Annotated in this window: 62 protein-coding genes, 1 pseudogene and 2 riboswitches (1 of these 65 running past the window's edge); of the genes and pseudogenes, 49 read left to right on the top strand and 14 right to left on the bottom strand. The window is 39.5% G+C overall.

Annotated features, from left to right (window positions below; translation table 11 throughout):
* On the bottom strand, positions 1-102 hold the start of the coding sequence (locus BDR01S_RS00315) for a TIGR04053 family radical SAM/SPASM domain-containing protein (RefSeq protein ID WP_066253513.1). Its footprint begins 1,080 nt before the window's first position; the window shows 102 of its 1,182 coding nt (coding positions 1-102); it begins with the start codon at positions 100-102; its stop codon lies beyond the left edge, outside the window.
* Between the two features lie 284 nt (positions 103-386).
* On the opposite strand from BDR01S_RS00315, the gene BDR01S_RS00310 reads away from it, so the two are divergent.
* Positions 387-1,160 (top strand): C40 family peptidase, encoded by a 774-nt coding sequence (locus BDR01S_RS00310; protein ID WP_066253516.1) that lies wholly within the window; start codon positions 387-389, stop codon positions 1,158-1,160.
* Between the two features lie 109 nt (positions 1,161-1,269).
* Positions 1,270-1,899: a TVP38/TMEM64 family protein gene (locus tag BDR01S_RS00305; protein ID WP_066253518.1), complete on the top strand. Its 630-nt coding sequence runs from the start codon at positions 1,270-1,272 to the stop codon at positions 1,897-1,899.
* Here the strand turns inward: BDR01S_RS00305 and BDR01S_RS00300 are convergent.
* The gene (locus BDR01S_RS00300; protein WP_066253521.1) at positions 1,896-2,246 is read right to left on the bottom strand and encodes a hypothetical protein; all 351 of its coding nucleotides are present in this window, start codon (positions 2,244-2,246) and stop codon (positions 1,896-1,898) included. The two genes, BDR01S_RS00305 and BDR01S_RS00300, sit on opposite strands and share 4 nt — an antisense overlap.
* A gap of 372 nt (positions 2,247-2,618) precedes the next feature.
* Between BDR01S_RS00300 and trhA the strand changes: the two genes are divergently transcribed.
* The gene (trhA, locus tag BDR01S_RS00295) at positions 2,619-3,266 is read left to right on the top strand and encodes a PAQR family membrane homeostasis protein TrhA (protein WP_066253522.1); all 648 of its coding nucleotides are present in this window, start codon (positions 2,619-2,621) and stop codon (positions 3,264-3,266) included.
* A gap of 86 nt (positions 3,267-3,352) precedes the next feature.
* Here trhA and BDR01S_RS00290 read toward each other — a convergent pair whose 3' ends face one another.
* Complete coding sequence (locus tag BDR01S_RS00290) at positions 3,353-4,726, bottom strand: MFS transporter (protein ID WP_066259924.1); 1,374 nt, start codon at positions 4,724-4,726, stop codon at positions 3,353-3,355.
* A 190-nt stretch (positions 4,727-4,916) separates the two neighbouring features.
* On the opposite strand from BDR01S_RS00290, the gene BDR01S_RS00285 reads away from it, so the two are divergent.
* From BDR01S_RS00285 to BDR01S_RS00270, 4 genes are read left to right on the top strand one after another with little or no spacing between them, the layout of a single operon-like run.
* A complete protein-coding gene (locus tag BDR01S_RS00285; protein WP_066253525.1) occupies positions 4,917-5,930 on the top strand; it encodes an XdhC family protein in 1,014 nt (337 codons plus the stop codon).
* Between the two features lie 27 nt (positions 5,931-5,957).
* Entirely contained in the window at positions 5,958-8,276 is a 2,319-nt protein-coding gene (locus tag BDR01S_RS00280) for a xanthine dehydrogenase family protein molybdopterin-binding subunit (protein WP_235846460.1), read from the top strand.
* Positions 8,276-9,109, top strand: coding sequence for an FAD binding domain-containing protein (locus tag BDR01S_RS00275; RefSeq protein WP_066253530.1), 834 nt, complete (start codon positions 8,276-8,278; stop codon positions 9,107-9,109). The genes BDR01S_RS00280 and BDR01S_RS00275 overlap by 1 nt, the downstream gene beginning before the upstream one ends.
* A 37-nt stretch (positions 9,110-9,146) precedes the next feature.
* Positions 9,147-9,602 (top strand): (2Fe-2S)-binding protein, encoded by a 456-nt coding sequence (locus BDR01S_RS00270; RefSeq protein ID WP_082797260.1) that lies wholly within the window; start codon positions 9,147-9,149, stop codon positions 9,600-9,602.
* A gap of 42 nt (positions 9,603-9,644) precedes the next feature.
* Here the strand turns inward: BDR01S_RS00270 and BDR01S_RS00265 are convergent, their stop codons facing one another.
* Positions 9,645-11,696, bottom strand: coding sequence for a peptidoglycan D,D-transpeptidase FtsI family protein (locus tag BDR01S_RS00265; RefSeq protein ID WP_235846459.1), 2,052 nt, complete (start codon positions 11,694-11,696; stop codon positions 9,645-9,647).
* Positions 11,697-11,977: 281 nt separating this feature from the next.
* Here BDR01S_RS00265 and BDR01S_RS00260 point away from each other — a divergent pair, with 281 nt between their 5' ends.
* The 4 genes from BDR01S_RS00260 to BDR01S_RS00245 all read left to right on the top strand — a co-directional run bounded on the left by BDR01S_RS00260 (position 11,978) and on the right by BDR01S_RS00245 (position 15,969).
* Entirely contained in the window at positions 11,978-13,510 is a 1,533-nt protein-coding gene (locus BDR01S_RS00260; protein WP_066253536.1) for a carboxypeptidase M32, read from the top strand.
* A 302-nt stretch (positions 13,511-13,812) separates the two neighbouring features.
* Entirely contained in the window at positions 13,813-14,598 is a 786-nt protein-coding gene (locus BDR01S_RS00255; protein WP_066253539.1) for a TerC family protein, read from the top strand.
* Positions 14,599-14,862: 264 nt separating this feature from the next.
* Positions 14,863-15,573, top strand: coding sequence for a CDP-diacylglycerol--serine O-phosphatidyltransferase (gene pssA / locus BDR01S_RS00250; protein ID WP_082797259.1), 711 nt, complete (start codon positions 14,863-14,865; stop codon positions 15,571-15,573).
* Between the two features lie 93 nt (positions 15,574-15,666).
* On the top strand, positions 15,667-15,969 hold the full coding sequence (locus BDR01S_RS00245) for a heme biosynthesis protein HemY (protein WP_066253541.1): 303 nt from the start codon (positions 15,667-15,669) through the stop codon (positions 15,967-15,969).
* Between the two features lie 50 nt (positions 15,970-16,019).
* Here BDR01S_RS00245 and BDR01S_RS00240 read toward each other — a convergent pair whose 3' ends face one another.
* Genes BDR01S_RS00240 through BDR01S_RS00230 form a run of 3 tightly spaced genes read right to left on the bottom strand, consistent with a single transcriptional unit; the run spans position 16,020 to position 16,972 of the window.
* Positions 16,020-16,430: an Hsp20/alpha crystallin family protein gene (locus tag BDR01S_RS00240; protein ID WP_066253544.1), complete on the bottom strand. Its 411-nt coding sequence runs from the start codon at positions 16,428-16,430 to the stop codon at positions 16,020-16,022.
* A gap of 12 nt (positions 16,431-16,442) precedes the next feature.
* Entirely contained in the window at positions 16,443-16,685 is a 243-nt protein-coding gene (locus BDR01S_RS00235) for a spore germination protein (protein ID WP_066253547.1), read from the bottom strand.
* Between the two features lie 20 nt (positions 16,686-16,705).
* Positions 16,706-16,972, bottom strand: coding sequence for a spore germination protein (locus tag BDR01S_RS00230; protein ID WP_066253549.1), 267 nt, complete (start codon positions 16,970-16,972; stop codon positions 16,706-16,708).
* A 104-nt stretch (positions 16,973-17,076) separates the two neighbouring features.
* Here BDR01S_RS00230 and BDR01S_RS00225 point away from each other — a divergent pair, with 104 nt between their 5' ends.
* Both BDR01S_RS00225 and BDR01S_RS00220 read left to right on the top strand, forming a co-directional pair.
* Positions 17,077-17,832: a Cof-type HAD-IIB family hydrolase gene (locus BDR01S_RS00225; RefSeq protein WP_066253551.1), complete on the top strand. Its 756-nt coding sequence runs from the start codon at positions 17,077-17,079 to the stop codon at positions 17,830-17,832.
* Between the two features lie 124 nt (positions 17,833-17,956).
* Positions 17,957-18,157, top strand: coding sequence for a cold-shock protein (locus BDR01S_RS00220; RefSeq protein ID WP_066253553.1), 201 nt, complete (start codon positions 17,957-17,959; stop codon positions 18,155-18,157).
* A gap of 86 nt (positions 18,158-18,243) precedes the next feature.
* Here the strand turns inward: BDR01S_RS00220 and BDR01S_RS00215 are convergent, their stop codons facing one another.
* Both BDR01S_RS00215 and BDR01S_RS00210 read right to left on the bottom strand, forming a co-directional pair.
* On the bottom strand, positions 18,244-18,441 hold the full coding sequence (locus BDR01S_RS00215; RefSeq protein WP_066253555.1) for a YwbE family protein: 198 nt from the start codon (positions 18,439-18,441) through the stop codon (positions 18,244-18,246).
* Positions 18,434-18,637 (bottom strand): hypothetical protein, encoded by a 204-nt coding sequence (locus BDR01S_RS00210; RefSeq protein WP_066253558.1) that lies wholly within the window; start codon positions 18,635-18,637, stop codon positions 18,434-18,436. The genes BDR01S_RS00215 and BDR01S_RS00210 overlap by 8 nt, the downstream gene beginning before the upstream one ends.
* Before the next feature lie 208 nt (positions 18,638-18,845).
* Here BDR01S_RS00210 and BDR01S_RS00205 point away from each other — a divergent pair, with 208 nt between their 5' ends.
* The 17 genes and pseudogenes from BDR01S_RS00205 to BDR01S_RS00125 all read left to right on the top strand — a co-directional run bounded on the left by BDR01S_RS00205 (position 18,846) and on the right by BDR01S_RS00125 (position 33,092).
* Positions 18,846-19,316 carry a GyrI-like domain-containing protein gene (locus BDR01S_RS00205; RefSeq protein ID WP_066253561.1) on the top strand — a complete coding sequence of 157 codons (471 nt, stop codon included), beginning with the start codon at positions 18,846-18,848 and terminating at the stop codon, positions 19,314-19,316.
* A gap of 112 nt (positions 19,317-19,428) precedes the next feature.
* Positions 19,429-19,577, top strand: a riboswitch (FMN riboswitch).
* Positions 19,578-19,725: 148 nt separating this feature from the next.
* Positions 19,726-20,385: a riboflavin synthase gene (ribE, locus tag BDR01S_RS00200; RefSeq protein ID WP_066253564.1), complete on the top strand. Its 660-nt coding sequence runs from the start codon at positions 19,726-19,728 to the stop codon at positions 20,383-20,385.
* Positions 20,386-20,414: 29 nt separating this feature from the next.
* Positions 20,415-21,038: pseudogene (gene ribB, locus BDR01S_RS00195) on the top strand (3,4-dihydroxy-2-butanone-4-phosphate synthase); the annotation flags it as partial.
* Between the two features lie 54 nt (positions 21,039-21,092).
* On the top strand, positions 21,093-21,560 hold the full coding sequence (gene ribH / locus BDR01S_RS00190; protein WP_066253566.1) for a 6,7-dimethyl-8-ribityllumazine synthase: 468 nt from the start codon (positions 21,093-21,095) through the stop codon (positions 21,558-21,560).
* A 60-nt stretch (positions 21,561-21,620) separates the two neighbouring features.
* Positions 21,621-21,812, top strand: a riboswitch (cobalamin riboswitch).
* Between the two features lie 196 nt (positions 21,813-22,008).
* On the top strand, positions 22,009-22,974 hold the full coding sequence (locus BDR01S_RS00185) for an ABC transporter substrate-binding protein (protein WP_066259932.1): 966 nt from the start codon (positions 22,009-22,011) through the stop codon (positions 22,972-22,974).
* Entirely contained in the window at positions 22,940-24,001 is a 1,062-nt protein-coding gene (locus BDR01S_RS00180; RefSeq protein ID WP_066253567.1) for a FecCD family ABC transporter permease, read from the top strand. Before BDR01S_RS00185 ends, BDR01S_RS00180 begins: the two co-directional genes overlap by 35 nt.
* 3 nt (positions 24,002-24,004) lie before the next feature.
* Complete coding sequence (locus tag BDR01S_RS00175; RefSeq protein ID WP_066253569.1) at positions 24,005-25,471, top strand: heme ABC transporter ATP-binding protein; 1,467 nt, start codon at positions 24,005-24,007, stop codon at positions 25,469-25,471.
* The gene (cbiB, locus tag BDR01S_RS00170) at positions 25,468-26,451 is read left to right on the top strand and encodes an adenosylcobinamide-phosphate synthase CbiB (protein WP_066253573.1); all 984 of its coding nucleotides are present in this window, start codon (positions 25,468-25,470) and stop codon (positions 26,449-26,451) included. The genes BDR01S_RS00175 and cbiB overlap by 4 nt, the downstream gene beginning before the upstream one ends.
* Positions 26,408-27,505: a threonine-phosphate decarboxylase CobD gene (gene cobD / locus BDR01S_RS00165; RefSeq protein ID WP_066253576.1), complete on the top strand. Its 1,098-nt coding sequence runs from the start codon at positions 26,408-26,410 to the stop codon at positions 27,503-27,505. The genes cbiB and cobD overlap by 44 nt, the downstream gene beginning before the upstream one ends.
* Positions 27,466-28,038 (top strand): bifunctional adenosylcobinamide kinase/adenosylcobinamide-phosphate guanylyltransferase, encoded by a 573-nt coding sequence (locus tag BDR01S_RS00160; RefSeq protein WP_066253579.1) that lies wholly within the window; start codon positions 27,466-27,468, stop codon positions 28,036-28,038. The genes cobD and BDR01S_RS00160 overlap by 40 nt, the downstream gene beginning before the upstream one ends.
* Positions 28,035-29,540 carry a cobyric acid synthase gene (locus tag BDR01S_RS00155; RefSeq protein WP_066253584.1) on the top strand — a complete coding sequence of 502 codons (1,506 nt, stop codon included), beginning with the start codon at positions 28,035-28,037 and terminating at the stop codon, positions 29,538-29,540. The genes BDR01S_RS00160 and BDR01S_RS00155 overlap by 4 nt, the downstream gene beginning before the upstream one ends.
* Positions 29,540-30,328, top strand: coding sequence for an adenosylcobinamide-GDP ribazoletransferase (gene cobS, locus BDR01S_RS00150; protein ID WP_066253587.1), 789 nt, complete (start codon positions 29,540-29,542; stop codon positions 30,326-30,328). Before BDR01S_RS00155 ends, cobS begins: the two co-directional genes overlap by 1 nt.
* The gene (locus tag BDR01S_RS00145) at positions 30,286-30,897 is read left to right on the top strand and encodes a histidine phosphatase family protein (protein WP_066253590.1); all 612 of its coding nucleotides are present in this window, start codon (positions 30,286-30,288) and stop codon (positions 30,895-30,897) included. Before cobS ends, BDR01S_RS00145 begins: the two co-directional genes overlap by 43 nt.
* The gene (locus tag BDR01S_RS00140; protein WP_066253593.1) at positions 30,849-31,283 is read left to right on the top strand and encodes a bifunctional adenosylcobinamide kinase/adenosylcobinamide-phosphate guanylyltransferase; all 435 of its coding nucleotides are present in this window, start codon (positions 30,849-30,851) and stop codon (positions 31,281-31,283) included. Before BDR01S_RS00145 ends, BDR01S_RS00140 begins: the two co-directional genes overlap by 49 nt.
* Before the next feature lie 15 nt (positions 31,284-31,298).
* On the top strand, positions 31,299-31,883 hold the full coding sequence (locus BDR01S_RS00135; RefSeq protein ID WP_066253595.1) for a cob(I)yrinic acid a,c-diamide adenosyltransferase: 585 nt from the start codon (positions 31,299-31,301) through the stop codon (positions 31,881-31,883).
* A gap of 1 nt (position 31,884) precedes the next feature.
* Complete coding sequence (locus BDR01S_RS00130) at positions 31,885-32,379, top strand: ECF transporter S component (RefSeq protein WP_066253597.1); 495 nt, start codon at positions 31,885-31,887, stop codon at positions 32,377-32,379.
* Complete coding sequence (locus tag BDR01S_RS00125; RefSeq protein ID WP_066253599.1) at positions 32,376-33,092, top strand: ATP-binding protein; 717 nt, start codon at positions 32,376-32,378, stop codon at positions 33,090-33,092. The genes BDR01S_RS00130 and BDR01S_RS00125 overlap by 4 nt, the downstream gene beginning before the upstream one ends.
* Positions 33,093-33,114: 22 nt before the next feature.
* Here the strand turns inward: BDR01S_RS00125 and BDR01S_RS00120 are convergent, their stop codons facing one another.
* On the bottom strand, positions 33,115-35,208 hold the full coding sequence (locus BDR01S_RS00120) for a transglycosylase domain-containing protein (RefSeq protein ID WP_066253602.1): 2,094 nt from the start codon (positions 35,206-35,208) through the stop codon (positions 33,115-33,117).
* Between the two features lie 220 nt (positions 35,209-35,428).
* Here BDR01S_RS00120 and BDR01S_RS00115 point away from each other — a divergent pair, with 220 nt between their 5' ends.
* From BDR01S_RS00115 to BDR01S_RS00100, 4 genes are all read left to right on the top strand, one after another.
* Positions 35,429-36,118 (top strand): ABC transporter ATP-binding protein, encoded by a 690-nt coding sequence (locus BDR01S_RS00115; protein WP_066253603.1) that lies wholly within the window; start codon positions 35,429-35,431, stop codon positions 36,116-36,118.
* Positions 36,115-37,467 carry an ABC transporter permease gene (locus tag BDR01S_RS00110; protein WP_066253608.1) on the top strand — a complete coding sequence of 451 codons (1,353 nt, stop codon included), beginning with the start codon at positions 36,115-36,117 and terminating at the stop codon, positions 37,465-37,467. The genes BDR01S_RS00115 and BDR01S_RS00110 overlap by 4 nt, the downstream gene beginning before the upstream one ends.
* A 102-nt stretch (positions 37,468-37,569) precedes the next feature.
* Positions 37,570-37,836, top strand: a complete 267-nt coding sequence (locus BDR01S_RS00105; protein ID WP_066259934.1) for a phage holin — start codon at positions 37,570-37,572, stop codon at positions 37,834-37,836.
* A gap of 125 nt (positions 37,837-37,961) precedes the next feature.
* Entirely contained in the window at positions 37,962-39,182 is a 1,221-nt protein-coding gene (locus tag BDR01S_RS00100; RefSeq protein WP_066253610.1) for an MDR family MFS transporter, read from the top strand.
* Positions 39,183-39,734: 552 nt separating this feature from the next.
* Here BDR01S_RS00100 and BDR01S_RS00090 read toward each other — a convergent pair.
* The gene (locus tag BDR01S_RS00090) at positions 39,735-39,971 is read right to left on the bottom strand and encodes a YczF family membrane protein (protein WP_066253614.1); all 237 of its coding nucleotides are present in this window, start codon (positions 39,969-39,971) and stop codon (positions 39,735-39,737) included.
* A gap of 197 nt (positions 39,972-40,168) precedes the next feature.
* Here BDR01S_RS00090 and BDR01S_RS00085 point away from each other — a divergent pair, with 197 nt between their 5' ends.
* The 4 genes from BDR01S_RS00085 (at position 40,169) to BDR01S_RS00070 (ending at position 45,282) form a co-directional block, all read left to right on the top strand.
* Entirely contained in the window at positions 40,169-41,758 is a 1,590-nt protein-coding gene (locus tag BDR01S_RS00085; protein WP_066259935.1) for a spore germination protein, read from the top strand.
* Positions 41,755-42,966 (top strand): Ger(x)C family spore germination protein, encoded by a 1,212-nt coding sequence (locus BDR01S_RS00080; protein ID WP_066253617.1) that lies wholly within the window; start codon positions 41,755-41,757, stop codon positions 42,964-42,966. The genes BDR01S_RS00085 and BDR01S_RS00080 overlap by 4 nt, the downstream gene beginning before the upstream one ends.
* 31 nt (positions 42,967-42,997) lie before the next feature.
* On the top strand, positions 42,998-44,104 hold the full coding sequence (locus BDR01S_RS00075; protein ID WP_066253619.1) for a GerAB/ArcD/ProY family transporter: 1,107 nt from the start codon (positions 42,998-43,000) through the stop codon (positions 44,102-44,104).
* 71 nt (positions 44,105-44,175) lie between these two features.
* A complete protein-coding gene (locus tag BDR01S_RS00070; RefSeq protein ID WP_066253621.1) occupies positions 44,176-45,282 on the top strand; it encodes a GerAB/ArcD/ProY family transporter in 1,107 nt (368 codons plus the stop codon).
* Positions 45,283-45,303: 21 nt separating this feature from the next.
* Here the strand turns inward: BDR01S_RS00070 and BDR01S_RS00065 are convergent, their stop codons facing one another.
* The 3 genes from BDR01S_RS00065 to BDR01S_RS24625 all read right to left on the bottom strand — a co-directional run bounded on the left by BDR01S_RS00065 (position 45,304) and on the right by BDR01S_RS24625 (position 47,930).
* Positions 45,304-46,995, bottom strand: coding sequence for a PAS domain-containing sensor histidine kinase (locus tag BDR01S_RS00065; protein WP_235846458.1), 1,692 nt, complete (start codon positions 46,993-46,995; stop codon positions 45,304-45,306).
* Positions 46,996-47,085: 90 nt separating this feature from the next.
* Complete coding sequence (locus tag BDR01S_RS00060; RefSeq protein ID WP_066253628.1) at positions 47,086-47,589, bottom strand: GNAT family N-acetyltransferase; 504 nt, start codon at positions 47,587-47,589, stop codon at positions 47,086-47,088.
* Between the two features lie 188 nt (positions 47,590-47,777).
* Positions 47,778-47,930, bottom strand: a complete 153-nt coding sequence (locus BDR01S_RS24625; protein WP_082797256.1) for a YpzG family protein — start codon at positions 47,928-47,930, stop codon at positions 47,778-47,780.
* Between the two features lie 239 nt (positions 47,931-48,169).
* Here BDR01S_RS24625 and BDR01S_RS00055 point away from each other — a divergent pair, with 239 nt between their 5' ends.
* The 11 genes from BDR01S_RS00055 (at position 48,170) to BDR01S_RS00005 (ending at position 56,937) form a co-directional block, all read left to right on the top strand.
* Entirely contained in the window at positions 48,170-48,529 is a 360-nt protein-coding gene (locus BDR01S_RS00055; RefSeq protein ID WP_066253631.1) for a DUF3147 family protein, read from the top strand.
* Between the two features lie 18 nt (positions 48,530-48,547).
* A complete protein-coding gene (locus BDR01S_RS00050; protein WP_066253633.1) occupies positions 48,548-48,919 on the top strand; it encodes a DUF3147 family protein in 372 nt (123 codons plus the stop codon).
* A gap of 192 nt (positions 48,920-49,111) precedes the next feature.
* Entirely contained in the window at positions 49,112-50,290 is a 1,179-nt protein-coding gene (locus BDR01S_RS00045) for an acyl-CoA dehydrogenase family protein (RefSeq protein WP_066253638.1), read from the top strand.
* A 104-nt stretch (positions 50,291-50,394) separates the two neighbouring features.
* The gene (fabG, locus tag BDR01S_RS00040) at positions 50,395-51,159 is read left to right on the top strand and encodes a 3-oxoacyl-ACP reductase FabG (protein ID WP_066253641.1); all 765 of its coding nucleotides are present in this window, start codon (positions 50,395-50,397) and stop codon (positions 51,157-51,159) included.
* Between the two features lie 15 nt (positions 51,160-51,174).
* Complete coding sequence (locus BDR01S_RS00035) at positions 51,175-51,624, top strand: MaoC family dehydratase N-terminal domain-containing protein (RefSeq protein WP_066253642.1); 450 nt, start codon at positions 51,175-51,177, stop codon at positions 51,622-51,624.
* A complete protein-coding gene (locus BDR01S_RS00030; RefSeq protein ID WP_066253644.1) occupies positions 51,621-52,022 on the top strand; it encodes a MaoC/PaaZ C-terminal domain-containing protein in 402 nt (133 codons plus the stop codon). The genes BDR01S_RS00035 and BDR01S_RS00030 overlap by 4 nt, the downstream gene beginning before the upstream one ends.
* A gap of 173 nt (positions 52,023-52,195) precedes the next feature.
* Complete coding sequence (locus BDR01S_RS00025; RefSeq protein ID WP_066253646.1) at positions 52,196-52,969, top strand: SDR family oxidoreductase; 774 nt, start codon at positions 52,196-52,198, stop codon at positions 52,967-52,969.
* Positions 52,970-53,228: 259 nt separating this feature from the next.
* Positions 53,229-53,660 (top strand): aldehyde dehydrogenase family protein, encoded by a 432-nt coding sequence (locus BDR01S_RS00020; RefSeq protein WP_066253648.1) that lies wholly within the window; start codon positions 53,229-53,231, stop codon positions 53,658-53,660.
* 19 nt (positions 53,661-53,679) lie between these two features.
* A complete protein-coding gene (locus tag BDR01S_RS00015) occupies positions 53,680-54,888 on the top strand; it encodes an iron-containing alcohol dehydrogenase (RefSeq protein ID WP_157406081.1) in 1,209 nt (402 codons plus the stop codon).
* A gap of 151 nt (positions 54,889-55,039) precedes the next feature.
* Entirely contained in the window at positions 55,040-55,897 is an 858-nt protein-coding gene (locus BDR01S_RS00010; RefSeq protein WP_066253654.1) for a GNAT family N-acetyltransferase, read from the top strand.
* A gap of 104 nt (positions 55,898-56,001) precedes the next feature.
* Positions 56,002-56,937, top strand: a complete 936-nt coding sequence (locus BDR01S_RS00005) for a manganese-dependent inorganic pyrophosphatase (RefSeq protein ID WP_066253657.1) — start codon at positions 56,002-56,004, stop codon at positions 56,935-56,937.
* Positions 56,938-56,984: the final 47 nt, after the last annotated feature.

Genomic DNA, 56,984 nt, shown 5'->3' with positions numbered 1-56,984 from the left:
TTCCCAAATAACGATAAACGGATTTTTATCATAATCTATAACATTTCGCATTCCATGAGGATGCCCCATAGCATGTGGATGTCCTTTTCCGATTCCTTGCATCATCATCACCTAAATTTCATTAGTATTTTTATAAAACTATAAAGAAAGTTTCTATAGGTTAATTATAGGTTTATCATCCGACAGTGCATGGAAGTATTGTTACAATATTTCTACATTACTAACCTAAGATTTGAGAGTTAAAGTTAAATTATTTTAATATTTTAATGGTTTTCATTACAGGTATTTACTTTTTTTAACAAGAAAGCCATATCTTTGGTATTTATTCATTCCTTATTGGTCGTTTATGATGTAACTACACACAAAGGAAATGAAGGAGTGCGACGATGAAAAAACATCTACTATCATTCGCAGCAACAGCCGGGCTCTTGTTTAGCACATTTGGTGGTTCTGCTAGTGCACACGAAAACATCTATACGGTACAATCGGGGGATACCCTTTGGAAAATCTCGCAAACAAATAAAATACCAATTGCAGACTTGAAAACTTGGAATCACCTAACAAGTGATGCTATCTATGTAAATCAGAAGCTATCACTATTAGCACCACATAGCCACGAACTTGTAGCATCGACCTATACGGTTCAAAAAGGGGATACACTTTATCTAATTTCAGTCCGCTACAAGCTTACTATAGCTCAACTTAAATCACTGAATAATCTTACAACAGATATGATTTATGTCGGACAAGTTTTGAAAGTATCTTCTGGTTCGACAGTAGCTCCAGTGCCTTCACCAACAGTGTCAAAGGCGCAAATGGTGATCGATGAAGCAAAAAAATACATAGGTACCCCTTATTTATGGGGCGGAAATACGCCGGCAGGTTTTGATTGCAGCGGATTAACAAGTTATGTTTTTAATAGAGTTGGTATAGCCATTCCACGAACAGCAGCAACTCAGTGGTCGGGTCTGAAAGCAGTAAGCACCCTGAATCCAGGAGATTTGGTATTCTTTGAAACGTATGCACCAGGACCTACCCATGTAGGAATTTACTTAGGAAACAATCAATTTATTCAAGCGGGTTCTAAGGGTGTATCGATTGCAGATATGTCAAATACCTATTGGAAACCTAAATACCTTGGTGCGAGAACGGCATTTTAATAGATATCTAAAAGGGCCATTCCAAGGAATAGCCCTTTTTATTTTTTTCAAAATAAATAATATAGTATGATGAGGTTATTAAATTGAATGAAGTGAATGGGGTTCTCGGATGTTTAAAAGAATTTTAAGTATAGGCATTTTGCTGATTATCATTGCGATTGGGTTATTGCAAAAGGATGAACTATTATTCCTGGTTAAACAGGGCGGAGCCTTATCCATTATCATTAGCATGTTATTTGTTGCTATTTGTGTCTTCTTTCCCGTCATCCCATTTCCTGTTTTAGCAGGAATGATTGGAGCAGTATTTGGAACAGCTCAAGGAATGCTTATTTCATTAACAGGTGCAATGGCAGGAACGATGGTTTTCTTCTTCATATCTAGGTATGGGTTTCGTGATTTTGCACAGGAAAAACTGATGAAGTATCCAAAAGTTCAGGAGTACGATAAGTTTCTAAACAGAAATTCCTTTTTAGCCATTTTAACTTGCCGCTTAATCCCGGTCATTCCAGCACCGGTTGTCAATATCATTTGTGGATTAAGTCAGGTGAAATGGCTAACTTTTTTAACGGCCTCCCTAATCGGAAAGATCCCTAATATTCTTCTTTTGTCGTATGCGGGTGCAACATTTAGTAATAACAAACTTTATGCTTTTGGCTTATACGGCATTTATGTCCTCATTATTTTCGTCATTAACTTTGTTTTCATTTATCGAAAACAAGCAAAAAGTTCATCGGATTAAACTACTTCAGGAATATTTAAATCATTTTGTTTCTCAACAGTGATGAGTTCCTTGAAGAAGCTTTTCAATATAAGCCATTTAGCTGGATAACTGTAAATAAAATCTTCAATTACCTGTGATGAGTAATACAAAAGACAATCGACTTGCACTTTTTCCTTTTTTAAGTCGTATAACAAGGCATGTGGAATTGTGTAAAAATCGTTTAGTTGGTAAGGGTTAAACTTTACTACTTGAATGTTTTGGTCGTTAATAAATTTTTTCAAGGATTGTTCTTGAAATGTAAGGCTTTCCTGTTTCGTAAGTCCATTTATACAAATCCGATCATTAATAAAATAAATTCCCTTCAATCATAACACCTCTTAAATTCTTAATTGGTATTGTTATTGACAGGGATTTGAAGAAGTATACTAATTCCATAAAACAAAAAAATTACCCGGCACTTGGCCGGGTATTCAAACAAATCTATATTTTAAGGGGGCGGAGGTTTAAGGTTCTTCCGTGAACCTATTTAAATCTTACTGGATAATTATTAATAAACTATGAACGAAAGATTAATAGTTTAAGAAATAGAAATGAAAGTGAAGCGGAGCGATGAGTTTCACTTTTTTAGTTTTGGTAGATGACAAATGTACATTGTCGTCGGTTGATAATCATGGTATTTTCATGAATATCATTTCTATTTTATTGAATCTCGCTTTACTTGAAAGGATTGAATTCTATTGGCCGCCACACATGTTTTTTCAAAGAAAGAGGAACTAGCAAATTCCGTTACACACGGAATTGGAGCACTATTAAGCATTTCTGCCTTAGTTATATTAATTGTTTATGCATCACTATATGGAACGGTATGGCATGTCGTTAGCTTCACGATCTTTGGTATAACGATGTTTATTCTTTATATGTCATCCACATTGCTCCATAGCTTCCCCGAAGGAAAGGTAAAGGACATTTTCGAGATCTTTGACCATTCGTCGATATACTTTTTTATTGCCGGTACCTATACACCATTTTTATTAGTCGTCATCAAAGGAACACTCGGATGGTCACTTTTTGGAATTGTTTGGGGACTGGCGATTGCTGGTACCATCTTTAAATGTTTTTTTGTGAAAAAGTACCTTTTTTCATCTACCGCGCTGTATGTGGTTATGGGTTGGTTAATTGTCTTCGCTTGGAAACCATTAGTGAATAATTTAGCACCACAGGGGATGACTTATTTAATTATTGGTGGGGTACTGTATACACTCGGAGCCATATTTTACGTTTGGCGGGGGTTTGCCTATCACCACGCCGTCTGGCACCTTTTTGTATTAGCAGCAAGTGTGGCGCACTTTTTTTGTGTGTTGTTCTATGTATTACCGATTAAATAAGAAACTGTTCATGAGGACAAAACTTCGAATGGAAGGGCAAGTTTTGTTCTCATGACATTCAGTAGCTAAGAAATCCCCTCAAAGGTTTACTGCACATGCCGCATTTTTCTAAAGTTAAGCTTCTCCCGAGAAAACCAGAGGCTCATTACAAAGCTGATTATGCCTGTTATTAATAAAACATCCCCAATGATTCTCATATTTTCGGCTGTTACTTCTATCCCAAAGATTAATCCTAATATGATTGAAGATAAAATCGAACCTAAATATCGGCAGGTTTGAAACAAGCCGGATGTGGTACCAATAATTTCTTTAGGACTCTCTTTTACCATAGCCACTTGCAGAACAACATTTCCAATTCCGTAACTTAAGCCCATGATTGATAAAATAATCCCGATACCCAAATAGGAAGAATTAACGAAAAATAGAATAAAAGCCAGCGCACCAATAATGGAGACAAAGGAACCAACCATGATCGGCTGGTTTACACCTGATCGGTCGATCCATTTTCCTGTTACAGATGAGATAATAATGCTGATTCCAGACATGAATAGCATTAACAAGCCGCTTAATTGAACACTTAAGCCCATCCCCTCTTGAAAATAACTTGGCAGACCAAAAAATAAACAATAGAAAAAGATATTTAAAAAAATAAACTGGATATATACCATAGACAATTTTGGATGTGTTTTGAAAATACGAATATCAATAAATGGTTCCTTTACTCGTAACTCCCTCCAAACAAATAAACCAAAAAAGAGAATTCCAACAACTCCCGACAGATAATGAATTTTCCCTTCAAATGATAATAAAAACCATAAAAAGAAAACCATTCCCGCAGCGAAGTAGCCAATTCCGAGAAAATCTAAGTTGGAGAATAATTTCTTCATGTGTGCCTTATCTTGTTTAATGTCTTTCGGAAACAAAAACCACCCGAGCAGAAAACTGAGAATAATAAAAGGGAAATTCACCCAGAAGATGGCCGGCCAATTGCCTAAAACAATTAAGAAACCACCAATTGTTGGCCCGAGTGCGACCATTGCGGAAGCGAAAATTGATAATACGGCAAGGGCTGAAGCTTGTCTTTCTTTAATATGATCCCGAATTAATGCCATCCCTGCCGGATAAATGGCGCTGCTCCCAATCGATTGAAACAATCTCATGATGAGTAACATGAGAAAGGTGGATGACAGAGGTGCACCAATTGCTGATAGAGCAACTAAAATGAGACCGGTTAAAAACGTTTTTTTTCGTCCAAAAATATCACCAATTTTTCCTGTAACGGGCTGCGCCACTGCGCTAGCTAAATAAAAGCTCGAAATCAACCACGAAACGGTGGTAAAGGACAGGTGGAAATCCTTTTGAATACTGTGTAATGCTAAAGCAATCATTGATGAATTAAGTGGATTTAACATTGTTCCAGAAGCAACTGCTGTTAAAAATAGTGCACGATTTTTCTTCATGTCTTCATCCTTTGCTGGACCCTGAGATTTGTTTATTTTTTGCAATATATTCATCATCATACACTAACCAGTATTTTTTCGGCTATTTACAACTTTGAGCAGGAACATTTAAAAATTTATCATTCTAGGAATAGCTTCTAATTTATATAAATAAAATAGGAATTTTTTGAGATTGAAGTGGAGGAATCCGATGGATGATATTTATCCGATATTAGAAGCCATTGGTCAACCAGGCAAGAAGGTGTTAGCAACAATTGTTCGTGTTCAAGGCTCTGCCTATAAACGGGAAGGCTCTTCGATGCTTTTTTTTGAAGACGGAAAGCAAATTGGCATGCTAACCGCGGGTTGTTTGGAAACAGACTTGGCCATAAAAGCTGATGAGGTGATAGAGAGACAGGAGGCAAAACTATTTCAATATCACCTGTCCGATGAAGACGATATGAGCTGGGGTCAGGGGAATGGCTGTAACGGCACAATTGATATATTACTTGAGCCGGTTTCTGAAAAATTAACGGAGGATTTCTTTGTTGTTAAAAGATCTCTAGCTAGATACCAACCGGTAATCATGTTAAAAAAACTGGATGAATTGGGGGAGTATCTGTTAATTGAGGAGGAAGGCGATCCGTTTGGAAATTGGTCAGGGGAAATCCCGGAAATTGCTTTTACATCGAAAAGTGGAATCATACCCGGACCTCATTCGATATACCAGCATACGTATCAGCCCAAGCCGCGGCTTATCGTCTTCGGAGCAGGACCAGACGCAAAACCGCTTGTTGAGCTAGCAGCGAAAACAGGATTTTCAGTAACAGTTTGCGATTGGCGGGAAGCGTTTTGTCAGAAGAAATACTTTCCAAATGCATCGGAGCTCCTGTTAGGATTTCCTAAAAATCTGTTGAAGCAAATTTCCTTTTCACCTTTTGATTATGTTGTCATTATGACGCATCATTTTGAGAGGGATCAAGAAATATTAAAGTTGGTTCGTAAGGAAAATATAAGGTACTTAGGTGTACTAGGACCGCGTGAAAGAACCAAAAGGCTGCTTAAGCGTGATAATGTCCCAAGCTGGATTTATTCACCGGTAGGCCGAAATATTGGAGCAAAGGGTCCAGAGGAAATTGCAGTTAGTATTGTTGCCCAATTAGTTGAGGTGTGGAGAACGCCAGTCCATGAAAGAGTTCAACTTCTTTGGACAATACCAGATTGAGTGGAACTTATGGGGGGAGGGATGAGCTTGGAAGTGATCGGGAAAAGTGTCATTCGGAAAGAGGCGCTAGATAAAGTGACAGGAAGAGCGAAATATACCCATGACTATCATTCGATTCCGATGCTGTCTGGCCAAAAGGTCATTAGTCCTTTTGGTCATGCGAAAATTGTGAACATAGACACTACGGAGGCTTCGAAGGTCCCTGGAGTGCGGGCAATCCTCGCCGGGAAACAGTATCCATTGACAGGGGAAGCAATACGGGACCGCCCCCCAATCGCCTTTGACAAGGTTCGTTACCACGGGGAAACGGTTGCTCTGGTTGTTGCTGATTCACCTGTGCAGGCTAAAAAGGCTGCTAATCTAATTAAGGTCCAATATGAATTATTGCCGGTCGTTAATTCCCCTTCCCAAGCGTTCGAAAAAGGGGCCCCGTTAGTCCATGAACACTTGGGCGAATATAAAAAGGAATTTGATTCTCACCCGGTGCCTGACACCAATATTGCGACTCATATTAAAATCCGGAAGGGGAAAATGGAAAAGGGGTGGTCGGAAAGTACGTCAGTGGTGGAAGCGAGCTTTTCTTTTTCTCCTTCCGATCATGTGGCTATGGAAACAAGATGTGCGACTGCGGAGATATTGCCCGATGGGAATATCATCATTACCACATCTTCTCAAGCCCCCTTCATGGTCAAGAGACTTATCGCTGACTATTTTGATGAGGACATGGGGAAAATTATTGTCCATACTCCTCTTGTAGGCGGAGCCTATGGCGGGAAAGCTGCTGTACAGCTTGAGATTCTTGCCTATCTAGCATCGAAGGCAGTTGGCGGAAAACCAGTCGAGATCTTAAATACAAGAGAGGAAGATATTTTAACGTCTCCCTGTCACATTGGTTTAGATGCAAAAATTAAATTTGGAGCTGACAGCAGCGGGAAAATTAAGGCGGCTGAAATTCGCTTTTTGTGGGATGGCGGGGCTTATTCCGATAAAGCTATTGATCTAACAAGGGCAGGTGCAGTCGATTGCACAGGACCGTATCATATTGAAAATGTCTGGTGTGATTCGTATTGCATGTATACAAACCACCCCTATGCAGCACCATTCAGAGGCTTTAGTCATTCCGAACTTTCCTTTGCCATAGAGCGAACCTTGGATCTACTTGCGCAGAAATTAAAGCTCGACCCATTGAAACTGCGCTATTTAAATGCAATTAAACCAGGAAACACTACCCCAACAAGGGTCCGGTTAAATAAAAGCAATGTTGGAAATCTACAAAAATGTATCGAGAGAGTAAGAGAATTAATGAAATGGGACCAAGGCCCCATCGAAGAAATAAATGAACGGATAAGCAAGGTAAAAGGAGTAGCATGCAGCTGGAAAACATCGACAATTGATCCAAATGCACCCTCAGGGGTCATTTTAACTTTTAATCGTGACGGAAGTATAAATTTGCTATCAGGAGTAATTGAAATTGGAACTGGGACGAAGACGGTCCTAGCCCAGATTCTTGCAGAACGGCTGCAGATGGATGTGGATAAAATTTATGTCCGGATGGAAGTAGATACGCAAACAACTCCGGAGCATTGGAAGACAGTTGCGAGCAGGGGAACTTTTATGGGGGGAAGGGCGCTTCTCGAAGCCGCAGATGATGTCATAAGACAATTAAAGGATATCGCTGCTACGGTTTTAAGAGCACCAAGAGAGGACCTTGAAGTAGCAAATAGCCGAGTCTTTTTACGAGATGACCCTAAAATAGGACTTCCATTTAAAGATATTTGCTATGGGTATCAATATCCAAATGGGAATTCCATTGGCGGGCAAATCATTGGCAAAGGTAATTATATCTTACGTCATCTTACCCATTTAGACCCGGAGACTGGGGCTGGCAAGCCCGGACCTGAATGGACGGTAGCTGCCTACGGGGTGGAAATTGAATTTGATAAAAGAGATTTTACCTATCGACTTTTGAAGGCGTGTACCGTTGTTGACATTGGCCGAGTTCTAAACGAAAAAGCTGCCTTGGGTCAGGTGATGGGTGCCATGAGCATGGGTTTAGCCTTTGCAGGGCGGGAAACATTTTATTTTGATGAACAGGGCAGGGTTATGAACCCCCAACTTAGAACCTATAGGCCACTTCGCTACGGAGAGAATCCAGAATATTTAGTTGAATTTGTTGAAACACCTCAAATCGATGGTCCATATGGGGCGCGCGGCGTTGGTGAGCACGGACTAATGGGCATGCCTGCAGCACTCGGAAATGCATTATCGACAGCAGCTGGAGTGTCACTGCACAATTTGCCGCTGATTCCAGAGCTGATTTGGAAAGCAAAGGAGGCGCAAAAATAATGCTTCCTTTTGATTTTGATTATTACAAGCCGACCTCGTTGAAAGAAGCAGTCGATTTATATCAGTATTTAGATCAGCACGGCAAGCAGCCAATGTTCTTTTCGGGAGGAACCGAATTAATTACACTTGGAAGAATTGATTTAGCTTATACCGAGGCAGTTATTGATATTAAGGGTATTTCCGAATGCAATGTTATGCAGATAAGTGCCGATCATTTGCTGCTTGGCAGTACCTTATCGCTTACAAAAATTGAAGAAGCAAATCTTTTCCCGTTATTAACGAAAACAGCCAGTGAAGTTGCCGATCATACGGCACGGGGGAAGATTACCTTAGGAGGCAATATCTGCGCTCAGATATTTTACCGAGAAGCTGTCCTGCCATTTTTACTTGCAGATAGCCAAGTATTAATTGTTGGTCCGGATGGAAAAAAGATGGTACCCATCCATGAGCTTTTTCTTGAAAAGCTTCAACTAAAAAAAGGTGAATTTCTCATTCAATTAGCAACAGAAACTCGGTTTATCTCAGCACCATTTTATAGCTTTAAGCGGCGCCAGCAGTGGGAAACAGGCTATCCATTGATTACTGTCGCAGCTTTGAAAATCGGTCAGGAAGTCCGTGTTGCCATCAGTGGATTATGCCCATTTCCGTTTCGTTCAAAAGAGTTAGAGGCTTCATTAAATAAACGAGATCTCCCTGTAAGTTCAAGGATTGATGAGGGGCTTTCCAAGCTGCCGAAGCCTATTTTAGATGATGTCGAAGGGTCAGCAAACTACAGGCTTTTTGTTTTAAGGAATCTTTTATCAGATATGTTAACTGCGTTGGATCGCATTTGATGCTAGTTTTAAAAGTGACTTAAAGGAGGGGAGTACTTTGAAATCCCACACCATTACGTTGTCAATCAATGGAGAAAATCGGAGTGTGATGGTTAGGTCTGCTGATACACTTTTATATGTACTCCGAGGCAAACTCGGTTTGACAGGTGCAAAGCCGGGGTGTTTAAACGGTGACTGCGGCGCATGTACCGTCAATGTAGAAGGATGGCCGATGAAATCATGTCTCATGCTGGCCGTTGAAGCCGATGGAAAAAAAGTAATAACTATTGAGGGACTGGAGAATACCCCTATCCAAAAGGCTTTTGTGGAAAATTTTGCATTTCAATGCGGCTACTGTACCCCCGGCTTCATTATGAACTGCCATTCGTTAATTCTTAAGCATCCCGATGCCGATGATCATAGGATTAAAGAATGGCTGGAATCGAATATCTGCCGCTGTACTGGCTATGCAGAAATTGAAAGTGCATTGAAGTCAGTGCTCAGAAAAAAATGACCAATAAAAAGGATGCCTTCCAAAGGCACCCGCATTCCAAATTTATTTTTTTTTCATTTTAAAATAGGTGTCCAAAACACGGCGGCCGATTTTCATATTTGCACGATTGTCCTTTTTTCCTTGATATGCCCATGGAACAATCACGGCCATGGCGATTTCAGGATTCGTGCTAGGTGCATAGCTTACTAAGCTCAGGTTCATTACGGGAGGGGGCTCTATACCAAACCTATGCCGCTCAGGTCCATCATAAAAAGCTTCGGCAGTCCCTGTTTTCCCGGCAGGAGAGTAGTGTGCATTTTTAAAGTATTTATAAGCTGTCCCGCCACGTTCCTGCATGACTTTTTTAAAACCTACTTGGACGCGGTACATCCAATCTGGATTCACATCAATTGTATTAAGGACGGTTGGAGAGATTTCTTGTACAATCGGACCAAGTTCATCTTTTCCTTCCTTTGGTTCGAGCATTTGTTTGACCACATGTGGCTGCATCCGATATCCGCCATTTGCAATTGTTGAAACATATTGTGCCAATTGCATAGCGGAATAGGTATCATATTGGCCAATCACGAGGTCAAGTAAATACCCTGGCAAATGGCTGGAACCTTTAAATCCGGACTGTTCATTCGGTAAATCAATTCCAGTTCTTGTTCCAAGACCAAACGAAGCAAAAGAGTTTCTAATTGTGTCAAAAGACTTTGAGCTAAAGTTTAACGGTTTATCATATTCATAATGCCCTTTTCCAATTCTAATTGCGGTATGAAACATATAAACGTTGGAAGATAATTTTAAGGCATTAATTTCATTTAATTTTCCTAAGTAGGCATAGGATTTTTTTAAAGGTGTGGCTTGAATTTTTAAACCCGCATCATCAAATACTGTACCCGGGGCAATCGCTCCTGTTTTATAACCAGTCAAAATCGTTGCCCCCTTGACAGTCGAACCAACGTTATATGTGGTGGTAAAAGTCCCAAGTGCATCATCTTCCATTTCGACTCTGCCAGTTTGTTTGTTTCTAACCATTTTTTTACCTGACATAGCTAAGACTTCACCTGTTTTAGGGTTCATTAAGACTACATAGGCACGGTCAGTTAAAAACGTCCCGGGATATCTTTTAGCGGCCCAAAGTTCTTCCTCAATAATCCGATCAACCTTCATTTGTAGATCCATGTCAATGCTCAAGACCAGATCTTTCCCTTTTTTACCTTTTGATATGGGATGATTTTCAATGACATTCCCTGTTTTATCGGTTACATTTTTTACTTTTGATTTATAGCCATGAAGAACATCTTCGTACTGCCATTCTAGCTGGCTTTTGCCGACACGATCATTCCGGTTGTAATCTCTTGCCAAGAAATATTCCAATTGATCAGCAGGCAGTCCATCATCTGATTTGGTTACTTTACCTAACACAGACTTTAAGGTTCCGTCAAAAGAATAGGAACGCTCCCAGTCAGTTGTAGTATCTACACCCGGAAGGGATTGAAGATTTTCGTTCACAACGGCCAATTCCTTCGGGGTCACACCGTCATTTTTTATAACTTGGGTGGTAAATTTGTACCCATTATTGAACTCTTTAAAAAGTGCTAGGGCCTCAAGCTGATCCTTATTTATTTCCTTTAATTCATCAGCTGTTATGCGTCCTAATTTTAATTTATAAATTTCCGTGTCTGTTAATTTTTTTGCATAATATAATTCCATTTCATTCTTTGTGATTTTGGCATTCGCACGGTCAGGATTATTTATTAACCAGAAATCGAGTTTATCTCTTTCGGTTACCTTGTCTGTTTTTTTATCGATTAGTTTTGCTAATTTTTCTGCAGTTTCAAGCATGACTTGTTGACTAAATCCCTCGTTCGTGTATGTAATGGCATTCTTTGGCACATTATCAACAATAATCCGATAATCACGGTCAAGTATTTTACCTCTTGGGACAGGATTACTGACCGTTATATCTTCTTTTCTTTCTAAATCCCTTTTAAAATTTTCACCATAGACGATTTGAACGAAGCCGAGGCGCAGTATTAAAACTGAAAAAAGTAAAAAAACACCAAAAAAAAGGATATTTAGCCGAAAGGGAAAGTGAGATTTCTTCATTTTATGTTGATCCAAATTGCCTTCACATCCTTATACACGTCCAAAATGTTTACATAAATAGCTTGCCCGGTAGTAAATTGTGGTATTAAAAAAGTTATTATTCATTGAAAAAAAGTATATTTATCGACAGCATCTGTGATTCTGTAAGCTTTTTGTCTATAAAAAAATTTCTAAATTTTTCCCATAGTGGAAATTTTAATTTATAATCAAAAGGGATGTGAAAGATTCTTGATGACATCTTTATAAACAGAAAAAAAGATTGATTAGGAGGCCTGTATTCAATGGAACAGAAAGTGATCGATCCAGTTGTTCAAAAGGCATTAGTCCAATTTAAGAATTTGGATGAAAAAATTACTCATTTTTCAAGCATCATCGGTTTGGCTGATTGGGATCAAAAGGTGATGGCACCGAAAAAAGGCAGAAGTATTTTTGCCAAGGCAACAGGGACACTACGGACGGAAATTTTTAAGCTCTCTGTCTCACAGGAAATGGGCGACCTGCTTGCTGAATTAATGCTTCCTGAAAACTTTGAATTATTAGATGCAGTAACAAAAGCAAAAGTTAGAGAATATAGCGCGTACTATCAAAAATCGAAGAGCATCCCTGCAGACCTTTTTCAGGAATATAGTATTCTAACGGCACAGGCAAATGATGCCTGGGAGGAGGCAAGGGAAAACAATGATTTTGCACGCTTCCTTCCTTATTTGGAAAAAATTGTGGATTACAAACGAAAATTTGCTGATATTTATGGATATGTTGACCACCCATACGATGCACTATTGGATGAATTTGAACCTGGATTAACTGTAAAGATACTGGACCCGCTCTTTGCTAAGTTAAGAGACTCTAGTGTGAAACTATTAGAGCGTATTCAAAAACATGGAACGAAGACACAGGTTGAAATTTTTGATCAATCATTTGCAATTGAACAACAAAAAGAATGTAATCGCTTTATCTTGCCTATTATTGGTTTTGATCTCGAGGCTGGCAGATTGGATGAAACCGTTCATCCCTTCGCCCAAACCGTTAATACGGGAGATGTTAGGTTAACCACTCGTTATTTAGAAAGAAACGTAAGGTCCGCATTATTCGGAACCATTCATGAAGCGGGTCATGGTATATATGAACAGCATATCAACCCTGAATTTGAGGAATCTGTCCTCCAAAGCGGAGCATCTTTCGGAATCCATGAATCACAATCGAGGTTTTTAGAAAATATGGTCGGCCGCAGTAAAGAATTCTGGAAATTTTTCTATCCTAAACTGCAGGAGTATTTTCCAAAGCAGCTCGAATCCTTATCATTGGATGAATTTTATCGGGCCGTTAATACGGTTCAACCATCCTTTATTCGTGTAGAAGCGGATGAATTAACCTATAATCTGCATATAATGCTTCGTTATGAAATCGAAAAGGCATTAGTAAGCGGTGAAATCGAAGCGAAGGACCTGCCAACTGTTTGGAACCAGAAAATGCAGGATTATCTTGGTGTAACCCCAAGTACCGATTCAGAAGGTGTCCTTCAAGATGTCCATTGGTCATTCGGCGGGATTGGATATTTCCCTTCGTACTCATTAGGAAATCTCTATGCAGCTCAAATACTGCGTACGATTCAAAAAGACATCCCTGACTTTTACAGCCATATTGAAAATGGCCGGTTTGATCTAATTCAAGAATGGCTAAAGGAAAATATTCATCAGTACGGTAAGCTCTACACACCCAATGAGTTAATCGTAAAGGTCACAGGTGAGGAATTAAACGCGGAATATCTTGTTGAATACCTTGAGAAAAAGTACACTGAAGTATATGGATTATAATCTACAATAGGGTAACATTATTAAACATTCATTCTCACATTGACATTTGACCATGATTATAATATATTAATAGTAATTAAATATTTCCTTTTAAAGGGGAGTAGCTGCTACAATAAAGTCGTCATTCCGAGAATTCAATTCTCCGGCTTTATTGGCAACATTTACGTTGTTAGCAAGACCTTTACTTTACTGTAAAGGTCTTTTTGTGTATTTTTAGGCCTTTACTGTAATTAGTAAAGGCCTATTTTTATGGCGTAAGGGAGTATTTTTGAAAAAAACAAGCTTTAAAGGAGGAAATATTTATGGATTTAGCTCTTTTACTGGAATACGGATGGGTGTTACTGATCTTGGTAGCGTTAGAGGGCCTATTAGCTGCAGACAACGCTTTAGTACTGGCAATTATGGTAAAACAACTACCTGAGGAAAAACGTAAGAAGGCATTGTTTTATGGGTTAGCGGGAGCCTTTGTGTTCCGGTTTGCTTCTTTGTTTGTAATTTCGTTTTTGGTTGATGTATGGCAGGTTCAAGCCATTGGTGCTATTTATTTGCTGTTTATGGCCGGTAATCATATATTCCGAAAGGTGGTTAAGGGAAAGGCAGAAGAAAAAGAGGAGAAGGAAGCATCAAAAGCCAGTAGCTTTTGGTTAACTGTTTTGAAAGTGGAAGTGGCTGACATTGCCTTTGCCGTAGATTCAATACTTGCTGCTGTTGCAATGGCAGTTGCCCTTCCGGAAACACCGCTTCCAAATATCGGCGGGCTAGATGGCGGTAAATTCCTAGTTATATTTGCTGGTGGGATTATTGGCCTTATTATTATGCGCTTTGCTGCCAATCAGTTTGTAAAGCTTTTAGAAAAACGACCAGGTTTAGAAATTGCTGCATTTACAATTGTCGGTTGGGTTGGAGTCAAGCTCGCGGTTTACACGTTATCTCATCCGGCTTTAGCTATTCTTAATGAGGAATTTGCCCATTCAACGGGATGGAAAATAACTTTTTATGTTGTTTTGGTAGGTATTGCTGTAGTAGGCTGGTTTTTCTCCAAAGAAAAAGGCACCGAATCGATGAGAAAAGAGCCAAAAACCTTATAATTATTTTTGCATTATAAGTAAGGCAGATTTATATAAAATCTGCCTTTTTTACTTATCATCCATTTAGGTTCGTACTTTTATGACATACTAATTTTAGCACAATGAAATTAAAGTAGTAGAAGCCACTCCTAGATTGTCCTATAATGAATTGTGAATGACATTGGGTTACAACGGCTATCATGTTTTTTCAATATTACCAAGAAAAAGGTATAATAAGGTAAAACAACGTGAAAAAAGGATGGCTTAATTATTATTTAGTATGGAGTGATACATATCATCAGAAACAGTATTCCTAATTTATTTACGATTTCAAATTTATTTTTTGGATATTTATCCATTATGTATTCCGCCCAAGGGGATTACAAAAATGCAGCAATTTTAATTTTAATAGGGATGATGCTCGATAGCATGGATGGTCGAATTGCCAGAATGTTACGGGTGGATAGTGAATTAGGGAAAGAATTAGACTCACTTGCAGATGTAGTTACCTTTGGGGTTGCTCCTGCGATGATGGCCTATTATTCCTACTTCTCTGAGTTTGGGGTAGCAGGCATGGCCATTTCCGGTCTTTTTCCATTATTCGGTGCCTACCGGTTAGCTCGGTTTAATATTAATGCGGTTAAATCATCGAATTCGTATTTTACCGGTGTCCCAATAACTGCTGGTGGCGGATTACTAACATTGCTGACCTTATTCCAGGGGAAAATGCCTGAAATTATCCTTCCGATTTCCTTTTTTGTCATTTGTTACTTAATGGTTAGTACTGTAAAAATTCCAAGTTTAAAAGACGTCCCTCTGCCGAAGTATGGAATTATCGTTACGCTGTTTCTAGGGTATGCGATTTACATCGTCTTTAAAAAAGAGCAGCATCGCTTTCCATATTTCATTTATGTCGCTATTCCATTATATATAGCGTTCATTAGTTACCAATTGGTAAAGATAAAAAGAAATAGTAATAATATATCAAAAAAATAATGAAATGCTGAGATGGCAAAGCATTTTATGTTGTCTAATTGAGAACAATAGTGGGATAATACTAATGAATACATAGATAGAGGAGAGCAAAAAATGAAGGTTAAAGTTAATCGAAATGCAGCGAAAGCATTGAAAAAGATGATGGAACAAGAAGAGGCACAAGGGAAACTGTTCCGAGTGTACGTTACAAGTATCCATGGCGATCATGCCCATTATGATCTAATGCTTGATACTCCAACAGAAAACGATGTCGTGGTGACAAGCGACAAAGAAATTGATTTCATTCTTGATAAAAATGACCCAACCTTAAATAGTATCTGGATCCAATATTTCCAATTACCGAAAGAAGAATGGCTAATTACCAACCCAACAATGGGTGTCCATCATCATCATTAATAACAAAAAGCGCTTGTGGATTCTCCACAGGCGTTTTATTATTGTAAAATTTAATAACTATTTTTTCGAGGAAATGAAATATGAAGTAGTCCATTATATAATTGTGTTTGCATTAAATGAGCCTGTGTTGGTTCTGGAAGTTCAATAATTCGTTCAAAATCACCATAAATTCGCTCTCTTTGCATTTCCATTTCTACTGGTAGAACAGGCTTGATTCTGCCATTAATTTTAAGCTGTGAATTGGTAATTAAGTTAAGTGACAGGTCTTCTTGATTGACTCCTGGTATTTCAAAGATAATTAAATAATAATTTTCATTTAGATATATATCAAATTTTGGATTGCATACTGCTTCTCTAAAAAATTCATCAGGATGTTTTTGCTTGAGGACGTTAGACCAAAAATTACTCTCTCGATAATCATTTGTAATCTCCAGCCATTTTCTCATTTTTTCAATATCCATCTTACTGCTCCTTTAAAGTTGATTGGCGATAGGCATAGATGGGTTAGCTATTTGATCCTGATCACTTACATCGGGATCTATATTTCCTGAATTCATAAGTGAAGAAGCTGGTGAAAAGTCACCTAAAGAAAAATTTGCCCCGACAAATTTACTATTAGCGGTATGGCTATTATGCACAGTAGGACCGATATCAACATTTCCGTTTTGCGTAGCTCCATTAATCTTGAAATTTAAAATATTAATTTGAAATGGCATATCAATTTACTCCTATAAATTTAGATTAGTGGTACAGGTGGAATTGGTGTATTTATATTCGTAGCATCAGTTGTGCCAATTGAGGTTTGATCATTAACGTCAGGATCATTTAAGAGGTTTTCCATCATTGCTTCAGTGGGTGAAGTATCTCCATATGAAGCATTAATTCCTTGTAATTTACTATTGGAAGTCGGACTATTATGAGAAGCTTCCCCAATAGTTATCGAACCATTACCCGAAATACTGTTGATTTTTAAATAATATAAATTGATTACAACCGATGGCATCTTTAAACACCTTTCTATTCTTGGCTTATGGGTACTATATGCAATCTTGCGCCTATTTGTGTTAATCTAATTAAGGAAAAAGTAAGTAAGGGAGTTTTTTACATATGGAAAATTTTATCAATGATGTTGACATCAAATTAGTCGCACTGGATATGGACGGGACACTGTTAAATAATAAAGGCCAGATAACTGAAGCTAATCGTCAAGCCATTCAAGCTGCAAAAGATCAAGGTGTTTTTGTAGTTCTTAGTACGGGGCGTTCAATAACTACAAGTCGGGAGCATGCTGACTCATTAGAGCTAAATTCGTATTTGGTTACGGTAAACGGTAGTGAAATTTGGGATGAGAAACGAGAATTAGTGGAGCGGAATTTAGTGAAATCGGACCTTGTCGAGTGGATGTGGGGGTTAACGCAACAGCATAACACAAAATTTTGGGCAATTAGCACCGTCAGAAATTGGCATAATGAAATGCCGGAGGATCTACATACCTTTGAATGGATGAAGTTTGGCTTCAACATTGATGATGATGCAACAAGAGCATTAATTTTGAATGAATTACAGTCAAAGGGTGAATTTGAATTAAGTAATTCTACCTTAAAGAACATTGAAGTTAATCCTGCAGGAATTAATAAAGCGAAGGGACTTGGAATTGTTTGTAAACGACTGGGCTTGGATATGAAAAATGTAATGGCGGTAGGCGACAGCCTGAATGATTTGGCGATGATCAAAGCAGCTGGTTTAGGGGTAGCAATGGGAAATGCACAGGATATGGTGAAGGAATCCGCGGACTGGGTAACAGCAAGTAATGAAGAAGATGGAGTAGCACAAGCAATCCGGAAATGGATACTTTTTAAATAAAATATTTACGAAAAAATTTTTTTGAGATATAGAATGGTATATGCATCCTGGAATTGGGTAAAAATAATTGGGCAAGTCAATTTGCAATTTACATGTAATTGTTACATGCTAGGAGGCTACAAAGATGGAAACAGGTAAAGTAAAATGGTTTAACGGTGAAAAAGGTTTTGGATTCATTGAGCGCGAGGGTGGAGAAGATGTATTTGTGCACTTCTCAGCGATTCAAGGTGAAGGATACAAAACATTAGATGAAGGTCAAGAGGTTACGTTTGAAATTGAAAGTGGTCAACGTGGACCACAAGCGGTAAACGTCCGTAAAGCATAATGACCCACCGATAAAACAGGCCCAAGCATATGGGTCTGTTTTTTTATCGAAAAAAACCCTCTACAATTCATTGTAGAGGGTGGGTTTTACCTATTTATTTCCTTTACTCTTCCAACTTGTCCATCTGTGAGTCTTACCTTGATGCCATGTGGATGGAAGCTGGACTTGGTTAATATATCCTTGACGATACCCTCGGTTAGTTTTCCACTTCTTTGGTCAGCTTTTAGGACAATTTTGACCTGAACACCTGGAATAATATCGGCTCTATTTTGACCGCTAGACACCCATTTTTCTCCGGGAATTACTTACTTTTTTCGTCTGCTGACTTTGTAGCTTCTTCGTTGCCTGTGAGCTATTTGAGCCTAAATTTCCTCCGGCCACTTTGTTTTTCTTGTTTGCCAACTGCAGCTTCATTGCTTCCTGCAGACTAATTTTTTTCTTTGGTTCTTCCTGTGGATTGGTTTGGTTAGAATCACTCATAAAAAATCCTCCTAATAAAGTGTTAACTTCATTATAAGCTATTTTGAGTCAAATAAAAATTTTTTGGACGTTATTTCTCATTTTTGGAATAACTCTGCGCTATTATGCATTATTGAAATAAATTTACTGATTTCTCGGAATTTTTATGCAGGATTTAAAGGCCTTTGATTAGAATTATAGTAATATGATAATTCAAAGGGGGATTAACATGAGTATCCAGGTAGTCGAAAAAGAAGAGATGAAAGTTGTTGGAATTTCATGGAACGGAACCTATTCGCAAATCAATACACTGCCAAATCTGTTTAAAGAAATGATCAATCGGCAGGAAGAAGTATCCTATCAAACGAAAGAACCCGTTTTAATTGCACCTTTTCATAGCAGAGAAACAGAACTTACCTATTATGTAACAGCACCCGTTGAAAAAATAGAAGAAATCCCTGAAGGAATGGTCGGCTTTACGATTCCAAGTAAATATTATGTTTTCGCGACCCATATAGGGAGTCAAGAGGAAGTCGAAGATACATATAAAAAAATATATTCCTGGATGGGGGAATATGGGTATGAACAGGATCATAATGCCTTAAGCATTGAGGTCTATAAAGTAGAACATGACCATCTAAATGCAAATGGAGAGCTTCACTTTGATATTTATCTTCCTGTAAAGACGTATAAACGATAAAAGTTTTTTTTGTGAAGATAAAACATAGTAATAATTTCCTGTTTGGGCAAAATATAAGAGCAATTCCCTTTACTGTTAGGAATAATTGTACTATCATAAAATATATTCGAATAATTTCCTTCGGGGTCAGGTGAAATTCCTAACCGGCGGTGATGAAGCTATGCTTCTTAGTCCGTGACCCGGTTAACATATTTTTGTTAAACGGTGGATCTGGTGAAACTCCAGGGCCGACAGTTAAAGTCTGGATGGGAGAAGGAAAAGACAGGATTAAATGTAGGGGGAAATTTGCCTATTTTTAACCCTTTATTTTCTATTGCCTTTTTCAGGACCCTGATGACTTATGTCGTCAGGGTCCTTCTTATTTTTAGGGAAAGAATCATCTGGATTGATAGTTAGGAGAAGGAGCGATATGTTTACTGGGATTATTGAAGAAATTGGCGTCATCGCAAACATCCAGCGGACTGGCGAGTCATTCGTGTTAACGATTGAAGCAAAAAAAATACTTAATGATGTCCACCTTGGCGACAGTATTGCAGTCAACGGGGTTTGTCTTACGGTCACATCCTTTACGGGAAAACTGTTTACGGTAGATGTTATGCCAGAGACAGTCAGGGCTAGCAGTCTAAACATGGTAAAACGGGGTTCGAAAGTTAACCTTGAGCGGGCGATGGCAGCCGGTGGAAGGTTTGGCGGACATTTCGTCTCAGGACATATTGATGGGACTGGCGTCATAAAAAGTAAACAATCACTTGAAAACGCGATTTACTATGAGATTGAGGCTGACCCGGAATTATTAAGATATGTCATCTTAAGAGGTTCTATTGCGGTGGATGGGACTAGCTTAACCGTTTTTGCTGTATCGGAAAACAGTTTTACCTTATCAATTATCCCACATACCTTGTCAGAATCGATTTTAGGTCTGAAGGGTTCAGGGGATATTGTGAATCTAGAATGCGATATGATTGGAAAATACGTGGGTCATTTTATTCATAACTTATCAAACCAACCTCCGCAAAAAAATAGCAAGGGGATAACCGCCAACTTTTTAGAAGAGAATGGATTTTTATAAAATGATAAATGGAAAGAAGAGATGAGACGATGTTTAATACGATTGACGAAGCTCTTACTGATTTAAAAGAAGGAAAGGTAATTATTGTTTGTGATGATGAGAATAGAGAAAATGAAGGTGACTTTATTTCTCTTGCTGAAAAAGCAACGCCTGAGGTTATAAACCTAATGGCCACTCACGGGAGAGGGCTAATCTGTGTTCCTATTGATGAGGAACTTGCTCAAAAGCTAGACTTACACCCCATGGTCTCCGAGAACACCGATCGAAATCGAACGGCTTTTACCGTGAGTATTGACCACAAGTTTACTACGACAGGAATTTCTGCATTTGAACGATCGGCAACGGTATTGAGTATGGTTGACCCAGAATCGAAAGCAGCTGATTTTTTAAGACCAGGGCATATTTTTCCACTGATTGCTAAAAAAGGCGGAGTCCTGAGTAGAAATGGCCATACAGAAGCTGCTGTGGATCTTGCTCTACTATGCGATGCTAAGCCAGCAGGGGTTATTTGTGAAATCATGAATGAAGACGGAACCATGGCCCGCGTCCCACAATTGCGAATTATTGCAGATAAGCTAAATGTTAAAATGATTACCATTAAGGATCTAGTTGAATACCGAATGAATAAGGAACATTTGGTCAAACGAGAGGTTTAAATAGCCTCTTGAAAAAAATGCTTTAACTAAACTATTTTTGGAGGAATACACATGAGTAATATTTTTGAAGGAAATTTAGTTGGCTCCGGATTAAAAATCGGAATCGTGGTTGGACGATTTAATGAATTCATTACTAGTAAATTATTAAGCGGTGCACAGGATTCACTTAAAAGACACGGTGTCAGTGAGTCAGATGTGGATATTGCCTGGGTTCCAGGTGTATTTGAGATATCATTAATCGCTCAAAAAATGGCGAATAGTAAAAAATATGATGCGGTAATTACGCTTGGAACAGTGATTCGAGGCTCGACTCCTCATTTTGACTATGTATGTAATGAAGTGGCGAAAGGAGTTTCCGCTATTAATTTAAGCAGTGGCATTCCGGTTATTTTTGGTGTGTTAACAACAGAATCTATTGAACAAGCGATCGAGCGTGCTGGAACGAAAGCAGGAAATAAAGGCTGGGATGCCGCATCGTCTGCGATTGAGATGGCAAATTTATGCAGAAGTTTTGAGTAATAGAATTATTGCAAAAGCATATACAAATCATTTTATCTTTTCTATAATGAGATTAACAAAAAATATTTTTAAAAATTAGGTGCTAAATCTTATCAAAAGATTTTTAGCTTAAAAGGGAAGTTTGGTATAAACCAACGCGGTCCCGCCACTGTAAATGGGAGCAACCTATATTGTGTCACTGTCGAAGACGATGGGAAGACATAGGAAGCGATGATCATGAGCCAGGAAACCTGCCTAATTCTTGTGCGCCAATAAACCTACGAGGATAGGAAGGGTGTTGAAGGGCTAGACTCTCATTACTTTATATTAGTAACCTGAATCTAATCATACCAACATCTCCATTTCTAAGTGGAGATGTTTTTTGTTGTTATCCGAGCTATGGGGTTTAGCACAAGAACTAATTTTTTGTTACATACGTCGTGTTAATACACAGAAAGCAGGGAGAAAAATGAAGAAGTTGTATTCAATGCTGTTAGTAGTATTATTGACAGTAGGAGTTTTGGCAGGTTGTGCTGAAAAGAAAGATCAGGTAAAAGAAGAGAATAAAACAAGTGTTGAGAAGAAAACAGCAGAAATAACGTATCCACTTACAATTACAGATGCATCCAAGACCAAAGTTACTATCGAAAAAAAACCTGAAAAGATTGTTTCCCTTATTCCAAGTAATACAGAAATTGTTTTTGCCTTAGGTTTAGACAAAGAAGTGGTCGGAGTAACCGATTTCGATAATTATCCGGAAGCAGCAGCGAAAAAAGAAAAAATCGGTGGGCAAGAAATAAATTTAGAAAAGATTATTTCCTTAAAGCCTGATTTAGTTTTAGCACATGCCTCTTGGGCTACAAATTCTGAAGCAGGGCTTCAGCAGTTAAAGGATGCGGGTATTGCAGTATTTGTTGTTAATGATGCCCAAAACTTTGACCAAGTCTTTGATTCGATAGATATGATTGGGAAAGCTACTGGTGAAACAGTTAAAGCCGAAAAGATTATCTCCGGGATGAAGGAAAAATTAGAAGAAATTAAAGCAAAAGCTAGCGGGATAAAAGAAAAGAAAAAGGTATTAGTTGAGGTTTCACCCGCTCCAGAAATTTATACACCTGGAAAGAATACGTTTATGGATCAAATGCTTAGTTTGATAAATGCGGAAAACATCGCAAATGATCAAGATGGCTGGATTAAAATTGACCAAGAAGCTATGATTAAACGTAATCCAGATGTCATTGTCACTACTTACGGATACTATGTCAAGAACCCAGTTGATCAAGTATTAACTAGAAAAGGTTGGGAAACGGTCAACGCGGTAAAAAATAAGCATGTTGTTGATGTCGATTCGGACCGTGTGACTCGTTCTGGCCCAAGGATCGTTGAAGGAGTAGAAGATCTTGCGAAGGCTGTTTATCCTGAAGTTTTTAAATAACAAATATTTAGCCTATTGTCTAGCGGGAATTTTTCTTGTTCTTTCTATATTATTAGGTATTTCAAATGGAACTGTTTCGGTTCCAATCTTAACGATTATTAAGATTATCAGTGCTAAAGTTTTTGGATTTAGTTTATTGGAGACAATCGACCCAATGTATTCGAGTATTGTCCTAAACATACGCTTGCCAAGAGTGATTTTATCAGGTCTTGTCGGGGCTTCCCTAGCTATTGCAGGGGCAGCCTTTCAAGGACTGCTTCGAAACCCGTTAGCAGATCCATATACATTGGGTGTATCCTCCGGTGCATCTGTAGGTGCGGTTTTGACACTGTTTTTCCAGCTGTCAATCCCATTTGTAGGTTCCTTCACCTTGCCATTATTAAGTATCCTATTTTCATTCTTAACCATCTTTCTAGTTCTTACCTTCGCTAGTAAAATCGAACGCTCGATGCGAGTGGAAACGATTATTTTAACGGGTATCATTTTTAGTTCCTTTTTAGGAGCCATTATTTCGCTGATGATCGCACTGACTGGAGATGAACTCCGGCAAATTATTGGCTGGCTGCTGGGGAGCGTATCAATGAGAGGCTGGGAATACATAAAGATCATTTTGCCATTTTTTATCATTGGATCAGGACTGTTAATCTTTAATGCTAAGGAACTAAATGCCATGTCATTTGGTGAAGAACGAGCACAGCATTTAGGAGTCAACGTACAAAAGAGAAAGCTCTTAATCCTAACCGCAGGCTCGATTTTAACCGGAGCGGCTGTTGCGGTGTCAGGCACCATCGGTTTTGTCGGGTTAGTGATTCCCCATCTATCTAGATTATTATGGGGTCCAGATCATCGACATCTTCTTCCTCTATCCATCATAACGGGGAGCGGTTTTTTAATTTTAGCTGATCTGATATCAAGAACAATAATCTCACCTACAGAATTACCGATTGGTGTGATTACTGCGTTAATTGGTGCACCTGTATTTGCACTAATCCTTCTACAAAGAAAAAGGATGGAAAGAAGTGGTTAAAGGATGCTCGACGTTCAACAGGTTTCCGGTGGATACTCAAGTGAAGCCGTTCTGAAAGATATTTCCTTTACCGTGGAAAAGGGAGAATTATTTGGGATATTAGGACCAAATGGAAGTGGTAAGACAACTCTTTTGAAAATGCTCAGTGGAATTTTACCGTTCCAAGAAGGGGAGATTGTGATCAATGGAAAATCGCTCCAAGAATATAAGGCTAAGCAGCTAGCAAAGATTATCGCTGTTCTTTCCCAGCATTCATCACAGTCTTTCTCCTATACGGTAAAAGAAACCGTCTCCCTCGGCCGTTATGCCCACCAAAAGGGTTTGTTCCAAACTTGGAGTACCGCCGATGAAGAGGTCGTGCAAAAAGTAATGAATCAAATAGGTGTATCCAGATTCCAAAATAAAAATATTCAGGAGTTATCAGGCGGGGAAAAACAACGAGTATTTCTCGCTCAAGCGCTTGCCCAAGAACCTGAGATTCTCTTATTAGATGAACCCACGAATCATTTGGATCTATCGTACCAAAAGGAATTGCTTGATTTCTTAAAACAATGGACTTCAGAAAATGGGTTAACCGTCATCTCTATTTTTCATGATTTAAACCTAGCGGGTCTGTATTGTGACCGACTTCTCCTCCTTGAAAATGGACGGATTAATATTGATCAGATTCCTAATGAAGTTCTTCGGGAAGAACGAATAAGAGACGTGTACCATACAGACATTCAAAAACATCCTCATCCTAAAGTGGCTGCACCGCAAATGGTCTTACTTCCTAAAAGGAATTGCGAGGTTGTCAATTTTAACATAGATGAGACGAGGTTACATATTTCGGAAGAATGGATCGAGCTAACAACGCCTATTCCATTAAGGACCATGTCATCTGGGGTCATTGGTTCGGGAACAGGGTGGCACCAAATATTTGTCAATCGACATGTTCACAAGGATTACAGCTGTAGTAACCATCGAGCAGAAATGGCCTCATTTTTAAAATCAAAGGGATTTGAACCATCGGAAACCGTTGGGATGATGACAGCCGTCGTCCTTGAAGATGTGGTCTACAAACGATTTATAGAAGAAGAATTCTCCATCTTTGTTGTGGTAACGGCAGGGGTGGGAAATGCAATTGATGCGTCTAAAGGTGAACAGCATTCATTCGAAATGACACCTGGCACGATTAATACTTGGGTTTTTGTGACCGGCGAGCTAACAGAAGAAGCTTTTATCCAAAGTATCATGACCGCAACAGAAGCGAAGGTAAAGGCATTGAATGATTTAAAGGTAAAAGATGAAGTGACAGGAACGATCGCTTCTGGAACCTCAACCGATAGTATTTTAATTGCTGCTACTCAAACGGGAGCAGTGCTTGAATTTGCAGGAACGATTACCCCATTAGGAAAGCTCATCGGTAAAGCAGTTTATCTGTGCACGACAGAAGCAATTCAAAAATCAAGTAAAAGGAAAAGAAAATGATTGTCAATCATTTAATCGCAATTTCAGTTGCATATATTTTGGACATGATTATTGGAGATCCACCTAATTGGTCTCATCCAGTCAGATGGATAGGTACGATGATTACATTTTTTGAAAAACGTTGGAATAAGGGTAAGTTTAAACGATGGAAAGGGTTGGGCATGCTCCTTTTTATTTTACTCTCTGTTTATATCATTGTGTTGGTTTTACTAGTAACAGGATATGGGATTCATCCAATTGTCGGGGTACTAGTAGAAAGTATCATTATTTCTACCACGATTGCCCAAAAAAGCTTGAAGGGAGCGTCACTGGAGGTTTATCGGCCATTATTAGCAGGGGACCTTACTGATGCCAGGCTAAAACTATCGTATATTGTGGGACGGGATACTGAAAACCTCGCTGAAGGCGAAATAGCACGAGGAACGATTGAAACGGTTGCCGAAAATACAAGTGATGGGGTAACTGCCCCGATGTTTTGGGCGCTGATAGGTGGAGCTCCGCTTGCGATGGTTTACCGTGCAGCAAATACATGTGACTCGATGGTAGGCCACATGAATAATAGATATATAGAGTTTGGCTGGGCGTCTGCAAAATGGGATGATGTCATGAATTGGCTCCCCAGTCGATTAACTGGAATGATTATGCTACTCGGACAACGACCTGATTGCATTACATATAAAAAAGCGTGGACGATTTTGTTCCGCGATGCAAAAAAGCATCTGAGCCCAAATAGTGGCTGGGGGGAAGCGGCTGTTGCAGCAATTTTAGGGATACAGCTTGGTGGTATCAATTATTACCAAGGGATCGTTTCCAACCGAGCAAAAATGGGTGACCCCATTCGGTCCATCAAAGCCGAACATATCATCCAAGCTAATTACATTTTATGCAAAACGGTCTTTTTATTTTTACTACTTTTATGGACTGGGGGAATCCTCCTTGATTTGGCCGTCACATGGTTCGAATCCTCAATATTTATATAAAGCGATGGGACTAGCTCTCCCAAAGCAGTTTATTGATTTTAGCGCAAACATCAATCCACTTGGTCCGCCACCTGCTTTGAAAGAGAAGTGGCTGGATTTCTTTCACGAAATTAATGTTTACCCGGATCCGTTTGCAGCAAAGCTGAGGGACATAATTTCAAAATCAGAACAGGTACCGAATGAATCTATTTTTATTGGCAATGGCGGGGCAGAGCTCATTACCCTGGTTGCTCGAATGCTTGCCGGAAAAAAAGTCGTCATCGTGGAACCAACATTTACAGAATACGAAGAAGCATGTCGGGCAAATTCATGTGAAATTATCTACCATCAATTAATAGAGCCTAATTTTGAATTGAACACTGCCGATTTACACATGAGTCTTCTGGATGCGGATGCCTTGTTTTTGTGTAACCCTAACAATCCAACAGGCATCCAGTATTCTGCGTCAACAATTATCTCGATTGTAGAGGAATGTGAACAACGAGATTGCTTAGTCATTTTGGATGAGGCATTTTTCGATTTTTTAATAGAATATGAATCACTAGTTCCATATATAAACAAATTTTCAAATTTGATTATCATCCGCTCGCTAACCAAGATGTTTGCAATCCCAGGAATTCGTTTGGGATATTTAATAGCTCCACCTGCACTTGTTTCAGAACTTAGCAAATGGCAATCACATTGGAGTGTCAATACGATCGCACTGCTGGCAGGGGAACTTTGTCTGCAATCCGGATCTTTTATGATAGAAACACAAGAATATATCTGTAATGAGCGAAGACGGCTTTTTTCCTTTTTTATTAAAAATGAATTTGTAGTTTCGTCGTCTCGTGTTAATTTCTACCTATTACAGGACCCGCTTTTACCGGATCAATTCTCATTGTTTGAGTTTCTTCTTCATCAAGGCATTATTCCACGCCATACCTTTAATTTCCCCGGCTTAGAGGGAAGATGGCTGCGTTTTGCTATAAAAGGTCATGAAGACAATAATCAACTAATGGAGGTGTTAACACATTGGCGACACCATCATTCATCTTCATCACAGGTGGAGTAAGAAGCGGAAAGAGCAGTTTTGCAGAGAGGAAAGCAGTCGAAATTGCAAGTAAAACTGGAGGCAGACTTAACTATTTGGCAACTGGTGTTGTTTCGGATCCAGAAATGAAGGAACGAATTGAAAAACACCAACATGATCGATTATCAGGAGCTTATCTTTGGAAAACATATGAACGGTCTGTACAAATTGGTAGGCTGGCTGAAGAGTTCAATGCCAAAGATGTCGTTTTACTAGATTGTGTCACCACACTATTAAATAATGAATTGTTTTCTTTTGAGCAAAAGTGGGAGGAACAGTTTTTAGAAACCGTCAAAGATAATATTATAACGGGCATTTCATCCATTAAAAATTGTGCCGGGCTCCTGATTGTTGTCAGTAATGAAGTTTTAAACGAACCTGTAGTTAGCAATGAAATGGTATTCACGTATGGACGTTTGCTAGGACAAATTCATCAGGATTTGGTCAAGGAAGCAGACCAAGTGTTTTTAGTAGAAGCAGGGATTCCAATTGGAATGAAGGGAGTCCTACGATGAAAGGAATCATGATTCAGGGAACAGCTTCAGATGTGGGGAAAAGTCTGATCGTCACCGCGATGTGTCGAATCCTTGCCGATGAGGGAGTCAGAGTTACCCCATTTAAATCGCAGAACATGTCCAATAACTCTTACGTGACAAGAGATGGAAAAGAAATCGGCAGGGCGCAAGGGATTCAAGCGGAAGCAGCTCGAGTGGAGCCTTCTGTTTGGATGAATCCAATTCTATTAAAGCCGCGGTCAGATCAGCACGCCGAAATTGTTTATCTGGGAAAAGCACTCGCAACCCTTTCAGGGCGCAGGTATCGAGATCACTTCTATGAGCAAGGGTTAGCCGTAATTCAGCAATCACTCCGCCACCTTTCTGAAGAATTTGATGTGGTCGTGATTGAAGGGGCAGGCAGTCCGGTTGAAATCAATTTAAAGGATCGAGAATTGGTCAATATGAAGGTGGCCGAACTAGCAGATGTCCCAGTTATCTTAGTTGCTGATATCGATCGCGGGGGAGTGTTTGCCAGTATTATTGGTACGCTTGACCTTTTGGAATCGAATGAAAGGCAAAGAGTGATTGGTATAATTATCAATAAATTCCGCGGTGATATCACCTTATTTGAAGATGGAGTTCAATGGCTCGAAGAGAGGACAGGTGTCCCAGTATTAGGTATCTTGCCGTATGTGGAAAATCATATGATCGATGGGGAGGATTCCTTGTCGATTCGGACCCAATTTTCAAAACGCAATAACGGAGTTCTTGATATCGCCGTCATCCACCTGCCGTTTATTTCAAATTACAGTGATTTTGAGCCATTCTTATATGAAGAAGATGTGACGCTCCGCTGGGTCCATAATAAGAGTGAATTTGGGCAGCCCGATGCGATCATTATTCCAGGGACTAAAAGTACTAGCAATGATATGACCCATTTAAGAGAAAATCAGTTAGACATTCTAGTCCAAAACCATATTGCAAATGGCGGTTATGTTGTTGGAATCTGCGGGGGCTATCAAATCCTTGGTGAGGAAATGATCGATAAAGAAGGTTCTGACACTGGAATACCGAACCACAAGGTAAAGGGGTTAGCGATTATCCCCGCAACAACCACTTTTTATAAAGAAAAAGAAACAAATCAAGTTATTGCCAAGTATCACCATGCTACTGGATTGAGATCCAATCAGCCCTTAGAAGGCTATGAGATCCATTTAGGAAAAATGATCTTTTCAAAAGAAGTCTGTCCGTTTTTAACATTAGCGAATGGGTTGGAAGATGGCTATTTCGGAAATGACGGTCAAATTATTGGGACATATCTTCACCATCTTTTTCATAATGATGAGTGGAGAAATCAATGGTTAAACATGATTCGGAAAAAGAAAGGACTGCCCTACGAAAAGATTCGTTCCATTAGCGAGTATAAAGACAAACGCTTTGATTTGATCGCTGCAGAAATGAAAAGTCATCTAAGATGGGATCTCATTAAGAAAATCATCGATCAATGGGGTTCAAAATGATGAAGTTCTTTATAGGTTTTTTAATAGATATTCAATTTTTTACGGCTATCCCAATCAGATTAGAATTGCCAATGGATAAAGAACATCTAAAAAAGGCAGTGCAGGCCTTTCCACTAGTAGGATTAATGCAAGGAATCATTTATGCAGCTGTATTGTACCTGTCCATTGAATTTACTCCTTTTTCTCATCTTGCTGCAGCTTTCTTGTTGTGGCTGGCTACGATTCTCTTAACGGGAGGAATTCATCTAGATGGCTGGATGGATGCCAGTGATGCTTATTTTTCCTATCAAGACCAGGGGAAAAGACTTGAAATCATGAAGGATCCGAGAACAGGTGCTTTCGGTGTTTTATCTATTCTTGTTTTATTAAGTTCTCGGTTTCTATTTATTTTTGAAAGTACAACGAATGTTGAAAACCTTCAATGGCTCATGATTGCAGCCATTCCGTTTTTGAGTAAAAGTGTCATGGGAGTGATGCTCTTAACGGTGAAGGCTGCAAAAAATGAGGGGCTCGGCTCATTGTTCCAGAATGCTGCGAAACCGAAGTCGCTTTGGCCGTATCCGATTTACTTGGTTAGTTTTCTAGTAATCGTTAGTTTATTAATAAAAGAATTCTTCATCATCGCTTTATTGATCTTGGTTGCAGTCTGTTGCTTATTCCTTTTTCGTCGTAAAGCTCTCAAATGGTTTGGCGGAATTACGGGGGATGTCTTAGGGGCTGCGGTGGAAGGGACTGAGTTACTTCTATGGATGACCGTGTGGTTATTGCATTATTTCGTCATGGTGTAACAGAGGAAAATAAACGAAAAGCCTATCTAGGCTGGAACGACTCACCCTTATGCCCTGGTTCAAACACAATTATGACTCCCAAGACCTATCAGCGCTATTTTTCAAGTGATTTGCAAAGATGTGTTCGAACGCTGGAAACGTTATTTCCAACAACAAGTCCCCATTTATTAAAAGAATTACGTGAGATGAACTTTGGTAAATGGGAAGGGAAAACGTATGAAGACTTGAAAGAAAATCGCCTCTATCGCCATTGGCTAGATGATCCTTTTAATCATTTTCCGCCGCAAGGGGAATCATTTCATGAGTTCAGCACAAGGGTTGATTCAGGCTGGTCTAAGATTACCGAAGTGGTGCTGAACACAAACCTGCAGAGCTGTGCAGTGATTACCCATGGCGGGGTGATTCGCTATCTTTTATCTAGGTTTGCGCCAGAACATAAAGAATTTTGGGCCTGGCAGGCAACTCATGATCAAGGTTACGAACTGATATTTGATACAGAATCGCTAAGGAGGGGGAGACGATGCATTTTATTATTGGAGGTGCCTTTAACGGCAAACGGGCATGGGTAAAGAATGCCTACCAAGTTTTCGAGTACAATCATTGGGTATCAGCTTACGAAAACCAGCCACTTCCTAAAGATTTGAATGCTTTCGACCAGGATGTGGTGATCCTTGAGGGAGTGGAATTGTGGTTGAAAGATTTATCTGTGACATTGGCTGCCGATAAGTGTCGGGGAATCTGGGCTAATTGTATAGATAATTGGCTCACTTGGGAGCAAGCAGCGCTACATCGCCAATTAATTATCATTGGAACAGATATCACAAAAGGAATTGTTCCAGTCGAGGCAGAAAATAGACTGTGGCGGGATATTACCGGCTGGGCTTATCAAGATACCGCGGCCAAGTCAGAAAAAGTTGACGTTATTTGGTATGGTATAAATCAAACGATAAAGTAAAGGGGAATGGGACTAATGAGAATTTACACAAGAACAGGGGACAAAGGGAAAACAAGCATAATCGGTGGAAGGGTAGACAAAGATGATATTCGCGTAGAAGCATACGGAACAGTTGACGAGGTCAATTGCTTTGTCGGCCAAGTGATCCAAGAGCTGGACCAGGAATTATTCAATGATGTGCTAGCTGATCTTGAAAAAATCCAACATGAATTATTTGATTGTGGTGGTGACCTTGCCAATGTGACGGAGAAGCGCGAATCAAAACTTCACCAAGAATCGATTGATTACCTTGAAAAGAAAATAGATGAATATATTGAAGAAGCACCTGAGTTGGAGAGATTTATTTTACCAGGAGGAACTAAGCCATCGGCATCGATTCATATTGCCCGAACGGTAACTAGAAGAGCTGAAAGATTGGTAGTTAAATTAGTAAAGGCTGACCCAAAAACCTCTGAAATTGCACTGATGTACTTAAACCGTCTTTCAGATTATTTCTTTGCATTGGCAAGAGTCATAAACTATCGATTAAAAGTGAACGACGTAGAATATGTGCGCAGTGCAAAGGTGTTTAAGGATGGGAAGCGTAAGGAGGATAAGTAGCATGAAGGGAAAAATAGTAAGCGGACTCGCGATGTTAACGGCATTGTCTGTCGTCGGTGCGATGATAAAGATTCCGGCCATTGTCGGCAGTGTCGCATTGGACGTATTTCCTGCGCTTTTAGCCGCCGTCCTTTTTGGTGCCGGTGCCGGAGCGGTTGTGGGTGCATTTGGCCATTTACTATCTGCATTGGCTGGTGGATTCCCATTAGGACCGATGCACTTTTTAATAGCTGTCGAAATGGCCGTGCTGGTTTGGGTGTTTGGACGTCTTTATAAAAACAATAAATGGATAGCAAGTACGCTTTTTATTATTGGGAATTCATTTGTAGCCCCCATCCCATTTATTTTTTTAATGAACACAGGTTTTTATTTGGGGATCGTCCCTTCACTGCTCATCGGTTCGATCATTAATACAATTATTGCATTGATAGCAATACCACGGCTTGCATCCCTCGTCACGCATCGTCAAATATCAAAGGGAGATGTGAAACAATGAGGGATATACTAACCATTCCTTTTAATGAGGTGGACTCCCTCATTATTGCCTGTGATAATAGTGGTGCGATTGGAATGAAGGAAGACGATCTTGTTCAGGTTCCTTACGAAACAGTTGCTTATTATGCATTTAGAGTTGCTGTTATGGAGTGTATCGCGGCAGGAGGGGAACCTATTGCAGTGTTGCTCCACAATTTTTGTGGAAATGAACCATGGGATGAACTAGTTAGTGGTATAGAAAAGGGGATGGCCGAACTCAAGTTATTTGATGTAAGGATATCTGGTAGTACAGAAAGTAACTTTTCACTTCTGCAATCTGCCGTTGGATTAGTTGTTCTCGGGAAAAAGTCAATCGCTCCAACAACAGAGATAACATACTCTAATCAATTAAAATTTGCCGTTATAGGTAGACCGCTGGTTGGAAACGAAGTGATTGAACTTAAGGAAGATGTGGTCCCACTTTCCGTTTTTCAAGAGGTATCCAAAGTAAATGATGTGATGATTTGGCCGGTTGGTTCCAAAGGGATTTTAAATGAAATCAATCAGATGTTTTCTAATCAAGAATTTTCACAAGAAATGATCATCTCAAACGTGGATATTTTAAAATCTGCAGGTCCATCAACATGCTTTTTGACTGTTTTCCAATCAGAACAAGAAGAAACAATACAAAAAATCACAGGGAGCTTTTATCACTCCCTGCAAATAGAAAAATAGCACCGCATTGGTGCTATTTTTTTTACTTCTGAAATCTTTCTATGAGTAAATTAACGCCCTTACCAAGCTTATACAAAGCTGAATCAAGACTTTTTTTCCAGCCGGGAGCATTTGCTTTAATTGATTTCCCAATCTGCTGTGCATTTTCATTTAATTCTTTGCTAATCTTCTTCGCTTGTTCATTGATGCTTATCATTGGAGAGGCTTTCCCAGAAAGCTGCGCATTAATGGATGCAGCTGCAAAAGATTCTTTAGGAAGATGCTGAGTAGACTCCTTCATTATCTCCTTGAAAATCGGAACCACATTGGCCGAACTCGAACTTGGCAGGTAATGTTCTCGGTCGGTTTGGTCAAACCCCATCCAGATGGCTCCGACAAGATTAGGTGTATAGCCGACCATCCATTGATCCTTTGTCCCACTAATATCATTATAAGGTAACTGCGTGGATCCCGTTTTTCCTGCAAGCTGCACGCCGGGGATATGCGCCCGCTTACCAGTACCTGATTCGACGACATTTAAGAGCATCGATGTCATCTCATCTGTGACCCCTTTGGAGGTTACTTTTGTCGTTTTTGCTTTATGCTCGGCGAGGACATTCCCAGTAGGTCCGACTATTTTCGTAATGAAGTGGCTGTCTTCCCGCTTGCCTCCATTGGGGAAAGCTGAAAAAGCGTTAGCCATTTGCAGAGGGGAGACCCCCTTACTCATCCCGCCAAGTGCGATTGCTAGGTTTCTATCTTCTTTTTCAACAGGGATGCCAAACCTCTTTAATGAATCGATCCCCTTATTTAAGCCAATCTCATTTAACAGCCATACGGCCGGAATATTTAAGGACTTCTCAAGGGCCTTGTACATTTCAACTTTTCCAGAATAGGTTCTTGAGAAATTTTCCGGTTTGTAATTTCCAAAGGTAATTGGTTTATCGGAAAGCTCCGATGAATACTTGTAACCTTCTTCAAGGGCAGGTGTATAAACTGCCAGTGGTTTGATTGTTGACCCTGGCTGTGCCCTTAATTGCGTAGCCCGGTTAAAGCCTCGGAATACATGCTCGCCGCGGCCGCCTACAAGGGCACTCACGCCTCCGGAAGCGGGATCCATTAAAACGGAGCCACTTTGAACAAGTTCTCCACCTCTACTGCGGGGGAACAAGTAATCTTCACTATAGACCTTTTCAAGACCAGACTGAAGATTTTGATCCATGGCTGTGTAAATTCGATAGCCTCTTGTTAAAATTTCTTCCTGAGTTAGGCCATATTTATTAATCGCTTCATTTAAAACAGCATCCACATAATAAGGGTATTTTCGCTCGACAAAGCTCCCACCGCCATCATGTAGGTGAATCTTTTCTTTTTTAGCCTTGGCATACTGAGACTGATTAATCATCCCTAGTTCTTTCATTTTTGCTAATACAGTATTTCGTCTCTTCATGGCTAAATCATAGTTATTATAGGGATCAAGGTAATTCGGTGAATGCAGCAATCCAGCAAGCATCGCTGCCTCGCTTACCGTCACATCAGAAATATCTTTATCAAAATATTTTTTGGATGCATTGCTAATTCCCCAGGCACCGCTCCCGAAATAAACCTGATTGAGGTACATCTGCAAAATCTCATTTTTGGAATAAACCTTTTCAATTTTTACGGCTAAAAATAATTCCTCCGCTTTTCGTTTATAGGTTCGCTCCGGAGACAAGAGGGCATTCTTCGTTAACTGCTGAGTTAACGTACTGCCGCCGCCAGTAATCCTGCCTGCAAACAAGTTACTAAAAAAGGCACGGGCTATCCCTTTGATATCAAAGCCGCCATGCTGATAGAATCGTTCGTCTTCGATGGCTACAACAGCATTTGGGACATATTTTGGCAAGTCCTCAATTTTTATACCTTTCGTCCGATTAGTGGCGACATTACTCGCTATTTTTCCTTTTTTGTCATAAATAACCGTCGGCTGACTTAGGCCTTGCTTCAGTGATTCTACATTGGCGCGCATCGCAATCCAGCCAAAATAAAGGATGGTTGCTAAAACAACAACTAGGATGAGTAATAATAATATTTGAGTTAAATGTTTCTTTTTCCAGAAACGAACAAGCTTCTCCCAATATGGATGTAATTTCTCCATGTGATCTCCTTACTTTCAAAAAGTAATTTTCAATTCCTTTATTATAATTTTTATCAAACAAAAAGACTAGCAAAAGCCATTTGGCTTGTAATATTCCCTCTTGTAATACATTTAACTTAGAATCAGTCTACAAATTGTGAAAAAAATATTCAATTTGTGTAGGGTTTAGTAAAACGCCCATCGTCTATTAAGTGTAATGAATGGGAAACAGGAGGAAATTATGATTACGATTAAAAGTTTAAGCCATGATTTTGTGATTGGAAAAAAAGGAAGACAAACGATTATTCCAGTACTTAGAGATATTTCTTTCACGGTCGAGAAAGGCGAAATTGTTACCATTGTTGGCAGAAGTGGTTCCGGGAAATCGACGCTTCTCAATTTAGTAAGTGGATTCATCCATCCAAAAGAGGGCGAAATTTGGATAAGCGGGGAAAAGGTATCTGATCTGAATGAAACGAAATTTGCTGATTTCCGGATTAATAATCTTGGTTTTATTTTTCAAAGCTTTCAATTGATTCCAAGCATGACTGCTTTTCAAAATGTGGAACTGCCGTTGATATTAAAAGGTATTAACGAAAAGGAACGAAAGGTGCAAACTGAACAAATGCTTCAAAAAGTTGGCTTACTAGAGTACCAGGATCATTATCCTGGGGAGCTATCAGGCGGGCAGCAACAGCGGGTAAGTATCGCCCGGGCATTAATTGTTAATCCGCCGATTATTCTTGCCGATGAACCGACCGGCAGCCTTGATAGTGAAACAGAGGAAGAGTTATTGAAATTCATTAAAGAATTAAACAGGGATTTAGGGATCACGTTTTTAATTATCACACATGATGACAAAGTGGCTAATATCGGCAACCGCAAGATTGAATTAAAAGATGGCCGCATTGCCGAGGAGGTGTTGGTATGAAACTAAGAGATCAATTCCGTTTCGTCCGCCAGAATATGAAGAAAAATAGAACAAGAGTATTTATGACGATTCTAGCAACAGCAATGGGGTGTGCTTTCTTGATTGTGCTCGCCTCTGTCGGATTTGGACTCCAGAAATCGGTGGTAAAGGAAATTACTGAACGCAGGGTCATTACTCAAATTGATGTCCACGGTAAAGAAACAAAGGAACAAGGGATGTTTCGGCCTTTAAATGATAAAGATATTCAAATATTTGAAGAACTTAAAGACGTTAAATCGGTTACCAGACGGAAAATGTTACAGCAAGAAGGCACGTATTCGATTGGTAAGTACCAAGAAGGAACTCCAACGTTTGTAACTAATTTTCCTGCAGAGATTAAAGCTGGTTTCGAATTATCCGAGGGCACGTTTCCTAAGAGTAAATATGAAGTAGCAGTGGGCTATAACTTCCTCACCAATCTGGCAGACAAGGATGCTGGCGAGGATTTGTATGATGAAAAAGGACAGGTTAAAGCAGAGTATCTCTATAAAGGTAAATTACGTGGCAAGGAAATTAAATTAACCATCAGGCAGTTTAAAGCCGGAAAACAAATTGAAAAAACAATCCCATTGAAAGTGGTGGGCATTTCTACGAAGCCAACAAAAGAATGGGCACAGGATAGTAGTGTCTTTATTTCAGATGAGATGTTAACTGAAATTGAGAGGTTTACAGGGACACCAAAAGGCTACATGCTGGATGCAAATACCAATAAAGTACCTGATGACCTTGAGGTTAATAAAAATGCTTATGATGATGTGAAAATATACGCCAAAAACATGGAATCAGTCCAAAGGATCTCTGACCAATTAAAAGAGAAGAATTATGCGACTTACTCCGTTGTGAATGAACTAAAAGAAGTAAATATGGTGTTTATGATTGCTAAAGCAGGTCTTATATTTATTGGGACGATCGCTATTCTCATAGCATCTATTGGAATTTACAATACGATGACGATGGCGGTGACTGAAAGGGCCCCTGATATTGGGATAATGAAAGCAATAGGTGCCAGTCCAAAAACGATTAAGCGGATTTTTCTGCTTGAAAGCAGTTATATAGGGCTGATTGGCGCACTCATTGGTACGGTGGTTTCCTATGGAATCAGCTACACAGTTAATTTTGCGATTCCATTAATTATTAAACAAGCATTTGGCCAAGAAACGGACTTAAATTTAATATTTAGCGACATCCCGCCTATTTTACCCATCATTTGTATTGTGATTTGTTATAGTGTTACGATCATTTCAGGATTGCGCCCAGCACAGCGGGCCACTAAGGTTGACGTATTAAAAGCAATGCGAAGAGAAGTCTAAGGATATAAAAGATAAACAGATGATATTAGCGGACAACCATTTCCTCGTCCGAGCATATGTTAATAGAAAGATTGTTTAACATAAAGGAGAGGGATGGGGAAGATGATCAACTGGAAAGTAAGATTAAAAAACCGGAACTGGATTATCGCGTGTATATCTCAAATCATGATTGTGGCTCAAATGGTGTTAGCGTGTTTAAATTCCTTTGGAATCATAGATTTTCAACTCACTGATGCGATTCAGAATGGTGTGTTAACGTTCGTAAATGCAGTCTTTGTTTTGATGTCTATGTTAGGAATGGTACAGGATCCAACGACGAAGGGCTACGCGGACAGTGAACGAGCATTAACATACAAGAATCCAAACTAAATTAGCGAAGTCAGTTCCGTATTGGAACTGGCTTTTTTCTGCAAAAGAGTAAGAAGATTCTTTACATTATCCATATAAATTGTTTTACTAGATATTGACAAAAAAAATCTGAGAGGCATACATATATGGCAAAAGTTAAGAACTACATCGGACAATTTCATCCGATCGTGTGGGTATTATTAATTGGAACGGTTTTATCAAGGGGCGCTTCTTTTATGACGCTTCCTTTTTTATCAATCTACTTATCTAGGCATATGGATTTATCTCCTATCGTCATCGGATTAACCGTTGGGATGAGTCCGTTAATGGGAACGGTTGGAGGGTTTATTGGCGGTCATTTATCGGACCGGTTTGGACGTAAACCTGTGATGCTGATATCTTTGTTAATGGTAGCACTTGTTTATTATGGATTTACTGTTGCTACTGGGCAGGGTTGGTTTATCCTATTAAACGCATTAAATGGGCTTTGCAATTCATTTTTTGAACCAACATCACAAGCTTTAATGGCCGATTTGACAGATAAAGAAAAGCGGATGAAAGTATATTCTTTACGATATACAGCGTTGAATATTGGTGCATCCGTTGGTCCGCTTGCTGGTGCCTATTTGGCTAGTACATCTGCAAAGTTATCCTTTGCGATAACTGGCACCACCTATTTATTTTATGCCATTGTGCTGGTATTCCTAATGAAGAAACTAGTCTTACCTCAAGCGGGAATAAACAAAAGGGTTGTCTCTTTTGGTGATGCTTTTACGATCATAAGGACAGATAAAGCACTTAGGTTTCTAATCCTTGGAATTATTTTAGTAAACATGGGTTATGTTCAAATTGACTCCAACTTACCGCAAATCCTAGAAGGAACTGTAGAAAATGGGATTGTCATTTTTTCGACACTGATCACGATTAATGCCGTGATGGTTGTTTTCCTACAAATGCCGATTAGCCATGTGGCCGAAAGATTCCGGCTAATGCACGTAATGGTTATCGGTGCCGTTTTTATGGCGGCTGGATTAGTCGTCTTCAGTTTTGTCAACGGCTGGGTAACTGCAATTCTGGCCATCGTGTTGTTAACAGTAGGTGAAATTTTAATTTTCCCTTCTAACAGTATGATGATTGACCAACTTGCCCCTGAACATTTGCGTGGGACCTATTTCGGTGCAGCACAATTCCGGAAGATTGGAAATTTCCTCGGACCAATTATCGGCGGGTACCTTTTAAGTCAGTTTCAAGGCCAAATCATGTTTTGGATTCTTGCTGTCACAACGATGGGAAGTGTGGTCTTCTTTACGGTTGGAAATAGGTTTTTTATCAACACCAAGCAACCCAACCTTGAAAAAACAATGTGAGTACTATAAATGCCTCTGGAGATCAAAACCAGAGGCATTTTTTCATCTTAAGATGTCTTCAATTTTTGCAAGGGTTTCTTTACTTAGTTTTACACCTGACACTTTTACGTTTTCTTCTAGTTGCTCTGGACGGCAGTTTCGTAACTCGAAATAAAAGGACTGTAAAATTTTCCTAAAGGCCCACAATTTAGAAATTCTTTGTTAAAATAAGAATATACAGATTGTTCATTGATGAACAGAGAATGATTTTGAATGTCCTTCCCCAGGTTTTTCGAATAAGATAAATTATCTGTTTGAAAAGGAGTCCTAAAAATGTGGTATTGGATAACTATTTCTATTTTATTTTTTATCATATTGTTAGTTGTTGAGGAATTTTTCTATTATTTTTGGAATCGCTATGTTTATGGTCCAAATATAAATAGGAAGAAACGATGGTGGAGTAGGTTTATATCAGTTGGAGTAGTTTTATTCAAAAAGTTGTTTCATAAAAAAGAATTACCTAAAAACAATTCAGATAAGGGCCTCCCATTATAAGGGAGGTTCTTATCTTTTTTAATTAGAAGGATTCTCTTTTTCCTTTTTCTTTTTTAAATACGCACCAAAGGTATTAATAAAGTAAAACATAATAAACAATAAAATAATTATATACTCTGCAGGCTCCATCACCCTAAAAGGATTAATTGCCTTCCAAATAATCCCTGAAGCGTGTACACCCATCAAAAGATCCAGTGAAATAATTAGGATTGTACTTGCAATCGCTAGTAAGCAGGTGACAAAAAATATTTTCATCCACATCACACCTTTAGGAATCATTTTGTCATATTGTTCGATTCATTGCTTTTCCTTATACCGTTTTCAAAATTAATGCGAAATTAAAACCTATTGCAATGGGATAAAGTGGTATCCAATGGGCAATATATCCAGTATTGGAGAAAGATTTTTTAATATTATTAAGTGAGGCGGATATTGTGTCGATTTTGTCTAAAATGCTCAAAAATAAACAAAAGAAGAGACAGGACGATAATTATAGGCAAAAACAAGATCCGCAAAAACCAGAGGATTCGCCTATTTTAAGAGATTATCAAGAGAATATCTCTCATTTAAAAGAGGAAGTTGGCAATAGTTCGGATGTTAAGGTTCGTGAGTTTAAGATAGGTGCACATAAAGGGGCACTTGTTTATGTTGACGGATTGGCCAATATGATCTCTGTTGCTGACTATATATTAGAAACACTAATGGAAGCAGAAGTACCCGATGAAACTATTGATATCTTTCAATTCATGCTTGATAAAACCATGGCATTGGGTAGTGTTGAGACAATTACTAATTGGAATCAGGTTTTTGATACAGTGTTTTCAGGTGATACCGTTATTTTTTTACAGGGATACAATAAAGCAATCAGTGGGGAAACAAAAGGATGGGAAAAGCGTGCGGTTTCAGAGCCTTCCACACAATTATCAATTCGCGGTCCAAAAGATGCGTTTACAGAGACACTCCGAACGAATACGGCATTAATTCGGCGCCGGATAAAAAGTCCCAATTTACGGGTAGATGCCATGAAAATTGGCATTGTTTCTCAAACCGATATTGCCATTATGTATATAAAAGGGATCGCCAATGAAAAAATTGTTGGTGAAGTGAAAGAAAGACTTGAACGAATCAATATCGACTCCATACAAGGTTCTGGATATATCGAGCAATTGATTGAAGACCAAAGTTGGACAACATTTCCAACAACCTACCATTCAGAACGGCCTGATGTCGTGACATCACATTTACTAGAAGGGAGAGTAGCCATCGTAGTCGATGGGACTCCGTTTACTGTTACGGTTCCAGCACTTTTTATTCAATTTTTCCAAGCACCGGATGATTATTATTCACGATTTGACATTTCAACCGGGATTCGAATGTTAAGAATCTTATCTTTCCTAATCGCTGTTATTGGTCCTTCAGTTTATATTGCTGCGACCACCTTTCATCAAGAGATGATCCCAACGACAATGGCAATTGCTATTGCTTCTCAACGTGAAAATGTTCCTTTTCCAGCCTTTGTGGAGGCCTTAATTATGGAGGTCACCTTTGAAATTTTAAGGGAGGCGGGTCTTAGGCTTCCTAGAGCAGTTGGTCAAGCCGTGTCGATTGTGGGGGCTCTCGTAATTGGCCAGGCAGCAGTACAGGCCGGGTTTGTCTCGCCAGTCATGGTTATCGTTGTTTCCATCACAGCCATTGCCAATTTTTCCACCCCTGTTTTCGCCATGGCGATTGCGGCAAGATTAATTCGCTTTGTTCTAATGGGCTTAGCTACCATGTTGGGTTTTTATGGGATTATGTTAGGGCTTATGTTCATGACCATTCATTTATGTTCGCTTCGTTCATTTGGAATCCCGTACATGATGCCGTTAGCGCCTTTCAACATTCATAATCAACAAGACGCCTTTGTTCGCTTCCCTTTTTGGGCAATGAAAAATAGACCGATGTTCATTAGTAAGGGCAATATGAAGCGGTCAGGGGAAAATCAAAAGCCAGGTCCGCCAAAGCAAACGGAAAATCCCTCTCAAAAAGGTGAAGAGGAATGAAAAAATGGGTAAAGGTTATTTTGTTAATAGGATTATCAGTGCCAATCCTAACTGCATGCTGGAATCAGAAGGAGCTCACAGATTTAGCGTTTGTGATGGCACTCGGTATTGATAAGGGAGAGGACGATTTGTACCATGTCTCCTTTCAGCTTGTTAATCCCGGGAACGTTTCATCAGGGCAAAATGGAGGAGGTCAAGGGCTGCCGATTGCAGTTTATAAAAGCACAGGTAGAACGATGACTGAGGCAGCAAGAAACGCCACAAAAAAAGTCTCCCGCCGTTTATATTATGCACACACCAATGTAGTGGTGATTAGTGAAGAAGTGGCGAGAGAAAGAACGCAATTTCTAAATCTATTGGATTCTTTTGCAAGGGATCCGGAATTTAGAACTACCACAGAGATTTTAATAGCAAGAGGTGCTTCCGCAGAAGAAATAGTGACTACTTTGACGATTCTTGACAAACTACCTGTTAGCAAAATCACCAAAGAAATCAAATCTACCGAAGCAATGCTGGGAGAAAATTTTAGTATAACCATTGATGATTTGATTGATGGAATTGTCGGAAGCGGGAAAGAGCCGGTTCTAAATGGCTATCAATTAATTGGAATGAAAGAAGAAGCCAACAAAGCAGTAAATTTGCAAAAAACGACGACCGATGCTTTCCTCGCAGCGGATGGATTAGCAGTCTTTAAAGATGGGGCGTTAATCGATTGGATTGAGAGTAAAAAGTCTCGCGGCGTCTTATGGGTCTTAGATAAAGCGAAGAGTACTAGTATAACACTTAAATGGAAGGGGAAGAAAAATGCATTAGTTTTTGCCCCGATTCGGTCAAAAACCAAGGTTTCCACCATTTTAAAACACGGGAAACCCGTCATAAATATTAAAATTGAAAACGAGGGCTGGCTAAGTGAAGCAAATACAGCGATAGATTTGATAGATCCTAAAACCATCGGAAAAATTGAAAAGTTAACGGAGAAAGCCATTAAAAAGGAAGTGCAGATATCTGTAAAGGAAGCGAAAAGACTAAAGTGTGATATCTTCGGGTTTGGTGATGTGGTTCATAAAGAGAATCCTGATCTTTGGAAAAAGCTTGAGCGAGATTGGAACAATTATTTTGCAGACCTTGAGGTGAATGTTAAGGTAGATTCTTACCTCCGCCGTGAAGGGGTTCGGACGAATCCGTTTTGGTCAGATATTAATAAATAACCCTTATAAACAGGGGGGAGATTGATCGTATATGGAAAAGGCAAAAGTTAGTGCGTTCCAAATGTTTGTCCTAATTGTTCTGTTTGAGATGGGTAGTGCCATTCTTCTGGGACTCGGGTCACAAGCGAAACAGGACGCCTGGATCGCTATATTGTTCGGATTAGGTGGTGGAGTTATTGTCTTTTTCATTTATTACCGATTATATATGTACTATCCTGACTTGCCCTTAACTAGTTATCTTCAAAAAATAGTAGGTAAATGGCCGGGACGGTTCATTGGGTTTTTATATATTGTTTATTTTATGTATCAAGCATCAAGGATTTTGCGCGATTTTGGAGAGTTGTTAGCGACCACTATTTATAATAATACTCCCTTATTTGTTATCAATACCCTAATGATTGTTACGATTATATATGCCATGCATAAAGGGTTCGAGGTATTAGCACGAGTAGGCGAAATATTCTTTGGAATTATCTATTTGACGGCGATATTAGGGATGCTGCTAATTGTCTTTTCCGGCTTAATTCATTTAGAGAACTTAAAACCAATTTTAGAAAATGGCTTAAAACCGGTAATTAAAACATTTCTAAGAGAAACCATCACCTTTCCCTATGGAGAAATGATAGTCTTTACGATGGTGCTCCCGTTTTTTAACGATAAAAAAAAGGTGAAAATTGTCTGTCTTGGTGGAATGATATTAGCTGGAATCAATATTACGATTACAACGATAGTAAATATAGCGGTTTTAGGGGTGGGCCTCTTTCATCGAGCCACCTTTCCTTTACTATCCACAGTCGGGAGAATTCAAATTGCTGATTTTATCGAACGTTTAGATGTATTATTTATGCTCTATTTAATCATTGCTGGTTTCTTTAAAATTGCGATTTATTTTTACGCTGCAGTAGCAGGAGCCGCTGATATCTTTCAAATTAAAAACCAACGTAAGCTGGGGTTTCCAATTGGGTTGATCGTTTTATTTGGTTCAATAACCATTGCATCCAATATAGCAGAATTTATCCAAGAGGGGTCTATGATTGTTCCATTTTATTTGTCTTGGCCTTTTCAAATTATCATCCCCTTCATTTTACTTATCATTGCCTTTTTGCGTAATCGTAAGAAAAAGACAAGCCCGGCATAAGTAGAAGGGGGTTTGGGAATATCGGATAGCTCAGATATAAATAACCCTTTTTAAGGGGGAAACCTTCGAACATGGAAAAAGTAAAAATAAGTTCAACTCAATTGTTTGTGCTGGTCGTTCTGTTTGAAATGGGCAGCGCCATTCTGGTTGGGATCGCTTCAGGTGCCAAACAGGATGCATGGATCGCTGTATTGCTGGGTTTAGCTGGCGGACTAGTCGTCTTTTTCATTTATTACCGATTATATATGTACTATCCTGAACTTCCCATATCTAGTTATGTTCAAGAAATAACAGGGAAATGGCTTGGACGGTTTATTGGGGTATTATATATTGTCTATTTTTTATATTGCGCATCAAGGGTATTACGTGATTTTGGGGAGTTATTAGCAACTACCATTTATAATAATACTCCCTTATTAGTAATCAATGCTCTAATGATCATTACGATTATATATGCCATCCATAAAGGGTTTGAAGTATTAGCAAGGGTTGGAGAAATTTTCTTTGGAATTGTCTATTTGACAGCGATATTAGGGATGCTGCTAATCGTCTTTTCCGGGTTGATTCATTTAGGAAACTTACAACCGATATTAGAAAATGGGTTGAAACCTGTTATAAAAACATTTATAGCTCAAACTATTACCTTTCCGTTTGGGGAGATGGTGGTTTTTACGATGCTGCTCCCATTCTTAGAAGATAAAAAGAAGGTTAAAATTGTCTGTTTAGGCGGGATGATCTTAAGTGGGATCAATATTACCATTACAGTGGTAGTAAATATTTCTGTTTTAGGGGTAGCGCTCTTTTATCGGTCAGCTTTCCCGCTACTAATGACAGTAGGAAGAATTCAAATTGCCAATTTTATTGAACGATTAGATGTATTATTTATGCTCTACTTAATCATTGGCGGGTTTTTTAAGATTGCAATTTTCTTTTATGCAGCAGTTGCTGCTGCTGCTGATATCTTTCGGTTACCGAATCAACGTAAGATTGGTTTTCCATTAGGAATGATTGTCTTATTTGCATCCGTTACCATTGCATCCAATTATGCGGAACATATAAAGGAAGGGTTAGTGGTTGTCCCCGTTTATTTACATTGGCCTTTTCAAATTATCATTCCGTCCATGTTACTTGTTATTGCCTTCTTTCGGAATAGAAAGAAAAAGAAAAGCCCGGCATGATAGCGGGGCTTAAAATCCTTTTTATACCTTTTCCTTGAACGGGCGGTGCTTGTTCTTGGGAGTATTTTGCTTAATAGGCAGGGCAATTTGAACAGAGGTCCCTTGATTTTTCTGACTATCGAAATGAATCGTGCCTTGATGTGATTGAACAATCTTGAAACTAACCGTTAAGCCTAACCCCGTCCCTTTTTCCTTCGAAGAGTAAAATGGTTCGCCAATTTTCTCTAATCTCTCTTTTGAGATACCACAGCCGTTGTCCTTAATTGTTATTAACACATGGCTTTTTTCGATTTGCTCTAGAACAATAGCAACCTTTCCACCATTTTGGCTGGCTTCAATCGAATTTTTGATCACATTGATAAATAGTTGCTTGAGTTGATTTGGATCACATTCAATCCATAGATCGTTCTCAGGAAAATGGACTTCAATTTGAACATTATATAAACTGGCTTCGGTGTTTAATAATGAGATGACGTCTTGTAGTAGCTTCTGAAGATAGGCCTTAGTGTATTTTAAGAGCTGTGGTTTTGCCAATAACAAAAGCTCGCCAACAATATCGTTGATTCGATTTAATTCGTCGAGCATAATTTGATAATAATATTGATGCTTCACATCTTCCATTTGTAATAGTTGGACAAATCCTTTCAAGGACGTAAGTGGATTACGGATTTCATGAGCAACGCTTGCAGATAATTCGCCAACAATTGAGAGCTTTTCTGTCCGGCGAAGCCGTTCTTCCGTTTCCCTTAATTTAGTCGCATCACTGCCATAACCAATTATCCCAGTGATATTTCCATTAATAATAATCGGAAGTGATGTACATTGTAAGATGATTCGATTCCCGTTTGCGTGTGGGATGTTCAGTTCATACATGACCGGTTTAATTTCTTCGACAACAGTAGAAATGAATTTTGAAAGATAGGGTTTATACCTCTTCGGTAATAATTCTTTTACATTTTTTCCGATCGCTTCTTCTCTGTTGAACCCTGTAATGACATCGAATTGTGGGTTTAAATTAGTAATATTCCCTTCCACGTCCAGCATGTAAACAATATCTGGACTGTACTCAAACAATGATTTATATTGCTGCTGGCTTTCAGCTAATTTTAAGGCCATTTCTTTTCTTTCCGTTATATCACGTCCAATGATGACCAACCCTTGTCGACTGCCATCGTCATTGAAGAGTGGTACCTTGATCGTGTCAAATATTTTTACAGATCCGTCAGGAACAGGGAGGACCTCTTCAATTCGAGTGATTTCTCGATTATTCCACGTTTCTTCATCAGAAATTTCGCAATATTTAAGGGCCTCACTATAAAAGTCAGTATAATTGGCTAATTCAGAGTCTTTTTTTCCACGATAATCAACATTCTCCAGCTGGAACAATTTTAAACCAAATTCATTGGCTTCAATCCATCTGCCTTCGCCGTCTTTAAAGTTAACAAAATCAACCATAGAATTGATTAAAGTGGATAGACGATTCTGATCTTCCTGGGAAACATCTAACTCCTCTTTTTTACTAATGAAGAAATAAAGGAACCCTCCTGTCACGAGTATATAAAAAATCTCCTTCGATCTTTCCACCAATCCAATAAGAGAGAAAGGCATATATTTTTCGATTAAATAATTGGATCCGAATATCCAAATAATACTTGTAATCAAGTAGAGGATGATTAGTTTTATTTTATCCATGAAATCTCCAGTTCTTTTCAATAAATAACATACATTGTCTATAGTACTAGAAAATCCATTCTTATGGAATAATACAATAGTGGAAAAAGTAGAATTCTTGCATTTTTGGGTTTAATGAATTCTTTTTCCAAGAATAATTAAATCTCGTTCGATTCCATCCAGCTCGGCCACATTCGGGAGTTGAGCCCATTTTTCAAATCCAAAACTTGAAAAAAGTTTAATGCTAGGCTTATTATGCCCAAAAATAAAACCAAGTAAGGTTTTAATCTGCAGACCAGGGCAGGCATCCATGGCTTTTTGGATTAAATATTTACCAAGATTCTTGCCTCGAAAGTCGGGATGAATATAGATACTAATTTCAGCCGTCGCCTGATAGGCAGGTCTGCCATAAAAAGATTGGAAACTTACCCATGCGCATATTTCACCTTGATTTTCGACCACCCATAATGGACGGAAAGTTGGTGAATGTTCGTTAAACCATTGAATTCGATTATCGATAGATATAGGTTCAAGATCAGCAGTAACCATCCGACTTGCGATGGTTGTATTATATATAGCGACAATCTTAGGCAAATCACTCATCTCAGCATCTCTAATAGTAAAGTCATCAAACATGTTATTTTCCACTCCCGTATATTCTTAATAGAATTTATGATAGCTTTTGGAACCTACATAATCAATATAGGATCGGCAAATTTAGTCAAAAAGAAAAACCTTTCCTCGAAATTTTGATTCGAGAAAAGGTCTATTCTTCTACTGACAGCAACTGTCATTACTATCAATATTCGTTCCTTGCCAAAAGCTTACCAGCGGTGTGCTTTGGCATTACTCCTTAAGATGATCGTGTTCTGCGTCACTTGAGTTTGCCCATTCACTTGTGAATTTTGACGTTTTGGACGCGTCGTTGTGTGGTGAAAGAGCTCTGAGTGCGGATCTAAATGGTCTTTATAACTCATCTAAAATCACCTCATCAAAGGATTTGAAACGACGATATTCTAATGAATATCATCATTATCTTTTGTAAAATGATCGGAAAATAGTCATCAAACTTGAAATTAATGAGAAATCTCTTCAAAAATGTTACTAAAACGTTCACAAGCATCGTCATGGAAATGGGTTAAAATGAATACATCGAATGATTGTGATTCAATTCACAAATTAGTTAACAGTATGTAAAAAAAGAGGCGAATTTACAATGGTTAGTTTATCACTTGGCGGACTGCTTCTTCGATTCCTATTGGGAGGTCTAGCTGTAGTTGCCTGTACAGTAGTTGCAAAGAAGTTAGGAGAGAAAGCTGGTGGAATATTTGCTGCATTTCCTGCTGTTTACCTGGCAGCATTACTGACCATTGGTCTTGACTTTCACGGCGGCCAGCTTATTACCCATTCAATCATGTTATCTAAAGGAGCTATCTTTGGAATGGCCATCAATATTCTTGTCGCCATCCTCGCCGGCTACCTGCTTCCTAAGATCGGGTGGAAAAAAGGGATCCTGCATGCAATGGCTTGCTGGTTTACGGTATCAATTATTGTTGTATTCATAACATCTCATTAAATGAAAAAGGTGGACAACATGAATAAAAAAGACTTATTGATTCGGTTTTTATTAGGTGGGGCAGCAGTTTCCTTAAGCTATCTTATCACGATTATTTCCCCATGGAAGATTCTTGCCGGCATTTTTGCCGCATTTCCAGCCGTTATGCTGACAGCCGTTATTATGGTGGGAATTGCCTCGGGAACTAAGAAAGCAACAAATATTGCTAGAGGCTCCGTATATGGAATGATTGGTGGAATCATTTGTGTAATCACCGTTTTATTCACATTGGAAACCAGTGAAAATTGGATTTTTAGCATCATTCTAGGTCTTCTCTTTTGGCTTGGAAGTTCACTTACCATTTCCACCTTAAGAGAGCGGGCTGCAAGAAAAGTAATGAGTCATGTATAGTTATCAAAAAATTCTTTGGCGCTTATAGCTAGAGAATTTTTTTAATAGGAAAATATTAACTTGTATTATCTGAAAGTTCGGAATAAAATAAACCTAACATACCAACCGGTAGGTATTTGAACGATCGGATATGCATATTATATTTTTAACCCGCATGAAACTTGATTTTAATAATAGAATGGAGTGAATGGTATGTATTTACGATTGACAGATGAACAAAAAATGGTTCAAAAAACGATTAGAAGATTCGTAGAAAAAGAACTGATTCCCCTTGAAAATGAAGTCCTCCGCAATGAACGAGAAGGTAAACCAAGTCTTCCAGCTGGTATGTTGAAAGAGCTGCGGCTCAAAGCAAAAGAAGCCGGGTTTTGGGGTATTAACACGCCAGAGGAATATGGCGGGGCAGATCTTGGTCAAATGATGATGGCTATCGTATTAATGGAAGTTTCCAAAACCTTTGTCCCATTCCAGTTCGGCGGGAGCGCGGATAATATTCTTTACTATGGTAATGAAGAACAAAAGAAAAAATACTTACTGCCGACGATTAATGGGGAGAAAAAGTCTTGTTTTGCGATGACAGAGCCAGGTGCCGGATCTGATACCAGAAATATTAAAATGACAGCCGTAAGAGACGGCAATGAATGGGTGCTAAATGGTGAAAAGACATTTATTACCGGTGGAAATGAAGCAGACTTTGTCATGGCCATCGCGATTACAGATAAAGATTTGCACCAATCGACACACGGCCGCGAAGGGGTAACCTGCTTTATAGTCGACCGTGATATGGGCTGGAAATCAGAGTATATACATACCATGGGAGAATGGGGTCCAGCCGGCTTAGTATTCGATCAAGTTCGTGTCCCTGAGGAAAATATCCTTGGTGAATTACACAAGGGCTATAATCTTGGCCTCGAGTGGATTGGGTTTGCACGCTGGGTAGTTGGGGCAAGAGCAGTTGGTGCCGCTGAACGCCTGCTGCAAATGGCGATTGATTATGCAAAGGAACGCGTTACTTTTGGTAAGCCGATTGCCGAAAGACAAGCTATCCAATGGCAAATTGCCGATTCGGCGGTAGAAATTGAAGCGGCTAAATGGATGGTATTGAACGCTGCCTTCACGCTTGATAATGGAGAAGATAATCGTCATCTCGCCTCAATGGCCAAATTGTATGGTGCAAATATGGGCAACAATGTCGTTGACCGTGTCCTGCAAATTCACGGCGGGATGGGCTATACAAGAGAATTACCGATTGAGCGCTGGTACCGGGAAGCAAGATTGTGGAGAATATACGATGGTACAGATGAAATCCAGCGGATGATAATCGCACGTAACCTGATTAAAGGTCATGTGAAGCTTGGACAATACGTTTAATTAATAAGGATAATGATAGGTTAAACGTATTGATAACATATATCATACAAAACCATTAAATGTAAGCGCAATCTACTAATTTATTAAACTCAGGAGGAATAGAAATGGCAGGAAGATTTACAGGAAAAGTTGCCTTTGTAACAGGGGGAAGCCGCGGGATTGGAAAAGAGATTGTCGAGCTTTTTGCACAAGAAGGAGCAAAGGTAGCTTTGATTGATATGAATGAAGAAGCGTTAAGTCAAACCACCAATGAATTACGAGAAAAAGGATATCAGGTCTATTCAAAGGTTGCAAACGTCGTAGATGCCGAGCAGGTTGAAGCTGCCGTTAAAGAAGTTTATGAGGCATACGGATCGGTCGATATCCTTGTTAATAATGCGGGTGTCATCCGTGATAATATGCTCTTTAAGATGTCGGATTCAGATTGGCAAACCGTTATGGATGTGCACTTGAAAGGATCATTCAATGCGGCACGGGCTGCTCAAAAATATATGGTTGAAAATAAATATGGCCGAATTATCAATATTTCATCGACATCTGCGCTTGGAAATAGAGGGCAGGCAAACTATGCGGCTGCAAAGGCAGGATTGCAGGGTTTTACTAAAACGCTCGCCATAGAGTTAGGGAAATACGGGATAACTGCAAACTCTGTGGCACCGGGATTTATAGAAACAGAAATGACGAAGGAAACCGCTACGAGAATCGGCATCCCATTTGAACAGTTAATTCAAGCGAGTGTGTCCCAAATTCCAGTCGGCAGGACTGGCAAGCCGGCAGACATTGCTAACGCTGTAGCTTTCTTTGCTGATGAAAAATCATCGTTTGTGAATGGTCAAGTTCTTTATGTAGCCGGTGGACCAAAATCTTAAAGAGGTGAAGAAGAAATGTTTAAAGACCGGATAGGCAAACAATCGAATAAGGTTAAAAATGTGGTCGAAAGAGGAGCCGTCAAAAAATTTGCCGAGGCGATTGGAGACCTCGACCCCATTTATTTTGATGAGGAGACTGGAGAGAATTCTAGATATAAAGCCAACCTTGCACCGCCCACCTTTCCGAGGACCTTCGATTATGGCGACATCGAAGGATTAAATCTGCCTAATAAAGGTTTAATTCACGGTGAACAAACATTTCATTACGAACGGCCGTTAAGGGTTGGTGAAGAGGTATTCTGCTTTGCCAAAGTGAAGAACTACTTTGAGAAAAAGGGGAACTTTGGGGAGATGGGGTTCCTTGTAATTGAAAATTATGGTGAGGATGTCTCAGGAGCATTAATTTTTAGTTCCACCTCAACCGTGGTCATTTCGGAAGCTGTGAGGAAGGTGTTGGTTAAGTGAGTACACTTGCACAGTTACAAGTAGGAGAGTCCGTAAAAGAAATTCAATTGGAGCCCGTCTCAAGGATGGATCTCATTAAATATTCAGGTGCATCAGGTGATTTTAACCCCATTCATACCATTGATGTGGAGGCCCAAAAAGCAGGCCTGCCGGGAATTATTGCTCATGGAATGTGGACAATGGGGAACCTAGCAAAGCTTTTTACGGCTTATTATGAAGAAGGCTTCATCCAAGACTACTCAATCCGTTTTAAAGGAATGGTATTTTTGAATGATGTGATTACGCTGAAAGCGACACTTAAAGAGAAAGAGGATCAAAATCTGCGCTTTGCAGTTGCAGCGGTCAATCAACAAGGAAAAGAAGTGTTAAAAGGTGAAGTATTATACCGCCAATATTAATAGATGAGTGGACTTAGACCCGGCACAAGGAAGAAGAAGAACCCCTTCTTGATGCTGGGTTTGTTTTGCTCTTTTATCTGCTTAGCGATGGCGGAGGTGCCCACTGCTGTTTCTAGAAAGCGAGTAATAAAGTGATCGAATTGGAATTATGCATTAATTGGGAGGAAAAATCTATGAACGTAAAAGAGTTGTTTGATTTATCAGGAAAGGTCGCCATTGTTACTGGCGGTGGCAGGGGACTCGGTCAGCAGATTGCTGAAGGATTTGCAGAAGCGGGCGCAAATGTAGTTGTTTGTTCAAGAAAAGTAGAAGCCTGTGAGGGGGTAAGTGAGGAGTTAAAAAAGCTTGGGGTAGAGAGCTTTGCCCTAAAATGTGATGTTACCAATCCAGAAGATATTAACAATGTGGTCGAGCATACGGTCGCGCGGTTTGGGAGAATCGATATACTTGTTAACAATAGCGGCGCTTCTTGGGGAGCACCGGTTGAGGAAATGCCGCTTGAGGCTTGGAAAAAGGTCATCGATGTCAATGTTACCGGTACATTCTTAATGTCACAAGCGGTCGGTAAAGTGATGCTTGAACAAAAATCAGGAAAAATAATCAATATTGCTTCAGTGGCTGGTCTAAAAGGCAGTAACCCGCAGTATATGAATGCGATTGGCTATAACTCAAGTAAAGGGGCAGTGATTACTTTTACGAAGGATTTGGCAGTCAAATGGGGACCAAGCGGTATTTATGTAAATGCGATCGCCCCGGGATTCTTCCCGACAAAAATGTCAAAAGGATTACTTGAGCAAGGAGGAGAGGGTATTCTCCAAGCTACCCCCTTAAGAAAATTTGGTTCGGATCATGACCTTAAAGGGGTTTCTTTATTCTTAGCAGCACCAGCATCTGATTTTGTGACAGGAGATATCGTGGTTGTCGATGGCGGCGCGCATGCGATGTAGGGGATTCGCTCATCGAGTTGCGGATTCCGCTCATAGAGTTGCGAAATTCGTTTATCGACCAGAGGAATTCGCTGATAGAACTCATTAAATCGCCAATAGAATGCGCTAAATCGCCAATAGAACCCACTAATTCGCTAATAGAATCCTATTTTTTTATAAAATAGCTCTAAGGTGTTCCTGCCCATGTTTTATGGATTCGCCTTGAATGCCCTCTGAAGAGGAGAAAAAATAGAAGTCAATAATAAGGTTATGTAAACCGATGCTGCAAGGGGGCTGTGAAGGAGGCCATTTTATTGAACCAACGATTTTTACAAATGTCACGAATGAGATGAAAATTGCACAAGAAGAAATTTTCGGCCCAGTCCTCTGTGTGATTCGTTATTCAGACCTGGACGATGCCATTCGTATGGCGAATGACACGATTTACGGGTTAGCAGCAGGAGTCTGGACTAGCGATGTCAACAAGGCCTACGCGGTCGCGAGGAAACTGCAGGCGGGAGTGGTCTGGATCAATGACTGGCATATGCTCCGCAGTGATGCCCCGTTTGGCGGCTACAAGCAAAGCGGCATTGGCAGAGAAATGGGTCAGCAATCACTCGATGCCTATACACAGATAAAGCATGTTCATACATCAATGTCACCAGAGCTTGAGCGACGCAACTGGTACGGAATTCTGTTTGGCCAAAACTAATGAAGAGGTGAGCATGAAAATGAAAACAACCTTATCACAGTTTATGTTACGTACGGGAATTTACAGTGGTTCCAACTCAAGGGCGATGGTTCCGAGTCTTTTTGCAGGTTTAGGTGCCAAACGAGTGCTGCTCTTAAGTGACAGAGGCTTAGAGGCAGCAGGAATTGTTGAAAAAGTGGCCGATATTTTTTCTCTGACAGGGCATGGATCTGGACCGGAATTAGTTGGACAGTTTCTTGATATTAAGCAGGATGCCGAAAGCAGATGCATCAATGAAGCAGTCCGCTATGCACGGGAGATAGGCGCGGATTCGTTACTGGCGGTTGGCGGAGGCAGTGTCCTTGATACGGTAAAAGGGGTAAAATACGCGCTCCACAAAGGATTGACTGATATTAAGGAAGCTATACCGGGCGGACTATTATATGAGCAGTTCCCTAAGGCAAATTACATGGGGATTCCCCATATAGCCATCCCGACAACAGCGGGTACTGGTTCAGAGGTTTCACCGATTGCCGTTATATTTAATGAAGATATCCAAATGAAGATAAATATCATCAATCCATTTATCAACGCAGATATGGCGATCTTGGATCCTGATTTAACCGTGGGGCTTCCACCTGTGATTACCGCATTTACAGGGTTCGATGCTTTAACACATGCGATTGAGGCGCTTGCCTCACCAACTGCAACAGGTCTAACCGATGCCTATGCCCTTCATACGATTCGCTTGATTGAAAAAAATCTTCCTGTGGCGGTGGCAGATGGTGCGAATCTTGATGCGCGCATGGATTTATTACAAGCAAGCTTAATGGGAATCACCGCATTTAGTTTTGCCTTAAATGCGATTCCTGTCCATAATATGGCCCACGCATATGGGGCGTTGTTCCGGATTCCGCATGGCTTGGCAAATGCCGTCTTTTTACCAGTGGTTATGGAAATGGTTCCAGACTTATATCTGCCAAAGGCTTCAGAATTGGCACAGGCCTTAAACGTGGATGTAAAGGGGGATACTCCGCAAACGGCATTAGCAAAAGTGATTGGCAAAATAAAATTGCTTCAGTATAAGGTAGGATTACCGGCTGATTTCAAGCAATTCAATATTACCGAAGAAGCCTTGCAATTGGCGATTCCGGCTGTCATGAAGGACCCGGCCGCATTAAGTTTTCCAATGCCAAAAGAATTGATTGCCGCAATTGGGCAGAAGGTCGTTCCGTTAACAGTAAAATAGATTGATAGTGACTCAGCCGGTGCGAAGACATGCTGGCTGGGTTTTATGAATTGCTTAATTTAGCTATACATACCTAGGGGAAAGCCTTTTCGCCAGTAAGGCAGGGTTATCCGCCAGTAAATGGAGCTATCCGCCAGAAAGGGTTGAAAATATGAAAATTTCATTTAAAAAATTAACGGAATGCACCATCCAAGATACAGTAATAGCATGGAATCGGGGATTTGAAGGCTATTTTGTGCCATTAGAAATGACAGCTGAACTATTCTTTAACCGCATGGTCAATGAAGGATTATCGTTGAAACACTCTTTGGTTGCTTTTGTCGGGGAAGAACCTGTAGCGATCGTATTAAATGGATTCCGGATCGTCGACGGAAAAAAGATTGCCTGGAATGGCGGGACTGGAATTGCTGCAGAGTACCGTGGGAAAGGTGTTTCTCCTCGCTTAATGGAAGAGGCCATTAAGGTTTATTCCGAAGCAGGAGCCGTTGTTGCCACCCTTGAAGCCATTAAAGAAAATGAAAGGGCGATTCGCTTATATGAAAAATTCGGGTATAAGATCACGGATTCGCTTATTTATATAAGTGGGACATTAGAGTTGAGCAACACTCCGCTAACATGTGAATCGATTCGGCCCGAGCAACTCCCAACGTTCTCTTTTTATAAAGAAAATGTTCCATGGCAATGTCAGTGGCAAAGTGTGAGGTCTGGTGAAGCTCAAATATATTTCGACAGCCATCAAAATCCAATCGGATACTCATTATATAAAAGGAACTGGGATCAGAACGGATATCTGGAAAAAATATTTTTATATCAGCTTGAACTATTCGATGAAGTGAATGAGGAAACGATAAATGCAATTTTCACTTCTATTTCCGGAGAACAGAACAAGCCTGTCAGCTTCATGACCATTAATGCATCATTATCTAATCCTGTCATTCCATTGTTACTAGATTTAGGCTTCGAGAAAAAAACGGAGCAGGTCCAAATGGTGAAAAAATTAAATCAATAAAAATTTTTTGAATCCTAAATCATATTATTATATAATTTTCGTTAGGGCCATTCTCAGGAAATTGGGCTTGGACTACATAAATTAATAGGATTAGGAGAAATAAAATGGAAAAAGTACTTATTTTCGGTCATAAAAATCCTGACACAGATACGATTTGTTCTGCGATTGCTTATGCAGACTTAAAAACACAATTAGGAATGGAAGTTGAACCGGTTCGCTTAGGACAAGTTAATGGTGAAACACAATATGCGCTTGACTACTTTAAAGCTGAGGCTCCACGCCTTGTGGAATCAGTATCAAGTGAAGTGAATGCTGTTATTTTAGTGGATCACAATGAGCGCCAGCAAAGTGCGAATGATATCGCAGATGTTCGTGTTCTTGAAGTAATCGACCACCACCGCATTGCTAATTTCGAAACAAGCGATCCGTTATATTACCGCTGCGAGCCTGTTGGCTGTACAGCAACGATCTTAAATAAAATGTATAAAGAAAACAACAAAGAGATTAGCAAAGAAATTGCCGGTCTAATGCTTTCTGCGATTATTTCGGATTCTTTATTATTTAAGTCTCCAACATGCACGCCAGAAGATGTGGCTGCAGCCCGTGAATTAGCGGAAATTGCTGGAGTGGATGCCGATGCATATGGCCTTGAAATGCTGAAAGCCGGAGCAGATGTTCGTGACAAATCAATTAATGAACTCCTCAGCCTTGATGCAAAGGGATTTGAAATGGGCGCAAGTAAAGTGGAAATTGCTCAAGTGAATGTTGTGGATACAGCTGATGTTCTAACCCGCCAAGAAGAGTTAGAAGCAGCTATTTCTACAATTATCGCAGAAAAGAACTTAGATTTATTCCTGTTTGTGGTAACTGATATTTTAACAAATGATTCAGTTGGTCTCGCATTAGGAAGCAAATCAGCTGCCGTTGAAAAAGCTTATAATGTTACACTTACTAATAACACGGCTACATTAAAAAGTGTCGTTTCCCGCAAAAAACAAATTGTACCAGTGTTAACAGACATTTTTACAAAAGGTGAATAATAAAGAAGACCGTCCATGGACAATTTCTAACGGGTTTACTTGTGAGA

The sequence above is a fragment of the Neobacillus drentensis NBRC 102427 genome (assembly GCF_001591445.1).
Lineage (GTDB): Bacteria > Bacillota > Bacilli > Bacillales > Cytobacillaceae > Neobacillus > Neobacillus drentensis.
The sequence above is the reverse complement of the archived record's forward strand: the minus strand, read 5'-3'. Positions and strand labels throughout refer to the sequence as shown.

Bases quoted from the DNA above. Each gene is read 5' to 3' on its own strand.
- BDR01S_RS00235 (WP_066253547.1), bottom strand. From the start codon at position 16,685: ATGCCATTTCAAATTAATATTTTAAATTTCAAGATTAATGGAGCTACG.
- cobS (WP_066253587.1), top strand. From the start codon at position 29,540: ATGAAGTTCTTTATAGGTTTTTTAATAGATATTCAATTTTTTACGGCT.
- ribH (WP_066253566.1), top strand. From the start codon at position 21,093: ATGAGTAATATTTTTGAAGGAAATTTAGTTGGCTCCGGATTAAAAATC.
- BDR01S_RS00240 (WP_066253544.1), bottom strand. From the start codon at position 16,430: ATGGATATTGAAAAAATGAGAAAATGGCTGGAGATTACAAATGATTAT.
- BDR01S_RS00005 (WP_066253657.1), top strand. From the start codon at position 56,002: ATGGAAAAAGTACTTATTTTCGGTCATAAAAATCCTGACACAGATACG.
- BDR01S_RS00115 (WP_066253603.1), top strand. From the start codon at position 35,429: ATGATTACGATTAAAAGTTTAAGCCATGATTTTGTGATTGGAAAAAAA.
- BDR01S_RS00225 (WP_066253551.1), top strand. From the start codon at position 17,077: ATGGAAAATTTTATCAATGATGTTGACATCAAATTAGTCGCACTGGAT.
- BDR01S_RS00110 (WP_066253608.1), top strand. From the start codon at position 36,115: ATGAAACTAAGAGATCAATTCCGTTTCGTCCGCCAGAATATGAAGAAA.
- fabG (WP_066253641.1), top strand. From the start codon at position 50,395: ATGGCAGGAAGATTTACAGGAAAAGTTGCCTTTGTAACAGGGGGAAGC.
- BDR01S_RS00245 (WP_066253541.1), top strand. From the start codon at position 15,667: ATGAAGGTTAAAGTTAATCGAAATGCAGCGAAAGCATTGAAAAAGATG.
- BDR01S_RS00185 (WP_066259932.1), top strand. From the start codon at position 22,009: ATGAAGAAGTTGTATTCAATGCTGTTAGTAGTATTATTGACAGTAGGA.
- BDR01S_RS00260 (WP_066253536.1), top strand. From the start codon at position 11,978: ATGGAACAGAAAGTGATCGATCCAGTTGTTCAAAAGGCATTAGTCCAA.
- BDR01S_RS00050 (WP_066253633.1), top strand. From the start codon at position 48,548: ATGAATAAAAAAGACTTATTGATTCGGTTTTTATTAGGTGGGGCAGCA.
- BDR01S_RS00255 (WP_066253539.1), top strand. From the start codon at position 13,813: ATGGATTTAGCTCTTTTACTGGAATACGGATGGGTGTTACTGATCTTG.
- BDR01S_RS00085 (WP_066259935.1), top strand. From the start codon at position 40,169: ATGCTCAAAAATAAACAAAAGAAGAGACAGGACGATAATTATAGGCAA.
- cbiB (WP_066253573.1), top strand. From the start codon at position 25,468: ATGATTGTCAATCATTTAATCGCAATTTCAGTTGCATATATTTTGGAC.
- BDR01S_RS00020 (WP_066253648.1), top strand. From the start codon at position 53,229: ATGCTGCAAGGGGGCTGTGAAGGAGGCCATTTTATTGAACCAACGATT.
- BDR01S_RS00055 (WP_066253631.1), top strand. From the start codon at position 48,170: ATGGTTAGTTTATCACTTGGCGGACTGCTTCTTCGATTCCTATTGGGA.
- BDR01S_RS00290 (WP_066259924.1), bottom strand. From the start codon at position 4,726: ATGAAGAAAAATCGTGCACTATTTTTAACAGCAGTTGCTTCTGGAACA.
- BDR01S_RS00025 (WP_066253646.1), top strand. From the start codon at position 52,196: ATGAACGTAAAAGAGTTGTTTGATTTATCAGGAAAGGTCGCCATTGTT.
- BDR01S_RS00105 (WP_066259934.1), top strand. From the start codon at position 37,570: ATGATCAACTGGAAAGTAAGATTAAAAAACCGGAACTGGATTATCGCG.
- BDR01S_RS00145 (WP_066253590.1), top strand. From the start codon at position 30,286: ATGGATGACCGTGTGGTTATTGCATTATTTCGTCATGGTGTAACAGAG.
- BDR01S_RS00010 (WP_066253654.1), top strand. From the start codon at position 55,040: ATGAAAATTTCATTTAAAAAATTAACGGAATGCACCATCCAAGATACA.
- BDR01S_RS24625 (WP_082797256.1), bottom strand. From the start codon at position 47,930: ATGAGTTATAAAGACCATTTAGATCCGCACTCAGAGCTCTTTCACCAC.
- BDR01S_RS00075 (WP_066253619.1), top strand. From the start codon at position 42,998: ATGGAAAAGGCAAAAGTTAGTGCGTTCCAAATGTTTGTCCTAATTGTT.
- BDR01S_RS00070 (WP_066253621.1), top strand. From the start codon at position 44,176: ATGGAAAAAGTAAAAATAAGTTCAACTCAATTGTTTGTGCTGGTCGTT.
- BDR01S_RS00275 (WP_066253530.1), top strand. From the start codon at position 8,276: ATGCTTCCTTTTGATTTTGATTATTACAAGCCGACCTCGTTGAAAGAA.
- BDR01S_RS00305 (WP_066253518.1), top strand. From the start codon at position 1,270: ATGTTTAAAAGAATTTTAAGTATAGGCATTTTGCTGATTATCATTGCG.
- BDR01S_RS00285 (WP_066253525.1), top strand. From the start codon at position 4,917: ATGGATGATATTTATCCGATATTAGAAGCCATTGGTCAACCAGGCAAG.
- BDR01S_RS00100 (WP_066253610.1), top strand. From the start codon at position 37,962: ATGGCAAAAGTTAAGAACTACATCGGACAATTTCATCCGATCGTGTGG.
- BDR01S_RS00045 (WP_066253638.1), top strand. From the start codon at position 49,112: ATGTATTTACGATTGACAGATGAACAAAAAATGGTTCAAAAAACGATT.
- BDR01S_RS00155 (WP_066253584.1), top strand. From the start codon at position 28,035: ATGAAAGGAATCATGATTCAGGGAACAGCTTCAGATGTGGGGAAAAGT.
- BDR01S_RS00265 (WP_235846459.1), bottom strand. From the start codon at position 11,696: ATGAAGAAATCTCACTTTCCCTTTCGGCTAAATATCCTTTTTTTTGGT.
- ribE (WP_066253564.1), top strand. From the start codon at position 19,726: ATGTTTACTGGGATTATTGAAGAAATTGGCGTCATCGCAAACATCCAG.
- BDR01S_RS00080 (WP_066253617.1), top strand. From the start codon at position 41,755: ATGAAAAAATGGGTAAAGGTTATTTTGTTAATAGGATTATCAGTGCCA.
- BDR01S_RS00125 (WP_066253599.1), top strand. From the start codon at position 32,376: ATGAGGGATATACTAACCATTCCTTTTAATGAGGTGGACTCCCTCATT.
- BDR01S_RS00220 (WP_066253553.1), top strand. From the start codon at position 17,957: ATGGAAACAGGTAAAGTAAAATGGTTTAACGGTGAAAAAGGTTTTGGA.
- BDR01S_RS00015 (WP_157406081.1), top strand. From the start codon at position 53,680: ATGAAAACAACCTTATCACAGTTTATGTTACGTACGGGAATTTACAGT.
- BDR01S_RS00035 (WP_066253642.1), top strand. From the start codon at position 51,175: ATGTTTAAAGACCGGATAGGCAAACAATCGAATAAGGTTAAAAATGTG.
- BDR01S_RS00130 (WP_066253597.1), top strand. From the start codon at position 31,885: ATGAAGGGAAAAATAGTAAGCGGACTCGCGATGTTAACGGCATTGTCT.
- BDR01S_RS00120 (WP_066253602.1), bottom strand. From the start codon at position 35,208: ATGGAGAAATTACATCCATATTGGGAGAAGCTTGTTCGTTTCTGGAAA.
- BDR01S_RS00230 (WP_066253549.1), bottom strand. From the start codon at position 16,972: ATGCCATCGGTTGTAATCAATTTATATTATTTAAAAATCAACAGTATT.
- BDR01S_RS00135 (WP_066253595.1), top strand. From the start codon at position 31,299: ATGAGAATTTACACAAGAACAGGGGACAAAGGGAAAACAAGCATAATC.
- BDR01S_RS00210 (WP_066253558.1), bottom strand. From the start codon at position 18,637: ATGAGTGATTCTAACCAAACCAATCCACAGGAAGAACCAAAGAAAAAA.
- BDR01S_RS00175 (WP_066253569.1), top strand. From the start codon at position 24,005: ATGCTCGACGTTCAACAGGTTTCCGGTGGATACTCAAGTGAAGCCGTT.
- BDR01S_RS00090 (WP_066253614.1), bottom strand. From the start codon at position 39,971: ATGAAAATATTTTTTGTCACCTGCTTACTAGCGATTGCAAGTACAATC.
- BDR01S_RS00060 (WP_066253628.1), bottom strand. From the start codon at position 47,589: ATGTTTGATGACTTTACTATTAGAGATGCTGAGATGAGTGATTTGCCT.
- BDR01S_RS00140 (WP_066253593.1), top strand. From the start codon at position 30,849: ATGCATTTTATTATTGGAGGTGCCTTTAACGGCAAACGGGCATGGGTA.
- BDR01S_RS00310 (WP_066253516.1), top strand. From the start codon at position 387: ATGAAAAAACATCTACTATCATTCGCAGCAACAGCCGGGCTCTTGTTT.
- BDR01S_RS00205 (WP_066253561.1), top strand. From the start codon at position 18,846: ATGAGTATCCAGGTAGTCGAAAAAGAAGAGATGAAAGTTGTTGGAATT.